Origin of the sequence: Burkholderia sp. Bp9090 (genome assembly GCF_003857985.1) — a bacterium.
In the GTDB taxonomy this organism is placed as follows: Bacteria; Pseudomonadota; Gammaproteobacteria; order Burkholderiales; family Burkholderiaceae; genus Burkholderia.
The window spans coordinates 281,021-337,933 of record NZ_QTPV01000003.1 but is presented as its reverse complement, the minus strand read 5'-3'; the positions used below and the strand labels follow the sequence as shown (position 1 = coordinate 337,933).

Below are 56,913 nucleotides of genomic sequence, written 5' to 3'. Positions count from 1 at the left end.
GAAATGCACGCGCCATCCCTGGCCGAGCGGCTCGAGCTTGTGCACGACGTGCAGCGGCAGGATCGTTGCGCCATGGCGCTCGGCCACGGCCAGATAGTTGAGATCGAGCGTGTTCTTCGCCGACACCTGGCATCCGATGTCGCAATTGCCGCAGTGTACGCACGTGCCTTGCGATACCCCGTGCACGTTGACGTGCCTGACGGAATGCCGGTCGTCGCGCGCGTCGGGCAAGGACGGATCGTAAGTCGACGAAAACGACACGGCGAGCGGCAACTTGCGATACCGATCGCCCCAGCCGCAGGCGTCGGCCGCATCGCGCAACAAGCGGGTGCGTTCGCTGATCTGGTTGTCGGGCACCTCCTGGACCGACAGCATCCAGCCCACGCGCTGGTAATAAGGCTCGAGCGCCTCGTACGTGATCTCCGGCGGCCAGCCATGCTCGAAGGCGTCGGGTTTGGCCTCGACCGAGACGTTGGCGTAGATCAGCGACCCGCCGCCGACGCCCGCGGCAGTCACCACCGACATGTCGGAAAAAACACGCAGGTCGGCCCAGCCGTGGAAGCGTTGCGGGTTCTGCTGGTTCCAGAGCCACGGGTCGGTCTCGTCGCGCGGATACGTTTTCGGCGTCCAGCGCCGGCCACGCTCCAGCACCAGCACCCTCCATCCCGCTTCCGCGAGGCGGCAGGCCGCCACCGCGCCCCCGAAGCCACTGCCGACCACGACGACATCGTATTCAAGCGCGCTCATGACGACGATCTCCTGACGCAGGTGCGCCACGGTTCCGATACGAACGACCCGCAGCATCCGCGGATTTCCGGCGGCATCGCGATGCCGGACGGAGCGAAGCCGATGCGGGCAGCCAGGCCGCCTTCGTGTTGGATGACGCGAAACAGTTGCCCGGCAAATTGTTTGGCAACACCCGACATCGTCTTTCCTCGAGCTTGCCCGGCGCACGCGGCGAATTATCGGAAGCCGGATGGAATGTCCTTTGTTTTCAGTTGGTTAAGCGCCAATCTCGCAGGCGTGATGCGGGCTGGCACGCCCCATGCATTTGTAGCTGCGAGCGCAACGAAAACGTGCTCTCTTCCAAAACCGCAGCAAACTTAGGAGATTTATCATGTCCGCACTGATGATCAGCGACCTGTCCCGCGCCCACGAACTCAGCCGCAAGGAAATGGCTTCCGTCCGCGGTGGTAGCGTGTTCCAGAACTACGGAATCAACAACATCGCAACCGGCGGCGGCTTCTCGTTCGCGAGCCCCAATACCATCACGGCCCCGGTCACCCAGGTCGATGCATCGACCCACCTGGATCTCACCAGCGTGACCAACTCGATCAACAACCTCGGCGGCCTGGTCGTCGGAAAGCTGGGCCTCTAAGCCGCGCCGGATGTCCGCTCAGCGGCAACCGTGTCCGACAGCGTCGACCGAAACGCTCCAGCCCGCCGCGGGGTTGTCCCGCGGCGTTCAAAGCCCGCCAGGCCATGTTCCTGGCGGGCTTCCTGCATGACAAAAACGAAGCCGGCATGAACGGGCAGACGGGCCGACGCACCGTCGGCAGCACCGCCCGCGTCCATCAGCGGCCGTGCTGATCCCACCGCGCCTTCGACCTCCCTTCCCTGCACGCGGATCCGCTTCGCCTCGTCGAGGCGGATGGCGCCGCGGCGCCAGTCATGGTGCCGCGTGGTCGCATCGATGCCCCGTTGGCCGTCGGCGCGGCTGTCCCGATGCGTTGTGCCATTCCGGATGGTACGCGTTAAATTCAGTGATCCGAAGTACATCGTGACGATCGTTGCGTCAATGCCGGTTGCTGTCGACCGCCGGCGCAGCATCGCGTCGCTGGCTTTCCTGCGCGGGCGCTCACACGCTGCGGCTGCCCGTTGATGCCTTCGACGCGAATCGCCAGCGCCACGTCCCGTTCCTGTTGGCCGGGATAGAACAGCAGACGCGGAAACCGTCTGGAAGAACCCGACACCGCCGTGCTCCGATCTTGCCCGGCGAACCCGGTGAAATGGCGTCGAGCCAATTGAATTGCGTTTGTTTTCATGAGGTTGGATGTGTTTCCCGCGCGCACGAGCAGAGCCTGGCACGCGCCGTGCATTGGTAGCTGCGAGCGCAACGAAACGTGCTCTTTCCAAACCGCAGCACACTCAAGGAGATTGACCATGTCCGCACTGATGATCAACGATCTGTCCCACGCCCACGAACTCAGCCGCAAGGAAATGGCTTCCGTCAGCGGGGGTAGCGTGTTCCAGAACGCAGGTATCAACAACATCGTGACCGGCGGCGGATTCTCGTTCGCCAGCGCCAATACCATCACGGCGCCGGTGACGCAGGTCGATGCATCGACCCACCAGGATCTCACCAGCGTGACCAACTCGATCAACAACCTCGGCGGCCAGGTCATCGCGAAGCTGGGCTTGTAAGTTTCGCGATGCTTGCTTGCAGTCGCAGCAGTGTTTCGATCGAGTCGTACCGAAGTTCCTCAGCCCGCCGCGGGTTCGTCCCGCGGCGTTTCAAGCCCGCCAGGTCCCGCTGGCGGGCTTCTTTGCATGGTCGAAAGCGCAACCGGCCTTCATGCCGCATCCACTGCCGCGCAGCGGACTGCGTCGCGCCATCCGAGATCGAGCCCAGCACACGCGTAACTCCGTGCCAACACGGCTCTGCTGCGCTCGTAGCTGCCTGTCACCCAGTCGCAGTACAGCGCGGCCAGCACGCTTGCCCGACCGGGATGACGCGAAACGTCGACGGCCATTGCGCCCGCGCGCAGGCCGGAAGCGATGGCGAAACGCAAACCGTCTCCTGTCGCGGGGTCGAGATAACCCGCCGCATCGCCGCACACGATATAGCCCGGGCCCGCGGTCCGGCGCACGCACTGCCAGCGCCTGCCCTCGCGCCACACCGGTCCGACGGGGGTCGTGTCCGCCGGCCACGCGATCTCGCCATCGCGCAGCATCGATAGCGACGTCCAGATCCGGAACGTGGACGTCGCCCTCATCCACAGCCAGCCGCCGCGCGCGATGTTCCAGTATGTGCCGGGGTGCGTGCCTGGCCCGCGCGCGTAGCCGCGGCGAAGCCAGAACAGCGAAGAGTCGGTCGTCACATCGAGCCGCATCGCGCGACGCAGCCACCCGTTGACGCCGGTTGCATCGATCACGGTGCTTGCGCCGACATCGCCGTCGCCGTGCGTGATGCCCACGACCGCGCCGTGTTCGACACGCGCGAGAAGCCCGCCGGCGGGCGTACGTGAATAGCGAACGCCGGCAGCCAGCGCTTCGGCACGCAGGCCGTCGTCGAGACGGCTGCGGATGACCGCACGTCCCAGCTGCGCATCGGCCACATCATCGAGCCATGTATGCGGTTGCCGGGCGAGACTCGGCGCCAGTCGATCGAGCAGCGCGAGCGCGGCGCCGGACACGCATTCCGGCGCCGCCCGCGAACGCCCGTGGCCCAGCATCCACACGTTGCCGCCCGCTCTTGCTGCCGCGATCGCGGCAGCGCATCCGGCAGGCCCGTCGCCGACCACGAGCACGTCGATCGCATTCATCGCGGTTCCCTTCAGTAAAGCCCGAGCGCGTCCGGCCCCGGTGCGCTGCGCAGCACGGGGCCGATCACCCGGGCCTCGGTCGCATCGCAACGGATCGCCTCACCGTAGCGCACGCGCAGCCGTCCCGGCATGTGCTGCGCCGGCGTCGCATCGGCAGCAGGCAGAACGAAAAGAAAGCGATAGCGCGCGGCAACGCCCGGCGCGTCCGCAGCGTCGGCTTCGCGAAGTGCCCGCGCGGATACCAGCCACAGCTTCGTATGCGACGGCGTTTGCCCGTGGTCGCATGCGGCGACGGCATGGCGCAATGCACCGATGCGCCGGACCAGCTCGGCCGAATCGACATGCTCGAACGCGCCGTACAGCATCTCGCCGTGCAGCGCGTTGGCGACGTAGTCCGAGCGTTCGATGTCCGCGTAATCCACGCTGCCGTCGGGCGTCAGGTACGGGCCGTATTCGCCGTCCCATCCGCGCCGCGTGTTCGACTCGTCGCCGCGCGTGACCAGCGGATGACATGGATGCAGGCCGAGTTCATGGTCGAGCATCGGGATCGCGGTCGGCGCGTCACTCCGGTTGAAGGTTCTGGACGCATCAGGGCTCACGGCGGGCCAGAAGCTGTTGGAGGCCGCGCACAGCTTGATATCTTCGGCGAACGGGCTGCCCAGCCCGAAGGTGGCAAGGAAGATGCCGCGCCGGTTGCCCGCATAGGTGACGTCCCAGCCGGGCGCAAACACGCCCGAAGACGCGTCCGACAGAAACGAGGTCATGCGCGGCATCTGCACTTCCCGGTCCCGCCGCCGCGCCGAGCGTGCCGCCCGGCTGAACGCGACGGCGACCGTCTCGTCACGCGGCGAAAACGCCTGCGTATGGCTGAACGGATCGATGTGATGGGGATTGGCCGGCAGGCGCTCGGCGCTGAGCGATATCGGCGAGCCGCTCCTGAACTGCGACTTCGGATCGATCCGACGGTCCTTGAACCAGCGCTGCAATTCCGCCTGGTCGGCATACGGGTAGAAGTCCGGCGCGGCAACGACCGAATAGGCCGGGTGTACCGCGTGTCCCGCCAGTTCGGCGATACGGATCGTCACGACGCCTTCGCTGCAGTGATCCAGAAACAGCTGCGCGCGATAGCCGCCTTTGCCGACTTCCCCGAGGAATGCCCGTCGGTCGACGGGATGCGCGCGCATATCCGTGCAGGAGCCGTCCTCATGCGCCTTGTGCCGGATGTTGATGAACTCCGGTGCATTGCGCGGTTCGGGAAATCGAAGCCAGGCGGGCGCGAAATGCGGAAAATAGTGCTGCCGCAGGTCGTCGACGGCGGCCAGCACCAGCTTCCACAGATTCGTGATGATTCTCATCGTCGTGAAGCGCCGGTTGGCGAGCGGGGCCAGCCGCCATCGAGCCGGCACGCCGAAGCCGTGCACGCCGAAGTTGGCGGCGTTCACCGGCTCGATCAGCGGCCGCGCGGCCGGGATCAGGAGTACGGCCGCGCCCGAACGCTTCAGTGCGACTGCCGGGGTGCTCGCGCCGGCAGGCGGTGCCGTGCCGGCGTCCTCGGAGCAGATCGCATACGGTGCGCCGCCCAGATCGCCGGATGGCGACGGCCGCACGCCCCAGCGCGCCTCGACGGCCCGCTTCAGCTTCTCACCGCGATGGCAGTGGCCATATTGCATCGTCAACCGGCGTCCGGGCAGGCATTCATCGGGAAACAGCTTGCGTACCGGTTCGATGAAGGTGCGCCGATCGTCGCCCGCTTGCCTGCCCTCGATCAGCGCGAGCGTGCCGGGGCCGGTGACCCGGCGCACGAGAAACGCGCCATAGCGCGCCGGCATCGCGCGGACATGCTCGATCCCGTCCGGCACGTGCGGCACGAAGCTGCGGGTCTGCTCGTCGTAGCTTGCGTCGACGTCGCCGTTGCGCGCAATGCCGAGTCGCGAAAACACGAGGTCCGCATGCTGCTGATGTCCGGTACGGCGCGCGGGCCGGTACTGGTAAGCCAGCACCGCGATGTCCAGCGTCTGCCAGTCGGGCGGCAACGGCGCCAGCGAATCGATGTAGTTCTCCAGCAAGTCGATTGCCTCGAGGCGCACGCCGGCATCCGGCGCCGGGCACGTGGACAGTGCAAGCATGTGATAGACGAGACTGCGTGCCGGGTCGCCGGGCTCGATCGCCCGCGTGGTGTCCGGGCAGAGATCGTGAATGCGCGGATCGTCCCAGTCGATCGGCAGCGGCCGGCTCAGTCGCTTCGCCGTCTCCTCGGGCGTGCCCGAATCGGACAGGTCGAGACCGTGACGTTCGAACGCTGCTCGCCATGGCGCCGGCAACCCGAGCAGCAACGCGTGAACCTCATCGACGAGCATCGACGGCCTCCGGCGGTGGTGCGTTCGAAGCGGCCGGCTCGATGCGCTTCGCGTCCCGGAACCCCACGCATGTCGATCCGGTCGCTGCAGGCCGCCTCTTCAGCGCTTGTTTCAAACGAACCTCACATTCAGGTTCTCGATTGCCGAGATCAGTGACTAATATAGGTGATTGCAGCTGTAATGAAATGTCGGATTGTGTTCGAAACATTGAATGCCGGAGGCGCGTGGCGTGATTCGCCGGCGGCGCCGTGACTCGATCAACACATGTCGGCGGCCACCTCATGTTGACGCGCAGAACCTTCGTGCTGGGCAGTGCGGGCGTGGCGGGCACGCTGGTGATCGGCTGGGCGTGGTGGCGCCGCGACGACCGGCTGGCCATACCCGCGCAGCTGGCGATGTCGCGCGTCGATGTGCCGCTGAACGGCTGGGTGATGATCAGTTCCGCTAACGACGTGACGATCGTCATGAGCAAATCCGAAATGGGCCAGGGGATACATACCGGCGCGGCCATGTTGCTGGCCGAAGAGCTGGATGCGGACTGGTCGCGGGTGCGCATCGTCATGTCCCCGCTCGACACGATCTACAAGGACCGCGAATCACTGGCCGACGGCCTGCCGTTTCGTCCCGATGACGACAGCCTGCTCGCGCGCGGCGCGGCGGCCGTGGTGCGCCACGGCGCACGCTATCTGGGTTCGATGGTGACGGGCGGATCGACGAGCATGATCGATCTGTGGGGGCCCATGCGCGAAGCGGGCGCCACGGCCCGCATCATGTTGCGCAGCGCCGCGGCGCAGCTTTGGCAGGTGCCCGTCGCCGAATGCGAGACGAAAGCCGGCGTGGTGCTGCATCGGTCGGGACGCTCGGCGACGTACGGCGAACTTGTCGAGCGCGCGCGGGACGTGCCGCGCCCGGCACATGTCGCTCTGAAGGACCCGAAGACTTTCATGCTGGTCGGGAAACGGCTGGGCCGCATCGAGGCGCACGCGAAGCTCGACGGCAGCGCGCGCTATGGCATCGACGTGCTTCCGGACAAGCTCCTGTATGCGAGCGTCACGATGTGCCCGACGCTCGGCGGAACGGTGCTGGCCGTCGACCGGTCCAGGGTCGGCGGCCTGAAGGGCGTGACCGGTGTCTTCACGATCGCGCCATACCACGGCGGAACGGGAGGCGTTGCCGTCATTGCCGACAATCCCTTCATCGCCATGCGGACGTTGTGCGGGTTGCCGGTCACATGGGATCACGGGCCGGCTGCGGGCGTGAATACCGCGGACGTCCGCGCGGCATTGACGCGCGCCCTCGACGGCGACGACGGGCGCCACGTGTTCTACGCCGCCGGCGACGCCGATGCGGCGCTGGGCCACGCGAAGCCGTTCGTCGCGCAGTACGAAGTGCCGTACCTGGCTCACGGGCCGCTGGAACCGATGAATTGCACGGTGCGGGTCGACGACGACGCGGCAACGATCTGGTGCGGCACGCAGGTTCCGATGGTGGCACGCCGGGCAGTCGCGGCGCTGCTGGGCCTGGACGAAGACAAGGTGGTCGTGAACCAGCAATTGATCGGCGGGGCCTTCGGCAGGCGGCTCGAAGTCGACTTCATCACGCAGGCGGCCGCCATCGCGCTTCATGCGAAGGGGCGGCCCGTCCAGACGATCTGGTCGCGCCCGCAGGACATGACGCACGACTTCTACCGCCCGGCCTGCGTGGCGAGATACAGCGGCGCCGTCGATGCGAGCGGCAGGCTGGTTGCCTGGAAAGGCGTGTCGGCGAGCCAGTCGATCAGCGCGCAGGCGATGCCGCGCACCTTCGGCATGCCGGGCCTCGCCGCGAAATGGCTGCCCGACGCCACCACGGCGGAAGGCGCATTCGACCTGCCCTATGAATGCGCGAACATTCTCGTCCAGCACAATACGGTGACGCTCCCGGTTCCGGTTGGCTATTGGCGCTCCGTCGGACACTCGCATCAGGCATTCTTCGTCGAGAGCTTCATCGACGAGATGGCGGCGCTGGCTCGCAAGGACCCGATCCAGTTTCGGCTCGACATGCTGAAGCAGCCGGCGCACCAGCGCCACGTGGCCGTGTTGCGGGCGCTCGTCGCGCTATCCGGCTGGCGTTCGCCGCTGGCGTGGCGCGACGAGACCGGCGCGCGGCGCGCACGCGGCGTCGCGATGCACGAATCGTTCGGCAGCGTGGTCGCGCAAGTCGCCGAAGTCCGGCAGGACGGTGACGGCTTTCGCGTGACGCGCGTGTTCTGCGTGATCGACTGCGGGCTGGCCGTGAATCCGAACCTGATCGAGCAGCAGATGGAGAGCGGGATCATCTTCGGATTGTCGGCCGCGCTGGAGCAGGCGATCACGATCGAGAACGGGCAAGTCGCGCAGCAGTATTTCGACAGCTATCCGCTGGTCAACATGGAGACTTGCCCCGAGATCGTCACGCAAGTCCTGGCCGGCGGGACCGAGCCGCACGGCGTCGGCGAAGCGGGCACGCCGCCGATCGCGGCGGCCGTGGCGAATGCGCTGTATGCGCTCACGGGTGTGCGTCATCGCACCCTGCCGCTCATCAAGCCGAGCCCGCCCGGGCAAGGAGACGACCGATGGTGTCAGTCCGTATCAACGGGGAAACCGCTGACCTCGATACCGAGCCCGACACGCCGCTGCTCTGGGTGATTCGGTGCGAACGGAAGCTGACCGGCACGAAGTTCGGCTGCGGTGTCGGCGTCTGCGGTGCGTGCACGGTGCTCCTGAACGATCAGGCCGTGCCCGCCTGCCAGCTGCCGGTCGGTACGCTGAACGGCGCGCGCATCACCACCATCGAAGGGCTGGACGGCGTCGAAGCGCGGGCGCTGAAGAACGCGTGGATTGCCGTCGACGTCGTGCAATGCGGCTATTGCCAGAGCGCGCAGCTGATTGCCGCCACGGCGCTGCTGATGCGCTGCCCTCGCCCCGACGACCACCAGATCGACGAAGCGATGAAGAACATCGCATGCCGGTGCGGCACGTTTCCGCGCATCCGCCGCGCCATTCACCAGGCGGCGCAAGCGCTGGGCCGCTGACCGGCGCATCGGCCCGCTCAGTGGCCGTTGGCATGCGTCGTGATCTGGATGAAATCGGCGGCAATGCGCCCCTCGCCGTATTTGGCCTCGAACTGCTTCAATTGCCGCCCGATTGCCGCGAGATAGGCGGCGCGCGGCTCGGATGAAGGCCGTAATCCGTCGAACAGCGGCGCGGGCGTGACGAGGAGCACGATCATCTCGGTGCCGAACGGCGGGCCGATCACCCACTCGCCCATGCTGCCGATCGTCGCGGCGTAATTCGGCGGCGCCTGGTTGTCGCGTTCGCGGCTGCTTGGCACGAGATGCACGACGCTGCCGTTCAGCACGTAGTAATCGACGTTCACATACGATTCGTAACCGGGTGTCGTGATGTCGATGACCAGCGGGCTGCCTTCCGCGAGATGCGCGTCCGGCGCTCGCGTGCGGAGCGACGCGGCGTGTGACGATGCCTGATTCGATCGCCAGTACGGCGCCAGCGCGCTCACGACCTCGCAATCGCGGGCGTCGACGGGACGCACGTCGAGGTTGGCCGACTGCCCGCCCGCCAGACCGCCGAGTGCACTGCGCACGCGGCCGATGCCGACACCGGCTTCCGTATAACCGCGCACCTGCAGCACGCGATCCTGCACCGATGCAACCAGCGCCGAACACGGTACGCGCGCCAGCGCAGCCGTCACGGCCGCCAGCGAGATCGCCGGTGCGGGTGTCGGTGCCGGTGCTGCCGGCGGCGGCGCGCTGGCAGCAGCGGGCACGGCGTTCGCGGCGGCCGCCGGCGCGCTGCCGGCACCGGCGCTCGCCGTCGCGCCATTCCCGCCGCCCGCAGTCGCGTGCGCAACCGTATCCGTTGCGGAGCGCCCGTCACCGCTGCGCGAAAGCGCCTGGTAGCCGTACCAGAGCACGGCGACCGCCGCCGCCGTGCAAGCGCCCACGGCCACCCCCACGCGTACGCCCGATGCCCGGGCGGGCGGCTTGAGCACGCCCATGCCTTCCAGGAACTGGTTGACGCTGGGCGTGCGCGCCGCGCGGTCGAACGACAACGCGGCGCTCAAGGTTCGCCATTGCGTGCGATCGAGACCGGGATGACGCTCGGGCCGCAAGTGGTCGTGACGCGCCTGGGTGGCCGACAGCCGATTGAACGGATGGTGCCCGGTCAGCAATTCGTAGGTGACGCAGGCGAGCGCGTAAACGTCGTCGCGCGGATCCGGCTCGAGATGCTCGAACATCTCCGGGCTCGCATAGGCCGGCGTGATGCCGCCGAGGCTCGCCGGGTCGAACACGGTCACGTCGGGATCCTCGTCGCGCCGCTGGAATGCGCGCGCAATCCCGAAGTCGATCACCTTCACCTCACCGCGGTCGGTCAGGAACACGTTGGCGGGCTTGAAATCGCAGTGAACGAAGCCGCGCTCGTGCGCGTAGGCGAGCGCCTGGCCCATGCCGGCGATGATCGGCAACGCGGCATCGAGCGGCATGCCCTTGAAGTCCGGCGCGCGCAGCACCTTGCTGAGCGGCCGGCCCGACAGATACTCCATCGTCAGGTAGACGAGCGGACCGTCGCGATCGAAGTCGTAGACGGTGACGATGTTGCGATGGGCGAGCGTCTGCGCCTTGCGGGCCTCACGCTGAAGCGCGATCAGCGAGGTCGGCTGGCCGCGAAACTGCACATTGAGCACCTTGATCGCGATGTGCGGCTTGCGGTCCGACGCCTCCAGCTTGCGCAGGTCGAGCGCCTTGTACACGGTACCCATGCCGCCGACGCCCAGGCACTCCTCCAGCACGAAGCGCCCGTTCAGCGTATCGCCGATGCCTTTCACGCGCTCGCCGTCGACGGACAGTGCGTCGCCCGACGGCCCGGGCGCGATGCCCGGACGCGCGTCCGGCCGAAGCGGGCTTTCCTGGATCCGGGTCGCGTCGCCCGCGGATGCCGTTCTGTCGCGACACCGCTCGAGGCGTTTCAGCACTTCCGCATAGATATCGTCCGACAACGGCTGCGTGGTTTGCGTCTGGTCGAGCACTTCGCGCAACCGCGCGCAATCGACCTGATCGGTCGCCAGCACACGGTCGATCTCCGAGAAGAACGCTTCCTGCGACAGCGTCCCGCTCTGGAATGTCTGAATCAGCTGCGCAAAGCTCATCATTCGTATGCCGTCTACTCAGCTTCAGCTTGCCGACCCGCTTCGGCGTTCCGCGGCGCCGCCAGGGCAAGGACCGTCCACGACGTACCCGTGCAGCGCGACATGTCGTTGATGCATCGGACACCATCGAACCTGCGCACGCTGCCACGTCATCATCAGACGAATTCGGTTGCGCGCCGCACCGGCCGCAGGCCTTCTGACAGGACGTCTAACAAATCATACTAGTCTGCGGTCACGCCCTGTGCAATCGGTGCCGGAACTAGAATTCACGTCGATCGATCGCGAACCGGCTTCAGGTTTTCGCCGTCCACGCGCGCCCGCGCTGCCCGGTCGATTTTCCAGCGCGCGCGGTCGTGCGGCGAACCTATACTGGACAGATTACCGGTACGTCGGCACATCGCGCGATGCTGCATGGCTGCCCCTCTTCCATCCGATTTCGCGGAGTCAACCATGGGCGTGCTCGTCATCAACGATCTTCCCGAAAGCGTCGACCTCGACCGCCAGGCGATGGCCGCCATCAGCGGTGGCGCGCGGGTCCGTGCGCATCAGACGATGCTCGCGCCGCAGCCTTTCCCCTATCTGCACACCGACGCCCGCGGGGCTGCGTTGAAGCATGCACCGGCGGCCGAAACGGTGGCGTCCCCGGCGCGCCCGACCCTGTTGCGCTGACGGCACACCACCCGGCCGCGCACGCACGGTCAGGCCGCCTGCGACATCATCGCGGGCCGCCGATCGGCCGGCGGGAACACGCACCACGAGCCGTCGTCGTGACGAAAGAAGAAGATCGCGATCGTGCCGGCCGGATGCACGGCCTCGACGCAGACGAAGCGCCGCCGTTGCGCGGGCAGGCGGCTGAAGCGCACGATGCGCGCCGGCACGCGCGCGCTTGGCGCGAGCCACTTGTCGACCTGCATGCGCAGCGAGGATTCGGTTCCGTTCATTTGAGCCCCCTGATGACGATGTCGAACGCGCCGGGACGTCGCTCATGCGGCGGCGATGGCGGCCGCGGCGCCTCGTCCGCCCGCGCGCCGCGCCGCGAGCAGCGCGCGGCAGACGGACAGCGCGAACCGGACGGCCGTCCGCGGATGCATGACGCAGGTGCGAACCTGATCGCTGTGGCCCGTCCCTTCCACGCACCACGTGCAGAAGTGCTCGCAGTTGTTCGTGAGCAGGCGATAGCGGTTTTCGCCCAGACGCGAGCGCGCGCGCAGCACTGCGGTGCGTCCCGCATAGGCGGCGTACGGATGCGGCACGACGCGCACCGCGTGACCGGCGGCGAAGCGTTCGAGCGAGACTTCCTCGATCGGGCCGCGATGCAGCGACGTGCACAGCCCCGCGTAGTGGACGACGCGCCCGTCGCCGACGTAGATGCCGTGATGGCTGTAGGCGCCGCGATCGGAAACCAGGTGCGCGCCGAGCGGCAGTGCATCGACGCCGCCGGACAGCGAAGCTGCCTGCGCGCTTGCGTCCGCAATGCTGTTCACTGGTTGAAGGTCGCGTTCCATGACGGGCTCCGTCTGCAGGTTGGCGGCCGCCCGTGTTGCTCATGGGTCAGCCGGTTGCCAACTAACCTGCATCAAGCGTGCCACTCTTCGCGGCGCCCGCCGTGCAAGGCCTGGCGGGAAGCGCCCGGCGAACCGCGCACCGCGCTGTCGCCGCGCGGCCAACCGTCTGCCGGGGATTTTGTTGGTGCGGCAGCACCAGTCGGCGCGCCCGACCGCCGTCTGCATGTGCCGGAGCACGTGTCGGTTTCGCGACCACGTTCGTGGCCCCGACTGTTGGCTCGCGTACAACCATTGCGGGACGAGGCCGCGACGCACTAGGATGCAAGCAACGCGTGTCGATCGCGCCTTGCCTTGCCGCGTGTGACGCCCGGGCGGATCGACGTCCGCGCCCGGGCCACGCACGCGGGTCGTGTCACGCATGGCACGAGGTTTGCACGTATCGGGTACCCGGTTCGTCGGCAAGCCCCATTCGGAGACGCATCATGACCACGCTCGCAATTACCGACCTTCACATGCAGCGCGACATCGACCGCAAGACGATGTCGTTCATCCGCGGCGCAGGCGCGCCGTGGGTATTCGGCTGGATCCAGCCCTACACGCCGCCGGCGCCTGCGTTCGGGCCGGTCGTCAACCTCTATCAGACGTACAACACGTTCTACGCGAACCAGGTTCTCAACCAGATCCAGAACATCGACGTCGCGAACTCGGCGCCTGGCGCGAACATCGTGGTCGGGGTCGGCGCGGACGGCAGGAACCGGCTCGTCTAGCGCCGGTTTCAAGCCGGCCGGCAACGCGCGTTCACAAGCCCTGATCGGCATGAACCCGCCCTGAACGAAAAGGAATGGCGCGCCGTGAGCGCAGAACTGCAATGGACTTCGGCGTCACGCACCGACGTGGGCCGGGTTCGCGAGATCAACGAAGACGATTGCCTCGCGTTGCCGCACCGTGGCCTGTGGGCCGTTGCGGACGGCATGGGCGGACATTCGGCCGGCGACCTCGCGAGCCGGATGATCGTGCAGGCGCTGGATCGGCTGGCCGCCCCGGCCACGCTGGCGGACTTCATCGCGGCGGCGCGTACCGCGCTCGATGCCGTCAACGCGCAATTGCGCGAATCGGCCGCCCGGCGCGGCGTGCGCATGATCGGCAGCACGGTGGCGGTGCTGCTCGCGAGCGGCCGCCAATGCGGCTGGCTGTGGGCCGGCGACAGCCGGATCTACCTGTACCGCGACGCGCGCCTGACGCAGCTCACGCTCGATCACAGCCACGTCGCGGAACTGCAGGCGCAGGGCCACCTGAGCGCACAGCAGGCGCGCCATCACCCGTCGCAGCACGTGATCACGCGCGCGGTCGGCGCCGCCGAGCAGCTGCATCTCGACGAACGACGCATCGACGTATGCGACGGCGACATGTTTCTGCTGTGCAGCGACGGCCTGAGCAACGAGCTCGACGAAGCCGACATCTCGGCCGCCCTCGCCTGCGGCGATTGCGCGCGCGCAACGGACGAGCTCGTCGCCCTCGCGTTGCGCGCGGGCGGCCGGGACAACGTCACCGCGGTCGTGATCCGCGCGTCCGATCCCGATGCGTCGGACCGGACGCTCGCCAATCCTTCCGTGCAACGCTGAACGATCGCGCGACGCCTACGCGTCCTTGTCGGGCGTCACGGGGTCCTGATGACGGAACGCTTTCGAACGGATGCCGTGCTTCTTGAGCAGCATCTGCAGGTGCGACCGGTTCATCTCGCAACGGCGCGCCAGTTCGGCCACGGTGCCGCCGGTCTCCTGCAACCCGCGTTCGAGAAACGCACGCTCCGCCTCGTCGCTTGCCGCACGCTTCGCGTCGCTGAGCGACATCGGCCTGCCTGACGCGCCGTCATCGGTCGCGCGAACGGCGGCCGCCCCGGTTTTCGGCCGGATGTCCTCGGGCAAGTGCTCGATATCCGCGACCTCGCCGGCGAGGCACGACAGACGGTAGACGAGGTTGCGCAGTTCGCGGATGTTGCCCGGATACGCGTACGTCAGCAGGAAGTCGCGCAGCTTCGGCGTCGTCTTGAGTGGCCTGCGCTTCAGTGCCCCTGCCGCCTCGTCGCCGAAGTAGGCGAGCAAGAGCGGAATTTCGTCGCGACGCTCGCGCAGCGCGGGCAAGGTCAGATGAATGACGCTCAGGCGATAGAACAGGTCCTCGCGAAAGAGCCCCTGCTCGCTCAATTGCCGCAAGTTCTTGTTGGTGGCCGCGACGATGCGCGTGTCGACGCTGATCGGCTCGTCCGAGCCGACCCGCTGGATCTCGTGCGATTCCAGCACGCGCAGCAGCTTGACCTGGCCCGACAGCGGCAATTCGCCGATTTCGTCGAGGAAGATCGTGCCGGTGTGCGCGCTCTCGAACTTGCCCTTGCGATCGTTCGACGCGCCGGTGAACGCGCCGCGCCGGTGCCCGAACAGCTCGGATTCGAGCAGGTTGTCGGGAATCGCGCCGCAGTTCACCGAGATGTAGGGCCGGTCGGCGCGCGCCCCGTTCGCGTGGATGACTTTCGCCATCAGCTCCTTGCCGGTCCCGCTCTCGCCGTCGATCAGCACCGGCAGATCGGTCGGCGCGGCCTTCTCGGCGATTTCGAGCGCGGCGAGCAGCTTCGGGTTGTCGCCGAAAATGCCCTCGAAGATGAAGCTGCGCTCGATCAGCGCCTGCCGCCGTCGTTGCACCGCGGGCGCGGGCGCCTCCGGCGCGTCGGCCGAATCGGCTGCGTCGGGCGCCTGCGGCGCGGCCACCGCGGCCTCGACGAAGCGCTCCTTGCGCGACATCTGCATGACTTCGTCGCGCAGCACGTTCGCCTGATTGAGCAGCTTCTCGATGTCGACACGCTCGAGCTTGGGCGCCCAGCGCAGCATCGAGCGCAGGATCTCGATCTTCTCGAGCAGGCCGGCATACGAGACCGCGGAGTTGCCGAATCCGTGCGGGTCGAAGAGTTTCATGATGCGCCCAGCTGTTTCTGCACGAGCTGGTAATACATGCCCTGAAGGGCGACCAGCTCGTCGTGCGAGCCCTGTTCGACGATCGCGCCTTCGTACAGCACGAGGATCTTGTCGGCCCGCATGATGGTGCTGAGCCGGTGCGCGATGATCACCGCCGTGCGCCCTTGCAGGATTTCGTGCATGTTCGCGAGGATGTTGCTCTCCGACTGCGTGTCGAGCGACGACGTCGCCTCGTCGAACACGAGCAGGCGCGGGTCGTGATACAGCGCGCGCGCGATGCAGAGCCGCTGGATCTGGCCGCCCGACAGGCCCACGCCGCGCTCGCCCACCACCTGCTCGTAGCCGAGCGGCAATTTGCTGATGAAGGCATGCGCGTCGGCCATCCGGGCGACCTCCTCCATGCGGCGCCAGTCGGGGCTCGTGTCGCCGCAGGCGATGTTCTCGGCAATCGAGCCGGAAAACACCAGGTTGGACTGCATCACATAGCCGATCTGCTGGCGGTAGTACGCCTTGTCGATCGCGCTCATGTCGTATCCGTCGACCACGATCTTGCCGTCCGTGGGCGCATAGAATCCCACCAGCAGCTTCGCCAGCGTGGTCTTCCCCGAACCGCTGCGCCCGACGATGGCCACCATCTCGCCGCGCTTGATCGTGCAGTTGATGTTCTCGAGCACGTAAGGCGTTTCGTTGCCGCCGTAGCGGAAATACACGCCCTCGAAGCCGATGTCGCCCTGCAGGTCGGGCAGCAGCACGCGCGAGGCCAGTCCGGACGGCTGCTGCTCGGGTTCGATGTCGAGGACGTCGCCGAGCCGTTCCATCGCCACCGCCGCGTCGTTCATCAGGCTCCACATGCCGACGAGCCCCATCAGCGGCGCCAGCACGCTGCCCATGAACGCATTGAAGGCGATCAGTTGCCCGATGCTGAGTTCATGGGCGAGCACGAGGTTCGCACCGACCCACAGGATCACGATGGTGGTCGCCGCATTCAGCAGCTGGCTGCCCAGCGCCACCAGGATGTTGAATGCCTGCGCGCGGTACTGGACGTCGAGCGCCTTCGCATACTTGCGCTCCCACTTCAGCCGCACCGAGCGCTCGATGCCCATGCCCTTCACGGTCTCGACGCCGCCGAGCGTCTCCATCAGCAGCGACTTCGCATCGGTGGACGCGGCGAACACCTCGCGCGCATAGCCTTTCAGCTTCGGCGTCGCGAGCGCGGTGAGCGCCATGATCGGGATCACGAACGCGATCAGCACCAGCGTCATCTTCACGTTGTAGAGGAACATGATCGTGAAGTAGATGAAGATCATCAGCAGATTGAGCGCGGTGGTCACGGTGGACTCCGTCAGGAACGCCCGGATCGTCTGGTTCTCCTGGAAGCGCGCGAACACGTCCCCGCTCTTGCGGCGCGCGAAGAACGAATACGGCAGCGACATCGTGTGTTTGTAGAACTGCGACATCATCGCGAAGTCGAGACTGCGCACCATGAAGTTGGAGAGATGCGCGCGGATCGTGGTCATCAATTGCGTGAACACGTGCGAAACGACGAGCCCGGCGATCAGCAGGTGCAGCAGGCTGACGTTCTGGTGCACGACGACCCCGTCGAGGATGTTCTGGATGATGAGCGGCGGTATGACGCCCAGCATCTGGATCACGAACGTCGCGAGGAACAGGTGCGCGAGGATCTTCCGGTAAGGGCGCAGATAGCCGATGAAGCGCACCCAGGGCGAGCGTGACTCGACCGGCGCCGCGGCCGGCCCGCTCGCGGTAAACAGCAGGCAGGTGCCGCTCCAGCCGCGCTCGAACGCCTCGACGCTCAGCTTCCTGAAGCCGAGCGCCGGATCGGCGATCCGCACCCACGACTTCGACACGCCGTACACGACGACGTAGTGGTAGCCCTCCCAGTGCACGATGAACGGCAGGTCGAACCCGAGCAGCGCCTCGTACGTGCACTGCACGCCGCGCGTCGCGAAGCCGACCGCCTCGCCGGTGCGCGCGAGACTGTCGAGCGTCGCGCCCTGGGTCGTCACGTTCGCCAGATCGCGCAGCTTGCCGAGCGTCATCGCGACGCCGTAGTGACGGCAGATCATCGCGAGACACGCGGCCCCGCAATCCATTTCCTCCGCCTGCTCGACCAGCACGAAACGCTTGATCATGCGCTCGCCGAACGCGGCGTCGGCGCCGATGTCGATCTGCAGCGGATGGCGGCGCCGTTCGGCGAGCTTCTTCTGCCGCTGCAGTTCCTGGTCGACGTAGCGGATGCGCTCCTCGAGCACCTCGCGCAATTTCGGGTTGCGCTCGAGCATGAAGTGCACGGTCTTTTCCGGAATGACGAGCAGGCGCGTATCGGTGACGGCGGTGACGGTCGCCGCCTGCTCCTGCCGCAGCAGGCACGCGCGCTCGCCGAAGATCTCGCCTGCGCCGAGCGTCGCGAGCGGATAGTCGTTGCCGTCCTCGCGGCACGAGACGCTGACCTCGCCCTGGCGCACGACGTACAGCCGCAGGTCGCCGCCCGGGCCCTGCCGGACGATCTCCTTGCCGGCCGGCACGCGCTTCACGCCGACGCTCGAGACGTATTCCTCGAGCTCGGCGCGCGTCAGCTTGCCGCGCAGGTCGAACAGCCGCGTCACGAAACCGCCGGCCGAGCTGATCGCGACATAGCTCGTCACGAACGCCTGCGCGGCCGGGTTGTCGCGCACGATCGGCTCGATCGCGCTGCGCGGGATGCACAGCACCTCGGTCTTCGTCGACGCGCGCACCGACACCTCGTGCCAGTACTCGCGCAGCATCGCCATTTCACCGAACACCTCGCGTTCCTTGCGCACGCCGACGCTGGTTTCCTTGCCGCGCTCGTCGGCGATCAGGCGCACGGACCCGCTGCGCAGCACATACAGGCCCTCGGCGAGGTCGCCGCGATTGCAGACGGTGTCGCCGAACCCATAGGTGCGCACCTGCGCATGGGCGGCCATGCGATCGAGTTCGTCGTGCGAGAAGAGCGACAGCGGCTCCACCGACGCGAGAAACGCCGCGAGCGACGGGGTGCTGGCCGGGGCGGGGGCTTGTGCGTCCATCGATGCGGTTCTCCGTGATCAGCGTGCCTCGATGATGTGTTCCTGCGCGCGCTCGGCGAGCCACTCCTCGCGCAGCAGGCGGCGCACCTCCGACGCGACGTCGGCGTCGAGCGCGGCCGGGTGTTTCGCGGTCACCGAGAAGATCTCGAAGAACGCGCCGTCCGGCGCCGCGAACGGCCCGAGCAGATCGCCCACGTGCGCGTTGAACACCTTGGCCTCGATATCCGTCTTCAGCGAGCCGCGCAGCACCTTGCCGATCACGCCGCCGCGCTCGCTCGTGTCGGCGATCGAATGCTCGCGCGCCATGTCGCCGAAGCAGCTCGGGTCGTCCTCGAGGATCGCCATCATCTCGCGCGCCTTGCCTTCCGAATCGAGCACGATGTGGCTGACCTCGATGCTGTCGAACTTCGGCGAATTGAGCTTGAAGTACGCGTCGACGGCCGCATCGCTGCACACCGTGTCGAGCGTCTTTTCCTGGTACAGCGTATCGGTGATGAATCGCTCGAACTCGTCGAGACTGACGCCGAACACGTCCAGGTAGCGGTTCATGTCCGCGGCGCGGTGCAGCCCGCGCACGCGGCGAAACTGGTCGGCACGCTCCTGGATTTCTTCCGGCGTGACCTGCATGCCCATCTTCCTTGCCGCGATCACCGTCAGCCGGTCGCGAACCTGCTGTTCGACGAGGCCCTCGAACTGCCCGCTGAGCTTCAGCACGCGGATGAAGTCGTCGGTGCCGATCACCTCGTCGTCGATACGCACTATTGCCGTCATCTCGTTCCCCTTGATCCCTGTCAGCGGCGGTTCGCCCTGATGCGCCGCCGGTGCCTCGCCTCACCGCTTGCCTGCGTTCCACTACGCCGTGGGGGCGCCCGTCAGCCCGCGATCTGCCTGAACGGGTCCAGCGCGAACCCGATCAGGCGGCGCTCGCGCACCACGATTTCCGCCGTGGCCGTCATGCCGTAGCGCAGCGGGTAGGTCGTGCCGGCAATCGTGTACGCGTTGCGCACGAGCGCCACCCGGCCCTCGTAGACGGGTTCCTTCGTCTGCGCCTGCGGCTTCGTCGCCGGCGAAATGTATTCGAGCGTGCCGTCGATCACGCCATAGCGTTGATACGGAAACGCATTGAACTTGAGCTTCACGGGCAGGCCCTCGTGAAGGAACGCGCGGTCCTGCTCCGCGATCGCGACCTTCACCACCGGCCGCGCATCCGACGGCGCGATGCTGCCGAGCGGCGTGTTGGCGAGGATCTTGTCGCCGGGCTGCGTCGTGGTCACATCGGTGATCACGCCGGAGACGGGCGCCAGCACGAGCAGGAAATTGTCCTTGTCGATGTTCTCGAAGCGGATCCGCGCGGCGGCATCCGCGGCGAGGCGCGCCGTCTGCACCTGCAGACGCAGCTTCTCTTCGGTGTTCGCGATGTCGCGCACGGTCGCGTCGTACTGGATGCGCAGCCCGGCGAGCGTCTCGCCGCTGCCTTCGAGTTGCGCCTTCGCCTGCGCGAACTCGTGGCTCTGCTGCGCCTCGAGCTGCGTGAGCCGCGCCTGCGCGACGCGGTAGCTGTCCTGGGCCTGCAGGTAGGCGCTGCGCTTCTGTTCCACCTGGCTCTGCGACACGCCGCCGCCGCCCGGCAGCGCGAACAGGCGCGCGTACTTGTCCTGTTCGTCCTTCGCGAGATCGAGTGCGTGGCGGGCGTTGTCGATATTGCTGCGCGCTTCGTCGATCTGCGCGTGCTGCGATTGCGCGAGCTTGCTGGTGCCTTCGGCAATGCGGTTCTGGTGCAGGTGCTCCTCGACCTCGATCTGTTGCTTCAATGCGTCGGCCTTGCGCTCCATCAGCTGCTTCTTGTCCGGAAACTGCTTCCATTCGCGCTCCGCGTCGTCGAGCTTGAGGCGCGCATCGAGCGCGTTGGTCGCCGCCTCGATCGCGCCGCGCGCGTTGATCCGGCCGATCACGTCGTTCTTTTCGACCGGCTGGCCTTCGGCGATGTAGATGTCCACCAGCTCGCCGTCGACGGGCGCGTAGATGCGGCGCACCTCGGACTCCGGCGCGAGCGCGCCCTGCGCAGTCACGATGACGTCGGCGCGGCCGACGAACGACCACAGCAGCGCGCACACGACGAGCCCGACCATCGCGATGATGGTCGCCTGCGTGAGCCGCCACGGCCGCGCCGTCAGGATCGCGATCCCTTCGACGCTGTGATCCTCCAGCGCCTCGCCCAGCGAGCGTGGCGGCTCCGGCGGCGGCGCCTGGCGCGCGCGCTTGAGCAGACTATCGAGCTTCACTGCGCCCTCCCGACGAAGCGAGCCGCTCCAGCGTCGCAACATGGGCGGCGAATTGCGGCGTCGCGAAGCGGAACTGCCTGAGGCGATCCAGTACGGCCGGCCCGTGGCCGGCCCGCGCGTCGCTCTCGAACTGCAGGTACTGCTGCAGGTCGGCCCGCACGGCGTCGAGGCCGCCGAGGCGCGGATAGCGCTGCTCGTCGTCGGCGAGCAGCGCCGGGAGACCGTCGAGGCGGTCGTCGTCGAGCGCCGACGCGATCGCGCGCTGCAGCCGCTCGAGCGCGGCCACGTAGACGGAGTTGTCGCTTTGCAGCCGGCGCAGCTGACTGAGCGCGTCGGCATACAGCACGCCGAACGCGGGAACGTATGACGAAATCCGGTCGAGCAGCCGCTGATGCGCACCCGGGTCGTCGTTCCAGCGGCCGGTCAGCGCCTTGATCGGCGCTTCGTCGCGATAGATGCGGATCGGCGCTTCCGCCCCGCCGCGCCCGGCGACGAACGCCTGCAGCTCGCCGATCCACGCGACTTCGTCGACGAGCGGGCGCGCGTCGGCGTTGTGGCGCGCCAGCGTGCGCATGTCCTGCACGACGGCACGGGCGCGGTCGAAGGCGCGCGCGTTCATCGCGGCGATCCAGTCCGGCACTTTCGACCGGACGAGCGCCTCGGTGCCCAGCGCGACGAACGCCGGGTCGTCGGGATGGCTGGCCAGATGGCGGTCGGCGAGTTGCGCCGCCTGCGTGGCGTCGCCGCGCGCCAGCAGCGCGCGCATCTCGCGCAGCGGCGCGTCCTGGAAATACAGCGTCGCGACCAGCAGGCCGAGCGCCGCGAGCAGTGCGCCGCTCCACCCGCCGAGCCGGCGCAGGTTGACGTGCCCGCTGCCGCCGAACGCCTCGCTCAGCTCCGACAGGAAGACTTCGATCCTGCCGCGCCGGCGGCGCGCGTCATGCGCGGTTTCGGCGGCGCCATGCGCGGCGTGCGGGTTGACCTCGTCGTCCGACTGAACGGCCGGCACCGTGCAGAAGATGTCGAGGAACGAATGCGCGGTATCGACGAAGGTGGTCCGGTCGGGGTCCGCGGCGGCCACATGCGCGGCGGCGCCGGGCGACGATGCGGCCGTCACGGTGGAGTCCGGCCCCGGCTCGCGCTGCACCCCGACGCGATAGACGAAATGATCGCCGCCGAACGCGAGCAGCGCGCCGTCGCCGAGCGGCACCGCATGCTCGTCGAGGCGCCGGCCGTCGACGAACGTGCCGTTCGTGCTGCCGAGGTCTTCCACGAAGACGTCGCCGTCCTGCACGTAGATGTGCGCATGACGCCGCGACAGGTAGTTGACCTGATGCGGATACGCGTTCCGGTAGCAGGCGAACGTGTCGTCGGTCTTGCTCACGAGGAACGGGAAGGCGGTAATGATGACCGGTTGCAGGCCGAGATCGCCGCGCTCCGGCGCCAGCGTGACGACGGCCGGCCGCGCCGGCCGATGCGTCGCGCGCGGCACGAACGCGGCGCGGTACGCGAGCGCGCCGGCGAAGCGCAGTTCGTCGCCGTCGCGCAGCAGGTGCGGCTTGTCGCCGACCTCGACACCGTTGACGGCCGTACCGTTCTTGCTGCCGAGATCGGCGACGTAGGCCGCGCTGCCTTCGAAGAAAATGCGCGCATGGCGACGCGACAGGTCGGCCACCAGTTCGGGCCTGGCGGACGCGAACGGCGTGTTGGTCCGCCCGACGGCGAACAGCGCGTGGTCGATCCGGATCTCGCTCAGCTCCGGATGCGAAACCGGCTTGAGCACGATGTCGAACTGCCGGTCGAGCGCGGCGCGTTGCTCGGCAATCGAAGCGGCGTCTGGAACCATGATTCGGCCAACGATCGACATGCGCCCGCCAATGGAGACGCGGCGCAGGCAACGCGACGCGCTTTCGAACCACCTGAGTGAAGCCGCACCGCCAACGCACGTGGCGGCACGATCGTGAAAAAAGTTTAGGCGACGGATGGCGGTAGTCAATCGGCTGGCGCCGATCGCGCGGCTGCGCAGGGCTGGCGTGTTCATTGCAGCGCGTGGCCGGCCGGCTCGCTGCCTGCATTCGAGATTTCGACCGCGCGCCAGCCGCCGCCGATCGCCTTGTAGAGCGTGACCGTGTCGCTCAGAATCTGCTGATGATTGGCGAGCAGCGCGAGTTCCGCGGATGCCACCGAACGCTCCGATTCGAGCACCTCGAGTTGCGAGACGAGCCCTTCCTTGAGCTGCGCCTCGACCTGCGCTGCGACGGTGCGCAGACGCGCGCTCTGCTGCTGAAGCTGTATGCGCTGCTGCTTGTGCGCGTCGAGATCGACGAGTGCATTTTCCACCTCCTTGAACGCGGTAAACACGGTCTGCCGGTACTGCTGCTCGGCGACCTTGGTCTGCGCCTCGGTCGTCTTGATGTGCGCGCGCACGCCCGGGTCGAACATCGGCAGGTTGATGCTCGGCAGGAAGCTGAACGTGAAGGCCTTGAAGAGATCGGACAGCGCGAACGCCGCGGTGCCGCCACGCCCGGTCAGGCTGATCGACGGCAGCTGCGCCAGCTTCGCCGCGCCCACTTCGTCATACGATTCGAGCACGCGGTACTGCGCGGCGACGACATCCGGCCGGCGCGCCAGCAGTTGCGCGGGCAGCCCCATCGGCACGTCCGGCAGCTTGACGCGCTGCCGGAGATGGCCGGCGGGCATCCTGAATTCGCCGGCCGGCACGCCCAGCAGTGTCGCGAGCGCGTTCTCGGCCGTGTCGCGCTCGCGGTGCAGTTCGATCAGTTCGTTCGCCAGCCCGTTGATCTCCGCGCTCTGCCGCAGCACTTCGGTCTGCGGCGCGATGCCGTTCGCCAGCATCGACTGGTAGATCGCGAGGATCTTCCGGTTCTTGTCGAGCGTGCGCTGTTCCTGCTCGATCTGGTCGTCGAACTGGAGGATCCGGAAATACGTGCTCGACACGTCGGCGACGAGCGTCAGGTAGCCGGCGCGCCAGTCGGCCTCGGTCGCGCGGTATTCGGCCTTCTGCGCCTGCACGCCTTTCTCGACCTTGCCCCAGATGTCGATCTCCCAGTTCACCTGGCTGCCGAGGTTGTAGGACTTCGACAGCGTCTGATGCGTGTTCTTCTCGAAGTCCACGCCCGCGCCGAGGTCGGCGCTCGGCAGCGCGCCCGCCTGGACTTCGCCGACCTGCGCACCGGCCACGCCGATGCGCGCCGCCAGCACCTTGATATCGACGTTGCCCGCGATGGCCTTGTCGATGAGCGCGTCGAGCGTCGGATCGTCGAAGCTCTTCCACCACTCGGCGTTGACCGTGTCCGACGCGGATACCGGCCCGTGCGCATGCGCCCAGGTGGTCTTTGCCGGCATCTCGGGGCGCTGGTAGACGGGCACGTTCAGGTCCATGCAGCCGGACAGCAACGCCGCGCATGCGCCGGCGGAACCGGCGATGCGGGCCAGCGAACGCATGAAGCCGCGGCAGTTGCGCGTGGCAGTCGGCGACAGGCAGGTGTTCACGATCGACTCCTTGGGCGGAACGCGGCGACGATGCGGGATCGGCGGAAGTGTTGGTGTCGATGCTGCAGCGTGGCACGCTCGCGTCTCGTCTTGCATGGGGCGTGCCAACCGCTCGCGGGGGGCGGCGGCAATCGTGCAGGCAGGCCTGCCGGCGCGGGTCCGGGTCACAAAGACGGGAATTGGAGCGACGTGTGCGCGATACCGGGATCAACGGTGCGTGACGGGACGTCGCAGACAGTTCGGGCTCGGGGTGTCGGGTGTGCGCCGACACTTGGCGCATCGAGCGACCGCGCTGCCGTCCGGCGCTCACCTGCTCGCGTGAGCGTGAGCGTGAGCGCGCGTACGTCGGCGGTCGCCGATCGGCGTGCGCGACGTCACTTCACGTAGATCGTGATTTTCTTCGAATAGACGGGGGGATTGTGCGGCACGTGGTTGGCGTCGCCCATCAGGAGCTGCAGCGTGTGCTTGCCCGGCGGAAGCTCCAGCGTGGTCTCGGTCTCGCCCGCGCCGAAATGCAGGTGATTGCGGTCGGACGGAATCGGCTGGTCCATCGGCGGCAGGTCCGTATCGACCAGCAGGTGATGGTGGCCCGTGTTCGGAAACTGCACGTGCGACGGCGCGACACCCATGTCGCGCAAGCCGAACCACACGCGGAACGGACGTCCGGCCGGCATCACCTGGCCATCGTTGGGCCAGCCGATGTAGACGATGGCCCTTGGGGGATGCGTGCCGGTCTCTGCGGTCGCCGCCCCCGTCCATAGCAGCGTCACGGCAACGGCGAAGAGGATGAGCTTGTTCATGGCGGCAATTCCCGGTTCGTGCGGCATGGCGCGCTACTTGACCGTGATCGTGATCTTCTTCGAGTACACCGGCGGATCGTGCGGCACGTGGTCGTGGTCGCCCATCAGCAGCTGCAGCGTGTGCTTGCCGGGTGGCAGCTCGATGCGCGCCTCGGTTTGACCGGCACCGTAATGGAGGTGATTCCGGTCCGACGGTATCGGCTGGTCCAGCGGCGGGAGATCGGTATCGATGAGCAGATGATGGTGGCCCACGTTGGGCCGCTCGATGCCTTTCGGGCAGATGCCCATGTTGCGCAGGCCCATGCGCACCCAGAACTTGCCGCCCGTGATCGTTGCACCGTCGGACGGCCAGATGATGTAGGCCTCGGCGCCGGGCGGCGAAGTCGTACGCCCGGCGGCGAACGCGATCCTCGGCGCCAGGACGGTGGCGGCCAAAGCCAACAAGGTAGCCCTTCTTCGCATCGTGTTGCTCCTCGCGTGGATGGCGGCGCGCGGCGTCGGACAGTGGAGCGTGTCTAACAGCTTAGGACGTAATCGACAGGAAGGCACATAACGATGTTCCAGGGTAACGGGCCGGCCGCGATGCGCGGATACGTATGTCCGTTTTTTGCAAGACCCGCGGGTGGATCCGGTGATCGCCGCCAGGCGCACGTGCTATCTTGAATGTGTCCCGGCCGCGCCCGTGCCTGCCGCAAGCCGGCATTGCGCTCGCCGCGACCGAACACCCGGCAATGGCTGCGCTCCGCCTTCGGCATCGGGTCCGACGGCGCACCCTGGGGGGCTCAACATGTGGCGAATACTCCTGCCCGCATGCCTGTTTGCGTCGATCTCGGTGGCATCGAGCACGTGCTCCGGCGAGGACATGCATGTTTTTCCCGCACCGCCGTCAGCGTCCGCGCGCGCCCCGTCAGTCGAACCGCGGCGCGTCGCGCTCGTGATCGGCAACGGCGCCTATCGCGGTCATCCGCTCGCCAATCCCGTCCATGACGCCGATGCAATGAGCGACGCGCTGCGCGCGCTCGGCTTCGACGTCATCACGTTGCGCAACGCGACCCGGCAGCAAATGCTCGACGGGCTTGCCGCGTTCGAACGCCACGGCGCGGCCGGCGGCACCGGGCTGGTCTATTTCGCGGGCCACGGCGCCAGCGTCGGCGCAACGACATGGCTCGCGCCGGTCGATGCCGACGTCGGCGCGCCGGCCGGCCTGTCGCGAACGGGTATCGACCTGCAAACCGTGTTCGACGCGACGTCGCGGCCGCGCGGCGACCGGATTGATCTGATCATTCTGGATTCCTGTCTGATCGCGCCTCCCGGTGCCGGCCACGTGGCGGCCCGCAAGCCGCCGCCGCACACGCTCGTCGCATACGCGGCAGCGCCCGGCGCAGGCGCCGCCGACGGTACGGCGCACGGTGTCTACACGGCAGCGCTGCTGCAGACGCTCGCGGTGCCGGGGCTCGGTATCGCACAGGTCTTCGACCGTGCCGGCGCGATGGTCGAACGCGCCACCGGGCATCGGCAGACGCCGTGGATCGCGTCGTCCCTGTCCGGTGCGGCGGCGACGTTGGCGTTCACCGGGGCACGTCGCGCAGGAACCGGCGACGCGCATGCCGGCGGCGGCACGGCGCAACGATCCGACGTGCTGGCGGACGTCGGCGTCGTGGCGCTCGATAGCCGCGGCGTGATGCCGAAAGACAGCGCCGAACAGTACGAAATCACGTTCTGGGAGTCGATCAAGGACAGCAAGGAGGCGGGCGACTACGAAGCCTATCTGAAGACCTACCCGAACGGCCGCTTCGCGCAGTTGGCGCAGGCTCGTCTCGCGCGCCTGCGCGCGGCCGCGCCCAAGGCGCCAGCGGCGTCCGCGCCCGCGCAGACGGCGAGCGCCGCGCCGGCCCCCGCCGCCGTTTCGGCTCCGGCTCCGGCTCCTGCGCCGGCGCAGCCCGCGCACACGTCCGGCTCGACGCCGAAAGCGCCGCCGCCCGCTGCCGCGGCGGCCCCGCCGGCACCGCCGCAGAAAGGCGGTGCGACGACCGCCAATGAAATCCACGATTGCCCTGCCTGCCCCGCCATGCTGGCGGTCAGTCCGGGGGCTTTCACGATGGGCAGCAATTCGGGCGATCCGTCGGAAAAGCCTGCGCATCGCGTGACGCTCGATCACGCCTTTGCGCTGGCGAAGTACGGAGTGACGGTTGCGCAGTGGAACGCGTGCCGCGATGCAGGCGCCTGCCCGCGCCTGCCCAACGACAGCAACACGGCGGCGAACGCGCCGGTGCGCGACCTGAGCTGGGACGATGCGCAACTGTACGTCAAGTGGCTGTCGAAAATCAGCGGCAAGTCTTACCGGCTGCCGACCGAGGCCGAATGGGAATTCGCGGCCCGTGGCGGCACCGCGACGCGCTACTGGTGGGGCAACGAGATGCGCCCGGGCAACGCCAACTGCAAGGACTGCGGTCAGCCTTGGCATGCCGACGCACCGGACAACGTCGGCTCGTTCGCGGCCAATCCGCTCGGCTTCTACGACATGGGTGGCAGCGTATGGGAATGGGTCAGCGATTGCTGGCACAACTCGTACAGGAATGCGCCTGCCGACGGCCGCTCATGGGACGAGCCGAATTGCCAGGTCCGCGTCATCCGCGGCGGCTCGTGGCGGGATGGTGCAGGCTACATGCCCGTTTCGACACGCTTCAAGTACGACAGCAGCGTACGTTATTCGGCAAACGGGTTTCGCGTGGCGCGGGACATGAAGTAGGCGGATCTCGGCGCGAGAACGGCCGGCCGCCGCGTGCCGGTCATGCAGATCGATTCGGCCGCCCGGGTTCACGAATCGGCGTGCGAGGAACCGATCCGAAACACCGAGACAGTCGCCTCCAGCTGCCCCGCCTGCTCCCTCAGCGACAGCGCGGCCGCCGACGCCTGCTGAACCAGCGCCGCGTTCTGCTGAGTGACCTGATCCATTTGCGTCACCGCCTGATTCACCTGTTCGATGCCCCTGGACTGCTCGTCGGACGCGGCGGCAATCTCGCCCATCAGCACCTGCACCCGTTGCACCGACGTCAGGATCTCCGACATCGTCCCGGTCGCGCGATCGACCTGTCGCGCACCGGTCTCGACGCGTCTCAGCGAATCCGTAATGAGTTCCTTGATCTCCCGCGACGCCGTGGCGCTGCGCTGGGCGAGCGAGCGCACTTCGCCTGCGACGACCGCGAATCCGCGCCCCTGCTCGCCAGCCCGCGCTGCTTCGACCGCCGCATTCAGCGACAGGATGTTGGTCTGGAATGCAATGCCTTCGATGACGGAGATGATTTCGGCGATCTTGCCAGACGCTTCCGACAGGCCGCGCATCGTGTTCACGACTTCCTGCGCCGCCTGATTGCCCTCTTCGGTCAGCTGCGCCGCGCCTTGCACCACCTGATTCGCCTGCTTCGCGTTCTCGGCATTCTGGCGAACCGTCGAAGTCAGTTGTTCCATCGAGGCGGCCGTTTCTTCCAGCGACGCGGCCTGCTCTTCGGTCCGTTGCGACAGGTCCATGTTGCCGGCCGTGATCTCGCGCGCGGCCGTCTCGATCGAGTGCGCGCCGTCCTGCACCACGCGAATCGTCTGCAGCAGCTTGTGTTGCATCGCCTGCAGGCCGGTCATCAGTTGCCCCATCTCGTCGGTCGAATGGACGTCGATCCGCGTCGTCAGGTCGCCGCCGGCAATCGAGCTGAAATGATCGAGTGCGTGCGCGAGCGGCGCACCGATCGCGCGCTGAAGCGACCACCACGTGAGTACGGCTGCGCCGAGCGTGACCAGAATGCCGGCGATCGCGATCCCGACGAACCAGTGGAAACGCGCCTGCGCGGCATCGAACGTCACGCGCGAGGCCGTCATCTGGATCCGGCCGAGCGCGTCCATCGCGTCTGAGACGTCGATGAACAGCGACGGCGGAATGTGCCGCCAGACGTCGGGGATTTTCGCGGGATCGTGCGCGGCAATGGCGCTGAACATCGGTTCGAGGCCGTTCTCGACGAGCGCGTTGAACTTCGTGTTCGCGTCGGCCGCGAGGCGTGCTTCTTCCGGGCCGGAGAGCCGCAGCGCGCGATACGCGTCCCACGCCTTTTTCGACGCGGCGAGCAGTTCGCGGGACGACGCGGTTTCCTGCGGCACGTCGGGGCCGTCCGGATCGAGCGCGATGCGATACAGCCATAGACGGGTTCTCGACAGCGCGACATTCGCTTGCCCCAGCGCCTCCGATGATGCGAGCCGTTCGGAATAGAGCGTCCTCACGTCGTCGTTGCTGATCGCCACGCCAATCACGCCGATGATGCCGCCGATGACGAGCAGTACGCCGAGAAAACCCATCGCCAGCGCCAGCCGGGCGCGAATGCTGAAATTCCTGATCATGATGAGGGAAGCGTTGAGCACGAAGCCGTTGCATGCGACGCATGCGTGTCAAGCCGATCGAAGGCGGCACGTGCGAGACCGATGCCTCGATAACGACCTGAGCGGCGCGTGAATTAGTGCGAAATCGACAAGGAACGCTTCCGGAAACGATGCGTTATGCGCAGAATTTCGGCGTGGTAGGTGAATTGCCGCCCGTCCGGCGTGTGCGGCCGCTTCGTCTGCGAACCGTCGTGAATGAAGCCCCCACCGGCCGCCCGCGAAACCCGCCGCATGGCTTCATGCGAAACCGTGCCGTCACGCCATGCGTACCATCTCGTCGCGCGTCACGAGATGACCGAGGCGCCGCTCGTGACCGCGTTCACGGCGTGGCTGCGCGCGCGCGTCGCGTGCTGCGCGCACGTGTTTGCGACGAGGCGGGAAGTCAGGAAACGAGACTCGCGAAATCGTCCCACACCATCACGATGTTCCGCGATCGCCAGATCGGCCCCGCATCGACGTACTCGCCGGCCAGCCGGCCGTTCAACGACGCGTAAAAGGCGATCGCGGCGTCGTTTCCCTTGACGACGCTCAACGCCGCGCCCCGGTACCGCATCGTTTGCAGATGCGTTGCGAGCCGGGCGAGCAGCGTGCGGCCGATGCCGCGACGCTTGAACCCGGGATCGACGTACAGGAACTTGATCTCGCCACGGCCGCCGAAGATCGGCTCCGACGGCGCGCCGGCCGCGCCGATGCCGACGATCGTGCCGTCGGTTTCCGCCACGAGCACCAATTGGTCGCGCTCGTTCGACGCCAGCTTTTCCCGCCATGTCCTGCCGCGATGGCGCTCGTCGAGGACGGCGTGCGCCTGCGCCGGCGCGAGATCGCGATAGGTATGCCGCCAGGCCTTGACGTGAAAATCGGCGATCGCCTGCGCATCGTCGAGGTGGGCAGACCTGACGGATATTACGGACATGGAAGACTCTCTCGGCTGGCTTGGCACACGCGGGCGCGGCGCACGAGCCGGATTGTCGACGATCGGGGCGACCGTGTCAGCACCGTCGCGAATCAGCGCGCAACCGCTTCCGTGTTCCGGACGCTGCCCAGAAACCGCGTCAGCTCCACCGTCTGCGGCCGCTCGAAAATCTCTTCGGCCGTCCCGCTCTCCCACACCCTGCCCTGGTGCATGAACACGATCCGGTCGCTCACCGCACGCGCGAAGTTCATCTCGTGCGTGACCATGATCAACGTCATGTCCTCGCGCGCAAGCTGCGCGACGACGCCCAGCACCTCGCCGACGAGCTCGGGATCGAGCGCGGACGTGATCTCGTCGCACAGCAGCACGCTCGGCTTCATCGCGAGCGCCCGCGCGATCGCGACGCGCTGCTGCTGGCCGCCCGACAGCTGTTCAGGAAACGCGTCGAACTTGTCGCCGAGGCCGACGCGCTCGAGCATCAGTTCCGCGATCGCGCGCGCCTGGTGGCGATGCGACTTTTTCACGACCGACTGCGCGAGCATCACGTTCTGCCCGGCGCTCAGGTGCGGAAACAGGTTGTACTGCTGGAACACCATGCCGACCTTCAGCCGCAGCGCACGCAGGTCCGCGTGCCGCGCATCGACGCGTTCGCCGTCGATCGAGATCGTGCCCGCGTCGATGCTCTCGAGTCCGTTGAGCGTGCGCAGCAGCGTGCTCTTGCCCGAGCCGCTGCGGCCGATGATCGAGACGACCTGCCCGCGCTCGACGGAGAAATCGATGCCCTTGAGCACATGATGGGTGCCGAAGTTCTTTTCGAGACCACGGGTTTCAACGAGCGGCATGCCATCTCCTTTGCAACGTGCGCGCATAACGGGTAAGCGGATAACAGAGCGCGAAATAGATCAGCGCGACGAGGCCGTACACGACGAACGGCCGGAACGTTGCGTTCGAGATCGCGATGCCGACCTTCGTCAGCTCGGTGAAGCCGATGATCGACACGAGTGCAGTATCCTTCACGGCCTGCACGCCGAAGCCGACCGTCGGTGCGATCGCGATGCGCGCGGCCTGCGGCAGGATCACGTGACGCAACTGCTCGACGTAGCTCATGGCCAGGCTCGCCGACGCCTCCCACTGCCCTTTCGGCACCGCCTCGACGCAGCCGCGCCAGATCTCCGCGAGATACGCGCTGGTGAAGAACGTGAGCCCTGCGGTGGCCGCGATCCACGGCGGCACGTCGAGCCCGACGAGCGGCAGGCCGAAGAACACGATGAACAGTTGCATCAGCAACGGCGTGCCCTGGAATATCTCGATGTACAGCTTCGCGATGCCGCGCAGCAGCGTGGAGCTCGACACGCGCATCACGAGCAGCCCGAGGCCGACGAGGCCGCCCGACAGGAACGACACGATCGACAGTACGATCGTCCAGCGCGCGGCCAGCAGCAGGTTCGCGAGAATCTGCCCGAACGTGAAGTCGATCATCGCGCACCTCGCACGCGACGGGAGAACAGGCGGCGCCCCATCGAGCCGAGCGTGGCACGCAGCAGCAGCGCCATCGCCAGATACGCGAGCGCGATGACGAAGTACGTCTCGAACGCGCGGAAGTTGCGCGACTGAATGTAGCCGGCCGCATAGGTCAGGTCGGCCACCGAGATCTGCGACACGACCGCCGAGCCGAGCATCGTGATCACGATCTGGCTCGACAGCGCCGGAAACACCTTGGCGAGCGCCTGCGGCAGCACGACGTGGCGCAGCATCTGCGCGCGCGACATCGCAAGCGCGGACGCCGCCTCCAGATGTCCTTTCGGGACGGCGGCGACGCCCGCGCGCACGATCTCGACCGAATACGCGCCGAGATTGAGCGTCATCGCGAGGATCGCGGCCGTGTATTCGTCGATGTGCACGCCGAGCGCGGGCAAGCCGAAGAAGATGAAGAACAGCTGGACGACGAACGGCGTGTTGCGGATCGCCTCGACGTACGCGCCGATCAGCGGGCGCAGCCGCACGGCCGCGCGCGCGTCGGCGCTGTACGCGGCCGCGCCGAGCACGCCGAGCGCCACGCCGAGCACGGTCGCGACCGCGGTGAGCGCGAGCGTGATCGCCGCGCCGCTCGCGAACACGCCGGCGTATTCGGCAAGCTCGCCGAATTGAAGCTGGTAGCTCATGACGATGGAGTAAATTCGGGTTCGGACAACGACACCCGCCGCGCCGGCGGTGCCGGCCGCGGCGATGTATCAGGCGACACTGCGATTCGTCACAGTCCGGCCGGCAACGGCTGGCCGAGCCACTTCTTCGACATCGCGCCCAGCGTGCCGTCCTGCTTCGCATGGGCGATCGTGTCGTCGATCTTCGCGAGCAGGCGCGGTTCGTTCTTGTTGACGCCGACGAAGCACGGCGAATTCTTGATCACGAACTTGACCTCGGGCCGGCGCGGCGGATTCTTCGCGAGAATCGCCGCCGCGACGATGTTGCCGGCCGCGATCAGTTGCACTTGCCCCGACAGGAACGCCTGGATCGTCGCGTTGTTGTCCTCGAAGCGCTTGATCGTCGCGTTCGGTGCGAGCTGCGACAGCGCGATCTCCTCGAGCGCGCCGCGAGTGGCGCCGACCGTCTTGCCGGTCAGGTCGGCGGGCGCGCTCACCTTCACGTCGGCCGGCCCGAACACGCCCTGGAAATACGGTGCGTACGCGCTCGAGAAGTCGATGACCTTCTCGCGCTCCGGCGTCTTGCCGAGCGACGAGATCACCATGTCGACCTTGTTGGTCGTCAGGTACGGAATCCGGTTCGCACTGTTCACGGGCACGAGCTTCAGTTTCACGCCGAGCGACTTGGCGAGGAGTTCGGCCATGTCGATGTCGTAGCCCTGCGGCTGCATGTCCGTGCCGACCGAGCCGAACGGCGGATAGTCTTCGGGCACCGCGACGCGCAGCGCGCCGTTTTTCGCGATGGTGTCGAGCGCGTCGGCATGCGCCGGCGCAGCGGCGAACAGCGCCATCACGGGGGCGGCGATTAGCGCAGCCAGCCAGGTGCGTCGGGGGAACGGTCGAGTCGTCGGGCTCACGGTGAATCTTCCTTGTCTGGTATGTCGTCGGGCAGCGCGCAACCGTTGCGCGGCCGCGGGTACTCCAGCAAAAACCGGGCCACCGCCGTGAAACGCTTGCCGTACCGGCACTCGACGGAAATTCCGGCGCACCGCATTCCCTATTTCGGTGCATGGGCCGGCACCGGCGCCAGCCGCTGCCCTCGCAGCGCGCGCCGGCGCACCAAATTACCTAACTGGTTCACCCCGCGAATCGGAAGTCCGTGCATTGGGCGCACGCCGGCACCGGTGCATCGATCCGGGGCGCGCGGAATGAGGACATCGAAACGAAGTTCGAATTCACGCGATGCACGGCATCGCCGACGCCGTGCAGGTTGCTCGCTTTTCGCTGCGAGGCGTCATGGCCGAGGCCCGTATGCACGGATTCGAACAGGCCCGGTCCAAATTTGCATTCTGTTTGTGGTGGGAATTACAGCTGAATACGTTCGCGACGTACCGTGCCTTTCGCCGCACTCGGCGAATCGCAATCAGGACGGGTGCGCTTGATTCCGCGCACCGATCCGCCGGTACCGGTGGTTCCCGGTCGCCTCGCGATCGGGATGAATCCAATCACATCCGCGCGCGAGGATACCGTCATGGCATCGATTCCCGAACCGTCGACAAGCGGCGAAACCGACAAACGCAGCTGGCTCGAATCGCACGAAGCCGGCTACCACAAGACCCTCGGCAATCGACAGGTGCAGATGATCGCGATCGGCGGGGCGATCGGCACCGGTCTGTTCCTCGGCGCGGGCGGCCGTCTGCAGGCCGCCGGACCGTCGCAAGTGGTTCGCCGAGATGGAGTTCTGGTTCGCGCTGATCAAGGTCGCCGCGATCGTGCTGTTTCTCGTGATCGGCTCGGTGATCCTCGGCACGGGCGTGCAGGTCGCCGGCCACGACACCGGCATGCATCTGATCACCGACCACGGCGGCTTCTTTCCGCACGGCATGATGCCGGCGCTGGTGCTGGTGCAGGGCGTGGTGTTCGCGTTCGCGGGCGTCGAGCTGGTGGCCACCGCCGCCGGCGAATGCAAGGACGCGCGCAAGGTGCTGCCGCGCGCGATCAACAACGTGATCTGGCGCATCGCGATCTTCTACGTCGCGTCGGTGGTGCTGCTGGTCTGCCTGCTGCCGTGGAGCGCGTACAAGGCTGGCCAGAGTCCGTTCGTCACGTTCTTCGGCGCGCTCGGCGTGCTGCTCAACTATCTCGTGCCGTCGAGCGTGTTCGAGATCGTGCTGAACATCGCGTCGCTCGGCATCATCAGCACGTGGGGCTTCATCGTCGTGTGCCAGATGAAGTTCCGCGCGGCGGTCGGGCGCGGCGAAGTGGACGACGTGCCGTTCAGGATGCCGGGCGCGCCCGTGACGTCGTGGCTCACGCTGCTGTTCCTGCTCGGCGTGCTGGTGCTGATGGCGTTCGACTACCCGAACGGGACGTGGACGATCGCGTCGATCCCGCTGGTCGCGCTGCTGCTCGTGGCCGGCTGGAAGTGGTTGAGCAGCCGCGCGCACCGTGCGTCGCTGAAGCCGACGATTCCGTCGGTCACGCTGACACGGCAAGTGCTCGAGAAGGGCGACAACTGAAACCGCGCGCAACGACGGGGGCGGTATCCGGCCCGGGCCCGGCGAAAGCCGCCGCCCGGCTCATATCACATGCGCGCTCGAGTCGGCGATCGTTGCCGGCAAATCATCGTGAGCGTAGCCCCCGACGCTCGCATGCATGGCATCAATGATGCGTATACAAACGAGGCGCCGCGGCATGACTCTGGATCACGCCCCCCGAGTCGCCCGCTGCGTTGTATGCAGGCCCATAGCCCGACGTATCGGCCTGCGGGGCCGATGCGGTCGCCTGGATGCGCGCCTCGGCCCGCTGGATCGATTGCGGATAGTGAATGTCCTTTCGGGCCGGGTTGTAACCGGCCTGCTCGGCCTGCGTGATCTGCGCGCGGACTTCCGCCCGGGTCAGGCCGTTGCTCGATTGAGCGGCCGCTGCGAATGCGGGGATGATGGCCGCCGCCAGCATGATGGTACGGATAGCGAATTTCATGATCTCGACCTCCAGTGAACAGGGTCGGCATCCGAGAACATCTCTTCTGCCGTAAGAACAGCATGCGCCGTTCAGCTGAAGGCAATGTTAACTGCGCGTCTTCGAACGCCTCGCCCGCGAAAGACAGGGGCGGACCCGGAATCGCCGCGGCGGTCAGGCCGACGACGGCAACCTCACGCGCACGCCGAACCCGTTGCCGTTCAACCCGTCGACGTACGTCAGACTCCCGCCGAGTTTGGCCACGATGCGCGCGACGATGGACAGCCCCAGGCCACTGCCGCTTTCGTCGTGATCGGCGCCGCGAAAGAAGCGATCCTGCAGTCGGGACAGGTCCTCACCCGAGACGCCCGGTCCGTCGTCTCGTACCTGAAGGCTGATCGCGCCGGCATCCTGCCACGATGCGATTTCGACGCGCCCCTGTTCGCGACCGTACTTGATCGCGTTATCGACGAGATTGTCGAGCAGGACGCGCACCAGCGTCGACGGGACATGTGCGACAACCGGACCGTCGACGCGTGAAATCAGTGCGATCCGCTTGCGACTCGCGCGCGCCTGATGGTCGTCGATGCAGGTCTGCACCACGCGTGCGAGATCGACCTCCTCGCCGCGCATCGGTACGGTCTCGTCAAGTCGCGCCAGTGCAAGCAGCTGGTCCGCCAGATGCGTGCTTCGGTCCACGCCCTCGACGACCCGTTGCATCGCGCGCCGCTGCCGGTCCGGATCGCGTGCGGTGAGCGCGACTTGCGCTTGCACCTTGAGTGCGGCGAGCGGGGTCTTGAGCTCGTGTGCGGCATCGCTGGTGAATGCGCGCTCGCGATCGAGCGAGCCGCGCAGACGTTGCAGCAACGTGTTCAGTGCGGCAACCAGCGGCCGCACTTCGTCGGGAATGCCCTTCGTGCCGATTGCGTCGAGGTTGTCGGGCGAACGTGCCTCGATTGCCTCGGACAGCGTCCGCAGCGGCGTCAGGCTGCGTCCGATCGCCAGCCAGATCAGCACGGCCAGCACGGGCAACGCGAAGGCGAGCGGCCGGGCGACCCGGCGCGCGACCTCCGCGGACAAGTCGGAACGCTGCGTGCGTTGCTCGAAGATCCGCACGGTACGCCCGCGCGCGGCATCGGTCAGCACGTACGCGTGCCACTTCGGATTGCCGAACCGGATCGGGCTCGATGCGGCGGCGGGAAACACCGGCAGATCGAGCGCGTCAAGCCCCGGGCTGGCGGCCAGGATGCGTCCGCCCGCGTCCCTGATCTGATACAGCATGCGCGGTGATGCGTCGTTGTCGCCATCGTTGTCTTCCCCCGAGCCGAGGACGATATCCGCGAAGACCGGCAGATCGGACGCATCGAGCGCGACGAACGCTCGTGCGATCTGCTCGATGCGGGTTTCGTCCCACTCCTCCGCTTCGTGAATCGCCTGGCGATAGCTCGACACCAGCGAATAGGCCCACACCACCACGACACCCGACAGCACCAGCAAGGTCAGCCGTTGCCGGATCGAGCGCATCACGACGCTTTCTCCACCACGTAGCCGACACCTCGAATCGTGCGGATCAATTCGGCCCCCAGTTTCTTGCGCAGATTCGACACATGCACTTCGATCGCATTGCTTTCGATTTCTTCGTTCCAGCCATAGAGGCTGTCCTGGAGCTGCGTGCGCGAGAGCGGACGGCCCTGATTCGCCAGCAATTCGACCAGCAACGCGCATTCGCGCGACGTCAGCGCAATCCGTTCGGTGCCGCGCGTCACCGTCATCAGCGCGGGATCGACCGACAGGTCGCCGTATTCGATCGTCTCGGTGCCGCGGCCCTGCGAGCGCCGCACGAGCGCACGGCATCGGGCGATCAATTCGGTCAGGTCGAACGGCTTGCCGATGTAGTCGTCGGCGCCCGCGCTCAGGCCGCTCACGCGATCGGCGACGGTGTCGCGCGCGGTCATGACGAGCACCGGCGTATGGTCGCGGCGCTTGCGAAGCCAGTCGAGCACTTCAACGCCCGACATGCGGGGCAGGCCGAGATCGAGCACGACGAGGTCATACGGCGTGGTTTCGAGCGCGAGCCGTGCATGCCTGCCGTCGTGCGCCCAGTCGACCGTCATGCCGGCCTCGATCAGGCCATCCTCCACCCCGCTGCCGATCAGCTTGTCGTCTTCCACGAGTAACACCCGCATGGTGTCGCGTTCCTTTTGGTGCGGACATGGCGTCCATGGGCGCACGATAACCGCAGGCACCGGCCGGCATCAAGCACGGCGCGGAAAAATCCGGTCCTTAAGAATCCGTTAATGTCGGCGCCCTATGGTCGCGGTCACCGACACCCGCAATCGAATCGACGACCATGAACAGGCTACCGTTCCGACTCCGTTTTTGCGCAACGCTGGGCGCGCTGCTGTTCGTGGCTGCCGCGCCGGCGTCCGCAGGTGAGATCAAGACGCTGATGCGAGACATGAAGCACGCGATGCAGGGTGCCATGAACAGCCGGACGATTCCGGAAATGAACGGCTACGTGGCCCGGCTCGAAAGCGATGCGCAGCAGGCGAGCCGCCAGCGGTATCGCAATGACCAGCCGACCTACGATGAAGGCATGCGCACGTTGCACGACGAATTGACCGAAGTCGATCGTGCCATCCAGGCCAATGATCTGCCGGCCGCCAAACAGGCGTTACGGCGAATCGACGGATCGAAAAAGCACTATCACGACCTGCTCGGATAACCCGGGCCGGACACGCCTTCGCCATTGAACAGGCATTCCCGCCATGAAAACCATAACCCGCTACCCCCTGTCGATCAGTTTGCTGCACTGGCTGCTGGCCGCCGCGCTGATCGGCAATCTGATCGTCGGCTTGTTGCTGGACGACAATGAAGACCTCGTCGGCCTGCACAAATCGATCGGCACCGCGATTCTCGGATTCGTGGCGGTTCGCATCGTGAATCGGTTACGCATGGGACGCAGGCTCCCGCCGTCGGTCAATCCGGCAGGCACGCTCAATCATTTTGCGGAACGCAGCGTTCATGGGCTGCTCTATGTGCTGATGCTCGCCATTCCCGTCCTCGGGTGGATGAAGACCAATGCGGCCGGCCACACGGCCAGCTGCTTCGGGCTCTTCTCGCTGCCGACCCTGGTGCCCAGGAGTCGCGAGCTGTCGCACTGGCTGGGAGAACTGCACGCGCTGACGGCTTACGGGCTGGCCGCGCTGGTGGGCCTGCACGTGCTCGGCGCGGTGGCGCACAAGCTGTTCAAGTCGGAGAACGTGTTGCCGCGCATTCTGCCGTTGCCGACGCGTGTCGTTCGGCAGAGGGCTCCATCCGGTGACCGGAATTGAGCGTCGGGCACGGCGTCGCGCGGAGTGCTACCGGGGCTACCGGGCGACGCCATCAAGTCGGACAAATGGCGCGTGCGTGCGGCAGGCCATGAGGTCGCGGAAGCGGGCTCCGTGATCGGACCGGAAAGGAACCGCGACGAAGACAAACGCGCTTGACGAAAGTCAAACCCGTGAAGCAGGCACGTGCAAAAAATTGCGTATGCAGGATCGCCGATTGCCACCGGGAGACATTCATGAGCGCCAGCACTTCCCCCTTCCAGGCGGCACCCGCGCTCCAGCGGGTGCTGATCGCCATCGACGGTTCCACCGCATCCGATCAGGCGCTGGCGTATGCCAGGGCGTTCGTTCCACCGAATGCATCGGTACGCATCGTCAGCGTTGCGGATAGTCCGCGCACACTCGTCCCGCGCGGGTCGAGATCCGCGGCGTTTCTCGAATCGGCCCGCGACGAATTGCTGCGAGACGCATCCGACGTGCTGTCGCGCGCCCGAAGCGCAATGGCGCGCGACGACATCGCGCTCGACACGGAAGTCGTCGACCTGTCCACGCACGGCGGGGATATCGCGCATGCGCTGGCCGACAGTGCGCAAGCCTGGCAGGCCGAACTCGTGATCGTCGGGGCACGCCAGCATCATGGCCTGCGCGCGTGGATCGAAGGAACGGTTTCCGGCCCGCTCGGCGCGCTCGTCGGCTGCCCGCTGCTCATCGTGTCGGAAGGTTTCGGGTCGGTGGCCGAGCGCCTGCCGCGGCGGATGCTGTTCGCCGTCGACGGAAGCCCGATTGCGCTTCACGCATTGCGAACGGGATTGAAATTCTCGTGGCCCGACACCGAATTCCGGGCCATATACGTGCTCGATCGCGCCACGCAGCTGGGTGATTTCGTCCCCGTCGAGACGCTGGAAAAGGCGTTGCTTGGCGAAGGCAATCACGCACTGCAAAAAGCCATGGCCCTGCTCGACGGCATCCCCGCCGAGCGCTCGCAGTCGCAGCTGATCGAAACGGATCGAACGGGCGAAGACGTGCCTCACCTGATCGTGCACGACGCGATCGAATGGAATGCGGACTTGATCGTCATGGGTACGCATGGGCGGCGCGGCGCCACGCGCTGGCTGGTCGGCAGCGTGGCCGGACGCGTTGCGCGCATCACGAAAACGCCGGTCCTGCTCGTGAGTGCGCCGCGTGCATGACGCGCTTCGTCGTCACGCATCCGCTCCGACGGCGTGGAACAGTTCCTCCTCCTGAGCGCAATGCAGGCGTACGATCGCTTCCAGCCCGTACAGCAGGCGTTGTATCGCCTGCACCTGCGTGGCGTTCGCCGCATCGCCCGGCAGGTCCGCGACCATCTGCCGGAGCGATCGAACCATCTTGAAGATCTCCCGGTGCGCGCTGCTCATCGCCGCCAGCGGGTCCTCGCCACCGAGCATCGGCGCGAGGCGCGCGTAGACGTCCCGATCGTCGGCGCGTTCGTGCGGCAGCAGCCGTTCGTCGAGCGAGTCGATCAGGCGGACAAGCTCGCTGGCGATGGCGGCCCCGGACAGGTGCGGCAGGCGATCCGCGAGATCCCTGATCTGGTCCAGCAACGGTGACAATGCCGTGTGCTCGCGCTTGAGTTGCTCGACGTCGACATCCGCGAGCCGGGCGTCCGTCAGCCTCGGGCGAACCAGCAATACGCGCAACGCATTGACGATGACGGCGACGTCGATGACTTCCTGAATCACCGCGCCGGCAATCGGCGGCAGGAATCCGGCCGCCGCAATCGTCATCGCGACGATCGACAGCGACATGCCGGCCACCACGCTCTCGAGCGCGATCCGGCGCGAGCGTCGGGCGATTCGCATCGCATCCACGAGCCGATCGAGCCGATCCACCAGCAGAACCACGTCGGCCGCTTCGGATGACGCGGCCGCGCCCCGCGCGCCCATCGCGATACCGACGTCGGCCGCCGCCAGCGCCGGCGCGTCGTTCACGCCGTCGCCGACCATGATCGTCACGCCTTCCTTGCGCGCGGCCTGGATGGCGGCGAGCTTGTCAGTCGGCGTCTGCTCGGCGCGCACGTCGGTGACGCCCAGCAACTCGCCGACGGCCTGGGCGATGTCGCGCCGGTCGCCGGTCAGCATGACGAGGCGCGCGACGCCTTCGCGTTTCAGCAGCCGCAGCGCCCGCGGCGTTTCCAGCCGCACCTGGTCGGCCATCTGGATCGCGCCGATCATCACACCGTCGATACCGACGAACACGGCAGCCCCGCCCTCGTTGCCGACCCGTTTCAGGAACGCGTCGCTCCACGGGGCGGCCGTCGAGCAGGCGCGGACGTACCCGAACTTGCCGATCGCGACGGCCCGGCCGTCGACCCGGCCCGTCACGCCCTCGCCCGCCGTTTCCACGACGACCGACGGCGGCGACAGCGTGATCCGGCGCTCCCGCGCGGCGACCGTCAGCGCATCCGAAATGACGTGCCCCGAAGCCTGGGCCAACGACGCGGCGAAATGCAGCACATCGTCCGTGCCGACGTCCGCGCCGCATTCGATCGCAACGATGCGGGCGCGCCCTCCCGTCAGCGTCCCGGTCTTGTCGAAGAACAGGATCGTCGCTTGCGCGAGTCGTTCCAGCGCGCCCCCGCCCTTGACCAGGATGCCGCGTTTCGAACAGCGCGACATGCCGGACACGATGGCGACCGGGACGGCGAGGATCAACGGACACGGCGTGGCCACGACGAGCACGGCGAGCGCGCGTGCGACATCCCCGGCCAGCAGCCAGGCGATGCCCGCGACGAGCAGCGAAGCGAGTACGAAGAACGCGGCATAGCGATCCGCGAGACGCACGGACGGGCTGCGCTCGCGCTGCGCGCGTGCGACCAGGCGGACGATACCGGCAAACGTGCTGTCACCCGCCGTCGTGCGGGCCACCATTTCGAACGGCGCGCCGGCGTTGACCACGCCGCTGCAGGCGCTTTCTCCGGAGCGTCGCCGCTGCGTGGACGACTCGCCCGTCAACATGGATTCGTCGAGTTCCGCATCGTCGGTCAAGGTGCCGTCGACCGGCACGAATTCGCCGCTTCGCACGAGCAGCCTGTCACCGGGAACGAGCGCTTCCACGCCAACGGAACGCCACTCACCGTTCTCGAACCGGGTTGCCTGCCGAGGGGCACGGCCGAGCAGCGCGGTCATCTCGCGTTGCGCGCGGTCTTGCGCATACCGCTCCAGCGTCCGCCCGCTGGCCAGCATCAACGCAATGACCGCGGCGGTCAGCGTCTCGTCGAGCGCGATCGCCAGGCCGATCGCCAGCCATGCGAGCACATCGATGCCGGCTTGCCGTCTCGCCACGGCCCTGGCAAGCGATACCGTCAACGCGAGCAGGACCGGCAGTGCACCGACCAGCCAGACGACGCGCGCGAACGAAGGCAGGCCGAACGCAACGCACACGCCTCCTGCGGCGAGCGTGACCGCCGCCAGAACCAGCAACACGAGATCGATCGACCAGCGGATTCGCGACATGACGATTGTTCCGATCGCCGCGCATGGCGGCGTTCGCCGCATCCGGTTCGGGTTGCGGTTGCGGACGGCGTGGCACCAGTCTAGGAAACGCCGCGGCTCGACCGTTGACATGGGTCAGCACGACGCGCCTCCCGCGACATGCCGGCGCGGCGCGCGGCTTGACGTGAATCAAGCCGTCAGCCACTTTCCTCAGCAAAATTGAATCGTGAAACCGGATGGCCCGGAGTCGATATCGTGCTGACGCTGGCGGTACTCTTTCTGCTGATTCTGCTGCTGAATCTCATGCCGGCATTCGCCCCGCCCACCTGGATGGCGATGTCGTGGGTCGGCTTCAACCTGCCGGACGGCAATCCGTTCATCTTTGCCGTCGTGGCGGCCGGCGCGGCCACGACCGGCCGCGTGATCCTGGCGACCTTCGCACGATCGCTCGTCCGCTCCCGCTGGATACGCGAATCGGATCGCGAGAATATCGACGTCGCCACACGCTGGCTGCGAAAGCACCGAACGCTCACCGCCGGCGCGTTCTTCTTCTATGCATTGAGCCCGCTTCCGTCGAACTATCTGTTCATCGCGTACGGACTGTCCGGGTTGTCGCTCAGAATCATCGCGGCGGCCTTCTTCATCGGCCGCGCAACCACCTATGCGATCTGGGCGCATCTCGGCCGCTTCGCGTCGACCCGGCTCGACCTGGAATCCGAACTCGAAGGCACTTATCTCGGCGGATACTTCATCGTCACGCAACTGGTGTTGCTCGGCCTCGTATTCGTGTTGATGAAGCTCGACTGGCGCGCGCTCGTCAACGAACGTCGGTTGACGTTCCGGCGCGGCCATCATCCGCGCAGCTCCGATTGACGTCGGTATGCGCGAAGTGCGAAACGGCTGCGGCGGCCGGCCGTTGCGTCCTATCGGTCGCGAATTCCGGGCATCACTTCGGCAACGCTTTCCCGCATGCGCGGATCGACGTGCGTCATCACGTTCAGGACGCGGTGATGCCTCATCACGCGCGCACGCGCGTCCACGGCGATGTCGTGCCCTTGCGCAACGCTGAGCTCGGCGTCGATGTCGAGATGCACGTCGACGAGGATCAGATCGCCGGTCTTGCGCGTGCGCAGGTCGTGTACGTCGAGCACGCCCGGCGTCGCGATCAGCGTCGCGCGGATCGCCCGAACGTCTTCGGCGTCGGCCGCGCGGTCCATCAAGTCGTGCAACGCGTTCCAGCCGAACGTGGCGCCCATTTTCACGATCATCCCGCCGACGATCAGCGCGGCGACGGGATCGAGCAGCGGATAGCCGAACAGGTTGCCGACGATGCCGCAGGCGACCACCAGCGACGATGCGGCATCCGAACGCGCATGCCATGCGTTGGCAACCAGCAGGCTCGATTTCACCCGTGTTGCCACGGCAAGCATGTAACGGAACAGGCTTTCCTTCGCGACGAGCGCGATGACCGCCACCCAGAGCGCGGCGACGTGGACGCGCGCGATCGTTTCCGGATGCTCGAGTTTACCGATCGCGGACCACAGCATCCCGCCGCCGACCAGCAGCAGGATCGCCGCAAGCGCGAGCGAAGCGCCGGTTTCGAAGCGCTGATGTCCGTAAGGATGCTGTTCGTCGCCAGGCTTGCGGCTATGGTGACCGGCCAGCAGCACGACGAAATCCGCGATCAGATCGGATAACGAATGAATGCCGTCCGCCACGAGCCCCTGCGATCGGGACAGGATGCCGATCGCCACCTGTCCGGTGCTCAGCGCGAGGTTGACCGCCACGCTCACCCAGGTGCTTCGGGTCGCGGCCGCGGCCATCGCGGGCGTCGCTTCCGCGATGGTTTCAGGAACAACGTCGAGGTTGGTTGGCATCACGATTCAGGTTACGTACCAGGATTGAAGGATCGATCGGATTCGGGAAGTCGCGGGCAACCGGGGCCGCCCACGTGGCACGCCTGCGCCCGACGCGTTGGTACTGCGACGTGGAATGATGCGTTGCACGTCTGACAGACGTCTGACAGCTGCGTGTCTGCGGCATGGATTCGATGGTATTGGCGGTCACTCCGGGGTACTTGATCTGAGGCAAAGGATCGCCCCCCGTTTTGCGTACCGTTGAATCCATGCAAGCGACCTGGAGACCGTCATGTCCAGAGCAAACAGGTTCACAGTTTCGTGCCTGCTCGGCGTGGCGATCGCGATCGCGTCCGGTCTGGCCGATGCCCAGCCACGTCAACCGGCTAGCGATCCCGCCGTCGAGTGGCGCGGCATGATGTACGGCAGCCAGCTGATGAGGCCTGCCGAGCGGAACGCATACCGCACCCGCATGCTCGCCGCGAAATCGGATGCCGAGCGCGAGAAAATTCGCGCGCAGCACCACGCCGAGATGCAAAAACGTGCGAAGGCGCGCGGCATCACGCTGCCTGACGCTCCCCCCATGAGGGGCATGCACGGCGGGCAAGGCATGGGCATGGGTATGGGCTACATGCACGGCCAGCCTGGCGGCCCTGCAAGCGGCGCTACCGGCCAGTGATCGTGCGGTTCGGCGTGTTCGGTGACGAACACGCCATTCCGGCCGCGACCGACCGCTCCCGTGACCTCCGGCCGTGCATTGAACGCGTGCAGTCTGATCCGCGACGTGCATGATCGACTAGCGCCCGGCCGCAGCGGCAGCATCGACAGGCGGCCACGAAACGGCCACGCGCAGTCCGCCGAACGCGGGCGATCGATCCACCTGGATGTCGGCCTCGTGCGCCGCTGCGATTCGCCGCACGATCGACCAGCCGAGGCCGCTCCCGCCCGGCCGGGTTCCCGCCGGCCGAAAGAACCGTTCGCCCAGCCTGCGCAGATCGGCGTCGCCGATGCCCGGGCCGCTGTCCTCAACCCGCAGCACGGTGCGCCGGTCTCGTTGGCCGACGGAAACGGTGATGCACGCCAGCGGCGGGCTGTAGCGAATCGCGTTGTCGACCAGATTGCGCACCATCGCCGCGAGCAAGGCTTCGTTGCCGGCGACGATACATGGCGACGGCGCATCGAACTCCAGCTTCTGCTGCTTCCCGATCGACTGTGGCGCGGCCTCCGCGACCACCGCTTTCGCCAGGGCCGATACATCGACCGGTGCGCGCTCCGCCAGTGCGCCCGCATCGAGACGGGAAAGCAGCAGGAGCTGGTCGACCAGACGCGCCGCGCGGTCGCACCCTTCGAGCACGCCCCGCAACGCGTGCCGGCGCCGCTCGTCATGGCGCTCCGCCAATGCAACCTGCGCCTGCGCCTTGACGGCCGCGATCGGCGTACGCAACTCGTGCGCGGCATCGGCGGTGAATCGGCGCTCCGCGTCCATCACGGCACGAATCCGCTCGAACAGGCCGTTCAGCGCATCCAGCATCGGCCGCATCTCGAGCGGCGTCCGGTCCAGCCGGATCGTGTCGAGCGCCTGCGGATTGCGCTTCGCCAGCGTTCGCCCGAACTCGCGCAGCGGTGCCGTGCCGCGACGAACCGCCCAGCCGATGGCCAGCACCAGCAACGGCAAGGCAGCCGCCATCGGCCAGAATGCGCTGCGCATGACGGCGCCCAGGATCGCCTTGCGTGATTCGATTCGTTCGCCCACGAATACCTGAACGTCGCCGCGCACGCCGTGCACGACGAATACCCGCCATGCATTCCCGTCGATCACGACGGTCCAGAATCCGGAGGCCCGATCGCGCGCGGTCAGCTCGGGCGCCACCATCGGCCGCGACGGCGCGTTTTCGGAATGCAGGCCGAGCCGGCCTTCATGAAACACCTGAAAGGCGACACGGGGGCCGTATGGATGAAGGATCGGCGCGTCGATCGCATGGTCGTCGTCATCCGGCCCGCGCGCCTGTTGCGCGACGAGCAGTGCCGCCGCCTGCGCGAGGTGGCCGTCGAGCAGCCGGTCGATCTCGCGCCGCGCATCGAGCCAGGTCAGCAGCAGCGTCGACAGCCAGACAGCCAGGACCACGGCCGGCACGAGCGTCAGCAGCCGGCCGTGCAGCGAGCGCGCGGGCAGCAAGGCTTTCATGCAGCGTCCCGCATGAGCACGTAGCCCACGCCGCGAACCGTCCGGATCAGCTCGCTGCCGAGCTTCGCACGCAGGCGATGGATGTGCACCTCGACGGCGTTGCTTTCCACCTCCTGCCCCCAGCTGTACAGATACTGCTCGATCTGCTCGCGCGACAGGACCCGGCCTGCATTCAGCATCAGGATGTGCAGCAGGTCGAACTCGCGCGTGGACAGCGCAACGGCCACGCCGGCGCGGCGGGCGGTTCGCGACGCGGGCTCCAGCTCGACGTCCCGCGCATGGAGCCGCTCCGCCGGCCGGCCGTGGGCGCGCCGGACCAGCGCTCTCAGGCGCGCGCCGAGTTCGTACAGGTCGACGGGCTTGACCACGTAGTCGTCGGCGCCCCCGTCGAGCGCCCTGATGCGGTCGGGCACGGCATCGCGCGCGGTCAGGATCAGGATCGGCAACGCTATGCCGTCGCGACGAATGCGCTGCAGGACGTCCATGCCGTCCACGAGCGGCAACCCGAGATCGAGGACCGCCGCGGCATGCGCATGCGCGCGCAGTTCGCGCTGGGCCGCGTCGCCGTCGCGTACCCAGTCGACCCGGAACCCTTGCTGGCGCAATCCGGCACGGATCCCGTCACCGAGCAGGACATCGTCTTCCACGAGCAGGATGCGCACGATCGAGCACTCCGCCTGCGGCCGTCAATCGTCGTCCCGGCCCGCCCCGTGGGCGGGGCGGCCGGTGTCCGTCGCGACGGGCCGGCCGGCTTGCACGGGCTGCGGCGCCGCGTGCCATTGCATCCACCACCAGCCGAGCACCGCCGCCGTCATGACGACGGCAATCCCCCACCCGGCACGCCGGATGCCGTCGATCGGCGCGCCGCGCTTGTAGCCCGTCACCATCGCCCGGGCCAGATTCTCCCGATGCACGACGCTGCTGACGAGTACGGCAGCGACGTGCACCGTAACGAGCGCGAGCATCGCGTTCGCCGCGCCTTCATGAAGATCGCCGAACGATGCGCCGCTGCCGGTGTAGGCCGCCCAGCCGGCGACGCCGGTGACGACCGTCATCGCCAGCATGGCGACGATCGCGACCGCGCCGGCCGGATTGTGGCCGACATGGTGTTCCGGCCGGCCTTTCGCCAGGCTCAGCGCGTAGCGGAAAACGGCCGCCGGCGAACGGACGAACGACGAGAACCGCGCATGACGCGTGCCGGCCACGCCCCATACGACGCGAAACGCGACGAGCGCCAGCATCGTGTACCCGAACGCGACGTGCATCAGCCGCCACCGCTCGCTCTCTGCGGTCAGCCACGCACCGGCAAAGGAGACGGCCGTCAGCCAGTGGAATACGCGCAGCGGAGCGTCCCAGACCAGTATCCGCGCGGGACGCGAGCGCTCCGGTTCATCGTGTGCCGGGGATGCGGACGAATCGTTCATCGAAATTTCCTTTGTCTGCCTGCGTATGACATGCGGCGCAATTCGACGGCCGCTTCACGGCGGGGCTGCGCCACACGGAGGCGGGAACCTCGTCGTGGGTGGCGGCGAACCATGCCGACCGGGTAATCCGGTCTTCCGGCGGACGGCGCGCCGCGGCGCCCGTCGCTGCGTGCGCCGTCAGCCAGGTTTCCAGTTGCCCGATGGTCGTCGGGTCCAGCGTTGCATCGGTGCCGAAGTGGCGATCGAGACCGTTCACGATGCGGCGCCACGACTCGGCGGGCAGCGCCCCGGGCGGATAGGCGACATGGCAGGTCGCGCACTCCTGCTGGTACCTGGGCAGCAACGGAGTCGCGACGCTCCGCATCTCGTCTTCCGCCAGTGCCGCGCGCGGCAGCAGCGACGTCATCAGCATCGCGAGCAGGCTTGCCCGCACATGTCGCAGCGGGGCGATCCTGCCCGGAACAGTGGTCGAGTCGACGTGGTTCATGATCGTTCGCCGTCAGGGTTTCAGGCTCATGAGCCAGCTCAGGACATCTGCCTTCTCGGCTGCCGAGCATTCGCGCCCGACGACGTCCTTGCAGTTTCTGCGGAACCATTTTTCGGTCCGCGCCTCGTCCGTGAACCGCGCGGGATTGAACGCGGGCGCGAGCGGCTCGATGGTCTTGCCGGTGACGACGTGCCGGCCCGGGCCGGTCGGCGTGCTTCCGTGACAAGTCGCGCAACTCCAGTCGCGCCCATGCCGGGACGTGAAGAACTGCTGTCCCCGCGATGGCGCGGCGCTCGTGCCGGCCTGCGCCGCATAGCCGTCCAGCAGCCGGGCAGGCGTTTCGGCATGGGCGCAAGCCACGACGGCGAACAGCATCGATACGGCAAGGCGCGGGTGACACAGCGTGCGAACGCAACGGGATATCCGCATCGTGATTCTCCTGGGCGATGCGTTCATGTTCGGGCCGGCTCCTTACCGCATTCTTAAGGTTCGGACGCGCGGCTGCCGGCGTGCCATTGCATCAGCGCGACGACACGTGAAGCGACCATGAATCGACCGTGGAGACATCGTGCACGCGTCCCGTCGCGCTCGCGATCAGGATCCCGCCGCCGGCTCGTTCACGCTTGACCCAAATCAAGCCTGTCGGGAAAGCAGGATGCATCGGACCGGTGAATCGGGCGCCCGTCGGCGCGCGGCACGGACTCAGTACAGTAAGAACGCCGCCCGTTCGCGCGCGAACGCGGCATTTTGCGCATCGACGACACGTTCGATCTCGTCGAGCGAGCGCCCCGCCTCCAGCATGTCCGCCACCTCGCGCGAGCCGATCGATGCACGGATCGCATCGATCCGGAACTGCGCCGGATAACGCCGGTGCAGCGCCAGCGCGAGTGCCAACCCGATCTCGCCCGGCCGCGTCGCGCCGGGCGGCCGTTCGATGCGCACCCCTTCGCACATCCTGCCGCGATACGGCCCCTCCGCCGGCACGAAGCGAACCGGCGAGACCGTCGCGTCCAGCCGCATCGCGCGAAGATCGTCGGCGAGGATGCGCCCGTCGATCCACGGCGCGCCGACCACGCCGAACGGTGTCGCGGTGCCGCGCCCGACACTGACCGCCGCCCCTTCGATGAGCCCCGTCTCCGGGTAGAGCGACAGCGCGGCGCCATCGCGCAGGTTCGGCGATGGCGGCACCTGGCCAAGCCCGGTGTCGCCGAAGCGCATCGCGCGCACGTAATGCGCCATCGGCACCACGGTCAGCGCCGCGCCGACGTGCAGGCGGTCGTTGAACAGCCGCGCGAGCTCGCCGAGCGTCATGCCGGGCTGGAGCGGCAACGGGTAATAACCGGTGAACGTGGCCGGCCCGGCATCGGCCACGGGGCCGCCGAACGCATCGCCGCCCAGCGGGTCCGGGCGGTCGAGCACGAGCACCGGGCGCTGGGCGGCGGCGCCGGCTTCGAGCGCGTAACCGAGCGTGGCCAGGTAGGTGAAGAAGCGTACGCCTGCATCCTGCAGGTCGAGCACCAGCACGTCGACGTCGCCGAGCAGCGCGGGCGCGATCCGGCGGCGGTCGCCGTAGAGACTGTGAACCACCACACCGGTCGCGGCGTCGAGCGTGTCGCCGAACGTCTCGTCGACGTCGGTGCCGAGCCCGTGCTCGGGTGCGAACAGCGCGACGAGCCGCGCGCCCGGCGCCTGTGCGAGCAGGTCGGCCGTGCGCCGGCCGAACCGGTCGAAGCCGCTGCGGTTCGTGACGAGCGCGATGCGCTTGCCCGCGACGGCCGCGAAGCCGTTCGCCGCGAGCACGTCGATGCCGGCCAGTACCGGCCCGCGCGATACCGGCAACCGGGCGGCCTGCGCGACGGCCGCCGCCATCGCGGGCACGCGCGTCGCGATCCGCGCCGGCGTCACGGGAGCGGCTTCGCTCGATACGATGCCGAGCACGAGCGAGCGCAACGGCAGCGCCGTGCCGGTTTCGTCGGGATACAGCCGGCTCGTGAGCACGACCGCGAAGCGGCGCGTCACGGGATCGATCCACAGCGCCGTGCCCGTGTAGCCGAGGTGTTGCAGCGCGCCGACCGGCGGCAACCGGTAGCGGTTCGCGACGAGCGGCGGCCCGACCGCCCAGCCGGGCGTGTGCAGGTCGCCTTCGGCGTCGAGCGTGGCCGGTGTCTCGAGCGTGGCGACGCTGCGGCGCGCCAGCACGCGCGCCGGGCCGAGCGCACCGCCGTTCAGCAGCATGCGCGCGAAGCGCGCCAGATCGTCCGCACTCGCGAACAGGCCCGCATTGCCGGCCACGCCGCCCAACGCGGCCGCGACGGGATCGTGCACGCTCCCGCGGAGCGGATGGCCATCGCGCACGGCGGTGGGCGCCACGCGCGCGAGCAGCGGTGCCGGCGGCCGGAACGCGGTGCTCGCCATCCCGAGCGGCGCGAACACGTGTGCGGCGCACCACGCGTCGAGCGGCCGGTGCGACACGCGCTCGACGATCTCGCCGAGTGTCACGTAGTTGACGTCGCTGTAGCGCACCCGTGTGCCGGCCGGCGCACCGGGCGTCATCGCGACGATGTCGGCCAGCACGGCGGCACGGCTGCGCAGCGCGCGGGACGACGACACGCCGGCCGGCAGCCCCGACACATGCGCGAGCAACTGGCGGATCGTGATGCCGGCCTTGCCGTGCGCACCGAACGCGGGCCAGTAACGCGCGGCCGGCGCGTCGAGGCTCAGCATGCCGCGCTCCGCGAGCTGCATGACCGCAACCGCCGTCGCCACCGGCTTGGTCAGCGACGCGAGATCGAAGACGGTATCGGCCGTCATCGCCTCCGCGTGCTCGCCCGCCACGCGCAGGCCGCGCGCGACGCGTACCCGCACGCCGTCCGCATCGCCCGTCACGACCACCGCGCCGGCAAGATGGCCGTCGGCGATCTCGGCGGCGATCGCCTCGTCGATCGAGACGGCCTGCCGCTGTGTTGCGGGCATCCCGGATTCCGCGCTTGCACCGGCCGGCGCAAGCGCGAACAGCAGCGCGCCGGTCAGCGCGGCAGCGCAGCGGGAGCGTCGCGATCGAGCCTGTTCCACTGCATTCATTCCTTCGTGCCGGCCGCATCGGCGGAGTCGAGCCGCGCGCGGAGGACCGCCGCGCCGATGGCGCGAGCGCCGCGCATCGCCGCCTCGCCGGTCCTGATCGAAAGCGCGACTGGCGTGCCGGTTATTGCGGCGATGCGGAACAATCCGCACACAGACGCATAGCGCCTTGCCGTTCGGGGTCGTGCCAGTAGAAGCGCACATCGACGGCGCCGCGCGCCGGTACGACGACGTGCCGGACTTCCTGGACGGCCCTGTCGTGCGCGGACACGGTATATCGCCCCGGCGGCACGCGGGCGAACAGGAACGGCCCGTTCGTGTGCGCGTCGAGAAGCGTCGCCTTGCCGGACGACAGCGTGACGTCGACATCGGAAAGATAATGGCCCCGCTTCGACGCGAACGTGATCCGCAGGTTGTACCGCGGTGCGACGTCGCGAAACGCGGTGACCTCGTCCTGACCGATTCCGCCGGTGATATACGCGACACCGTTGCGCATGATCGGCTCGGTCGACGTTTCAGCCAGCGCGTTCGCACCGATATTCAGCAGGCAGGTTGCGAGCAGCAGCATCTTCACGGTTCCGGTCCACATCTTCACTCTCCTGATCGAGCACGCACGGCTGCGATACCGCCCGTCCGGTCGCGGAACGTGTCGCGTGCGGTGACGTCGCTCGTTCGAGTCGACGACGCTGTCAGCGTCGCGCGGAACGCCGATTTCCCGTTGACTCAAGTCAAGTGCGCGCCTGTCGACGCCGAACGAGGCCGGACGGCCCCCGCGAGACAGTCATCGCACCCCATCTGCCCGGGCGCCGCGGCACGCCTGAAAACACGGGGGAGCGGCATCCGGACGGCGCAATCGTCCGTAACGGCTGTCAGCCGATATTGCACGGCCCGTCGGAAATTTCCGACACGGCGGCCCGACGTCGGACAGCAAGCTCAGGCCACGCTGATTGTTCCGCGCGGCGCCGCTGTCAATACTGGAGACGTGACAGGAAGCAACGTGTTTCGCGGCCGGCGCGCGGCTCTTCCGCCCCGCCGCCGCAGGACCGAGGAGCTGGCGATGATTGATCCGACCGCAGTGCACGCCGACGACGCCATGCCGGATGGCGAACCGCCGGTCGGTGCCCACCTCGTGACCCGCCGCCCCGGTTATCTGCATCATGGGATCTACATCGGCGACGGCAACGTGATTCACTACGCGGGATGGTCACGCCATGCGAGCGGCGGTCCGGTCGAGGTCGTCACGCTGGACGGCTTCCGTGCCGGTTTCGGGCTCGCGGTCATCCGCCACGCGCGCACGCTGTACGACGGAACGGAAGCCGCGCGCCGCGCGGCATCGCGCCTGGGCGAATGCCGATACCGGCTGCTCACGAACAACTGCGAGCACTTCTGCCTGTGGTGCCTTTTCGGTGTAGCGAGGAGCGAGCAGGTCGCGTCGTGCCTGCGCAACCCGGCGCATGGCATCGCGGTCGCCGTCATGCTCGTCGCTTGCGTTCTGGCCGCGCGACTGCATCCGGCGATGACCGGGCGCGAATGCACGGCACGGTGTATGGCGTAGTATCGACGGCAGGGCCGTCGTTCGGTCATTCATCGACTCGACCGTCACCCGCGGCCACGAAAGACGGCATGCGCACGCCCCCACCGTTTCGCCTGCGCGATCGCGATGCGGATCGCGCTGCCCTCGGAACGCCCCTGCCGCAGCAGCGCGTTGGCAATCCCGATCGCCTTGCCGCGAACCGGCGGCGGCAGATTCCGCATCGAAGGCGGATAACGTTCGTCATTCCACGGCATGATCGATTTGCGTCCTGCGCGTTCGCGCCGGTCTGCACGCGCCGCTCAGCGCGGCAACGCGGCAGGATCGTAGCGATTGCGCGGATTCCACAGCATCCAGCCGTCCGTGCCCTCCGCGTCGGCCGCGTCGACCTGCGCGCGAATCTCGTCCGCATCGAACGGCCGGCGATCGAACGCATAGTCGCGAAACGCCTGGAGCCACGGCCGAAACCGGACACCGTCCATTCCGGTCCGGCGCTTCGCCTCGGCCAGCGACCGCGACACGATCTCGCCCGGATGCTCGGTCGGCTTGCGGCAACCGGGCAGGCCCCACGTGAAGCCGGACGGATACAGCATCGGCGACACATAGTCGACGACCGGTCCGAGCGCGTCGAGCCGCTGCCCGATCGCGGTGTCGTCCGCATTCCAGCAGACGTACCCGAAGATGTCGGCCGACATGTACAGGTTGTACGGCCGCAGCCGTTCGCGCGCGCCGGTCAGGAATCCGGTGATCGCCGCGACCCGGTTGGCCTCGGTATTGGGCTCGCCGAACCGGAGGCCGTTGGCGTCGGGAAAACGCAGGTAGTCGAACTGGATTTCGTCGAAACCCATGCGAGCAGCCTCTTCGGCGACATCGTAATTGTGTTGCCAGGCCGCGCGCGATGTCGGGTCGATCCAGCGCTGATGCTCGCGGTCCTGCCAGATCTCGCCGGCCGCGTCGCGCACGGCCCACTCGGGATGAGCGCGCGCCAGCGCGTCGTCCTTGAACACGACGATGCGGCCAATCACGTAAAGACCGCGCGCGTGGAACGTCCGCAGCAGGTCCGGCAGATCGGGCGGATGCACGACGGCACCGGCGGCATGGTTCGCGGCACCCGAGATTTCACGCGCCAGGCTGCGATACGGCGTCACGCCGCTGTCGCCCTTCACGTCGATGACGAGCGCGTTGATCGCCGTCTTATCCTGGAGGGACAGCGCCGCCTCGCGCAGCGTGCGATCGGCGACGCCGTAGGCGGACAGATAGACCGCCTTCGGACGCACGGGCGTCATCCGGATCGTCTGCGCGCCCCCGGCCGGCGCGAGCGTGACTTCGCTTCGCGCGTAGCCCGGCGCACGCACGCTCAGGCGCGTGCCCGCCGCGTCGATCTCCAGTGAAAACGCGCCGTCGCGATCCGCGGTCCGGTTCACGCCCGACGCATGCCCGATCGCGCCGGCGAGCGGGTGCCCGTTCGTCGCATCGACGACGGTGATCGTGACGGGCGCCGCCCGGGCAGCGAAGCCGGCGAGCGACACGAGAAGACAGATGATCAGGCGTTTCATCACGGCTGACTCCCGGCGGTTCTCAGCAATCCGTTCATGCATCGTGTGTCGCAGTCGTCCGTCATCAGAAAGCGCGGCAGTGCCATTGCCGGGTCGGTGACACGAACGGGGCGCGCGTCGAGCGTGAATGCCGCGACGTAGCCTTCGCGGGCGGCCAACTGGTCGGTCTGTTCATCATGGACGCCGAACGGCCAGGCCAGCAGCCTGACCGGCTCACCGGTTTCGGCCTCGAGCCGTTCGCGGGACCGGCCCAGCTGGAACGACACGAAGCGCCGGTAGTCGTCCGGCGTGAGCCGGGCGCGCTCGGTGCGGAAATTCGGATGCCAGTACGTATGGGACTCGATGTCGAACCCGCCGGCGCGCCCGAGCGTGCGCAGCTGGTCCCAGGTCATCGCATAGCCGGCGTTGGAGATGGCGGATGGATAGATGAACAGCGTGATCGGCATCGGATGGGCGGCCAGCAACGGGCGCAGCACGTCGTAGACGGAGCGATGACCGTCATCGACGGCGATCGCGACCGCCCGCGCCGGCACGGCATCGGCCTGGCCGTCGTGCCAGCGCACGACGTCGGCGAGCGGCACGATGCGGTAGCCGTTCGCCTCGATCGCCTGCAGCTGGTGCCGGAAGGTTTCGGTACGCACCGTCATCGAATCCAGGCGCGCGGTGGCGAACCGGTGATAGACCAGGATCAGCACACGCTGGGGGGGCGAATCGACGGTCGCGACGTCGGCGGACGAAACCGGCGACGCGGCCGACAGCAGGAGCAGGCTGGCGATCAAGGCGGTCAGGCGAACGGCCATGGCGGACCTCGTGGAATGGCTGCCCCATTTTTCGCGATGGCGGCACGCAATCCGCTGAGCCAGATCAACGATCGATCGCGCGTCGATGCGATCGTGCATGCGTCGGGCCGCCTGGACGTCAGCTTGCCTGCGCAACCAGTTCGGCATGAATCCGCTCGACGTCGTCGCGCGTGCACAGCGCCGTGCCCGGATGCTCGACCGAGGCGGCCGATGCCGCCAGCGCATACCGGCACGCATCGTCGAACGGCACGCCGCGCGCCAGCGCCCAGACCATGCCGCCGACGAAACTGTCGCCGGCGCCGACCGTGCTGCATACCGCTGCCGGCCTGCCGGGCAGGCGCAGCGCGCGATCGCGCGTGACGACCCAGGCGCCGCGCGCACCGAGCGTCAATGCGACGATGTCGGCCTGCCCGCGCGCCACGAGTTCGCTCGCCTTGCGGCAGGCCGCCGTGTCGTCGAGCGGTTCGCCGGCCAGCGCACTCAGTTCGCCGAGGCTGGGCTTCACGAGATGAACGCCGGCCTCGAGGGCCGCTTGCAGCGCCCGGCCCGCCGCATCGACGACCACCCGGCTTCCTCTTGCCCTGGCCGTGCGCGCGAGCGTCGCATACAGGTCGTCGGGCGCGCCGGGCGGCAGGCTGCCGCTCAGCACGAGATAGCGCGGCGCCGGCTGCATGGCGTCGATGCGGGCCGCGCAGTCGCGCCACTCGGCCTGCGTGACGAGCGGCCCCGGCATCACGAACCGGTATTCGCGCCCGGTCGCGGTCTCGCTCACGCAGACGTTCTCGCGCGTCTCGCCGGCGATCCGGACGCGCACCGCCGGCAGGCGCTCGGCTTCGAGCAGCAGCGTCAACACGTCGCCGGTCGGCCCGCCGGCCAGGTACAGCGCGACGCAGTCGCCCCCGAGCCGGTGAATGGTTCGGGCGACGTTGATCCCGCCGCCGCCGGGGTCGCGCCGTGGCCGTGTACAGCGCAGCTTGTGGGTATCGACGATGTGCTCGACCGAGGTCGAGACATCGACGGCAGGATTCAACGTGACGGTAACGATATCGGTCATGGTGCGTCGCTCGCAGTCGATGGCAGGCGCGCCGGGTGCCCGCGTGGCGATTCCCGGCCCACCGCGGCGTGCCGGCCGTGGCTCCACGTTACGTTCGACGCCGGCCGCGGCATTGACCGCCATCAAGCGGTGCCGCGAAAGCGCCCGGTTGCGTTCGATCAACGACACGTTCGGGCAGGCGCCTACATTGAGTCATTCGTCGTCGCCGAGCCCCGCCATGGACGAGCAGCCGCTTTGCAGCACCGTGTTCACCGAGCGCTATGCGCAGCCCGGCGACACGTCTCGCGCGGCCGTCTTCCATCGCGTCGCCCGTGCGCTGTCGCTCGCCGAGCCGGCCGAGCGCCGTGCGCAGGTGGAGCGCGTGTTCTACCTGAACCTGCAGCGCGGTGCGATCGGCGCGGGCCGCATCCTCGCGAACGCCGGCGCGGACCACGGCGGAACGATGGTCAACTGCTTCGTCCATCCGCTCGCGATTCCGGC

General features: G+C 67.6%; 52 protein-coding genes and 2 pseudogenes (2 of these 54 only partly in view). 17 read left to right on the top strand and 37 right to left on the bottom strand.

What is annotated here, in order from left to right:
• A protein-coding gene (locus DIE16_RS05045; RefSeq protein ID WP_124666268.1) for a GMC oxidoreductase crosses the window boundary here: on the bottom strand, positions 1-747 show its beginning. The gene continues 849 nt to the left of window position 1, outside the view; 747 of the gene's 1,596 nt are visible here — the first part of the coding sequence; the start codon lies at positions 745-747; its stop codon lies off the left edge, out of view.
• A gap of 370 nt (positions 748-1,117) precedes the next feature.
• Here DIE16_RS05045 and DIE16_RS05040 point away from each other — a divergent pair, with 370 nt between their 5' ends.
• The gene (locus tag DIE16_RS05040) at positions 1,118-1,378 is read left to right on the top strand and encodes a hypothetical protein (RefSeq protein ID WP_044848681.1); all 261 of its coding nucleotides are present in this window, start codon (positions 1,118-1,120) and stop codon (positions 1,376-1,378) included.
• Here DIE16_RS05040 and DIE16_RS05035 read toward each other — a convergent pair.
• The gene (locus DIE16_RS05035; protein WP_124891937.1) at positions 1,375-1,779 is read right to left on the bottom strand and encodes a hypothetical protein; all 405 of its coding nucleotides are present in this window, start codon (positions 1,777-1,779) and stop codon (positions 1,375-1,377) included. The two genes, DIE16_RS05040 and DIE16_RS05035, sit on opposite strands and share 4 nt — an antisense overlap.
• Positions 1,780-2,163: 384 nt before the next feature.
• On the opposite strand from DIE16_RS05035, the gene DIE16_RS05030 reads away from it, so the two are divergent.
• Positions 2,164-2,424, top strand: a complete 261-nt coding sequence (locus DIE16_RS05030; RefSeq protein ID WP_044848682.1) for a hypothetical protein — start codon at positions 2,164-2,166, stop codon at positions 2,422-2,424.
• Between the two features lie 149 nt (positions 2,425-2,573).
• On the opposite strand, the gene DIE16_RS05025 is transcribed toward DIE16_RS05030, so the two are convergent.
• Both DIE16_RS05025 and DIE16_RS05020 read right to left on the bottom strand, forming a co-directional pair.
• A complete protein-coding gene (locus DIE16_RS05025; protein ID WP_124891936.1) occupies positions 2,574-3,545 on the bottom strand; it encodes an NAD(P)/FAD-dependent oxidoreductase in 972 nt (323 codons plus the stop codon).
• A gap of 11 nt (positions 3,546-3,556) precedes the next feature.
• The gene (locus DIE16_RS05020; protein ID WP_124891935.1) at positions 3,557-5,902 is read right to left on the bottom strand and encodes a hypothetical protein; all 2,346 of its coding nucleotides are present in this window, start codon (positions 5,900-5,902) and stop codon (positions 3,557-3,559) included.
• Positions 5,903-6,183: 281 nt separating this feature from the next.
• Between DIE16_RS05020 and DIE16_RS05015 the strand changes: the two genes are divergently transcribed.
• Positions 6,184-8,568, top strand: a complete 2,385-nt coding sequence (locus DIE16_RS05015) for a molybdopterin cofactor-binding domain-containing protein (RefSeq protein WP_124891934.1) — start codon at positions 6,184-6,186, stop codon at positions 8,566-8,568.
• Positions 8,496-8,954: a (2Fe-2S)-binding protein gene (locus DIE16_RS05010; RefSeq protein WP_044848690.1), complete on the top strand. Its 459-nt coding sequence runs from the start codon at positions 8,496-8,498 to the stop codon at positions 8,952-8,954. The genes DIE16_RS05015 and DIE16_RS05010 overlap by 73 nt, the downstream gene beginning before the upstream one ends.
• 17 nt (positions 8,955-8,971) lie before the next feature.
• On the opposite strand, the gene DIE16_RS05005 is transcribed toward DIE16_RS05010, so the two are convergent.
• Positions 8,972-11,089: a serine/threonine protein kinase gene (locus DIE16_RS05005; protein ID WP_124891933.1), complete on the bottom strand. Its 2,118-nt coding sequence runs from the start codon at positions 11,087-11,089 to the stop codon at positions 8,972-8,974.
• A gap of 447 nt (positions 11,090-11,536) precedes the next feature.
• Between DIE16_RS05005 and DIE16_RS05000 the strand changes: the two genes are divergently transcribed.
• Entirely contained in the window at positions 11,537-11,755 is a 219-nt protein-coding gene (locus DIE16_RS05000; protein WP_124485927.1) for a hypothetical protein, read from the top strand.
• 29 nt (positions 11,756-11,784) lie between these two features.
• On the opposite strand, the gene DIE16_RS04995 is transcribed toward DIE16_RS05000, so the two are convergent.
• A complete protein-coding gene (locus DIE16_RS04995) occupies positions 11,785-12,027 on the bottom strand; it encodes a hypothetical protein (protein WP_044846567.1) in 243 nt (80 codons plus the stop codon).
• A gap of 42 nt (positions 12,028-12,069) precedes the next feature.
• Positions 12,070-12,591: a lecithin retinol acyltransferase family protein gene (locus tag DIE16_RS04990; RefSeq protein ID WP_124891932.1), complete on the bottom strand. Its 522-nt coding sequence runs from the start codon at positions 12,589-12,591 to the stop codon at positions 12,070-12,072.
• Between the two features lie 482 nt (positions 12,592-13,073).
• On the opposite strand from DIE16_RS04990, the gene DIE16_RS04985 reads away from it, so the two are divergent.
• Both DIE16_RS04985 and DIE16_RS04980 read left to right on the top strand, forming a co-directional pair.
• Entirely contained in the window at positions 13,074-13,358 is a 285-nt protein-coding gene (locus tag DIE16_RS04985; protein WP_044846565.1) for a hypothetical protein, read from the top strand.
• Between the two features lie 84 nt (positions 13,359-13,442).
• A complete protein-coding gene (locus tag DIE16_RS04980; RefSeq protein WP_124528501.1) occupies positions 13,443-14,213 on the top strand; it encodes a PP2C family serine/threonine-protein phosphatase in 771 nt (256 codons plus the stop codon).
• Positions 14,214-14,228: 15 nt separating this feature from the next.
• Here the strand turns inward: DIE16_RS04980 and DIE16_RS04975 are convergent, their stop codons facing one another.
• From DIE16_RS04975 to DIE16_RS04940, 8 genes are all read right to left on the bottom strand, one after another.
• Entirely contained in the window at positions 14,229-15,557 is a 1,329-nt protein-coding gene (locus tag DIE16_RS04975; protein ID WP_124645725.1) for a sigma-54-dependent Fis family transcriptional regulator, read from the bottom strand.
• Entirely contained in the window at positions 15,554-18,625 is a 3,072-nt protein-coding gene (locus DIE16_RS04970; RefSeq protein WP_124528505.1) for a peptidase domain-containing ABC transporter, read from the bottom strand. The genes DIE16_RS04975 and DIE16_RS04970 overlap by 4 nt, the downstream gene beginning before the upstream one ends.
• 18 nt (positions 18,626-18,643) lie before the next feature.
• The gene (locus tag DIE16_RS04965; protein WP_044846561.1) at positions 18,644-19,396 is read right to left on the bottom strand and encodes a peptidylprolyl isomerase; all 753 of its coding nucleotides are present in this window, start codon (positions 19,394-19,396) and stop codon (positions 18,644-18,646) included.
• A gap of 101 nt (positions 19,397-19,497) precedes the next feature.
• On the bottom strand, positions 19,498-20,907 hold the full coding sequence (locus DIE16_RS04960; RefSeq protein WP_124485922.1) for an HlyD family efflux transporter periplasmic adaptor subunit: 1,410 nt from the start codon (positions 20,905-20,907) through the stop codon (positions 19,498-19,500).
• Entirely contained in the window at positions 20,894-22,753 is a 1,860-nt protein-coding gene (locus tag DIE16_RS04955) for an FHA domain-containing protein (protein ID WP_124891931.1), read from the bottom strand. The genes DIE16_RS04960 and DIE16_RS04955 overlap by 14 nt, the downstream gene beginning before the upstream one ends.
• Positions 22,754-22,944: 191 nt before the next feature.
• Positions 22,945-24,372 carry an efflux transporter outer membrane subunit gene (locus DIE16_RS04950; RefSeq protein WP_124891955.1) on the bottom strand — a complete coding sequence of 476 codons (1,428 nt, stop codon included), beginning with the start codon at positions 24,370-24,372 and terminating at the stop codon, positions 22,945-22,947.
• Between the two features lie 422 nt (positions 24,373-24,794).
• Entirely contained in the window at positions 24,795-25,220 is a 426-nt protein-coding gene (locus DIE16_RS04945) for a DUF4399 domain-containing protein (protein ID WP_124891930.1), read from the bottom strand.
• 33 nt (positions 25,221-25,253) lie between these two features.
• On the bottom strand, positions 25,254-25,682 hold the full coding sequence (locus DIE16_RS04940) for a DUF4399 domain-containing protein (RefSeq protein WP_124485919.1): 429 nt from the start codon (positions 25,680-25,682) through the stop codon (positions 25,254-25,256).
• Between the two features lie 325 nt (positions 25,683-26,007).
• Between DIE16_RS04940 and DIE16_RS37490 the strand changes: the two are divergent.
• Positions 26,008-26,706, top strand: a pseudogene (locus DIE16_RS37490) (caspase domain-containing protein); the annotation flags it as partial.
• A 3-nt stretch (positions 26,707-26,709) separates the two neighbouring features.
• Positions 26,710-27,969 (top strand): formylglycine-generating enzyme family protein, encoded by a 1,260-nt coding sequence (locus DIE16_RS37485; protein WP_409364448.1) that lies wholly within the window; start codon positions 26,710-26,712, stop codon positions 27,967-27,969.
• 68 nt (positions 27,970-28,037) lie between these two features.
• Here the strand turns inward: DIE16_RS37485 and DIE16_RS04930 are convergent, their stop codons facing one another.
• From DIE16_RS04930 to DIE16_RS04900, 6 genes are all read right to left on the bottom strand, one after another.
• Positions 28,038-29,603 carry a methyl-accepting chemotaxis protein gene (locus DIE16_RS04930; RefSeq protein WP_124666238.1) on the bottom strand — a complete coding sequence of 522 codons (1,566 nt, stop codon included), beginning with the start codon at positions 29,601-29,603 and terminating at the stop codon, positions 28,038-28,040.
• 421 nt (positions 29,604-30,024) lie between these two features.
• The gene (locus DIE16_RS04920) at positions 30,025-30,582 is read right to left on the bottom strand and encodes a GNAT family N-acetyltransferase (RefSeq protein WP_260434343.1); all 558 of its coding nucleotides are present in this window, start codon (positions 30,580-30,582) and stop codon (positions 30,025-30,027) included.
• Positions 30,583-30,647: 65 nt separating this feature from the next.
• Entirely contained in the window at positions 30,648-31,397 is a 750-nt protein-coding gene (locus DIE16_RS04915) for an amino acid ABC transporter ATP-binding protein (protein WP_124891928.1), read from the bottom strand.
• Positions 31,384-32,034, bottom strand: a complete 651-nt coding sequence (locus DIE16_RS04910) for an amino acid ABC transporter permease (protein ID WP_044846548.1) — start codon at positions 32,032-32,034, stop codon at positions 31,384-31,386. The genes DIE16_RS04915 and DIE16_RS04910 overlap by 14 nt, the downstream gene beginning before the upstream one ends.
• A complete protein-coding gene (locus DIE16_RS04905) occupies positions 32,031-32,717 on the bottom strand; it encodes an amino acid ABC transporter permease (RefSeq protein ID WP_044846547.1) in 687 nt (228 codons plus the stop codon). The genes DIE16_RS04910 and DIE16_RS04905 overlap by 4 nt, the downstream gene beginning before the upstream one ends.
• Before the next feature lie 89 nt (positions 32,718-32,806).
• Positions 32,807-33,613, bottom strand: coding sequence for a transporter substrate-binding domain-containing protein (locus DIE16_RS04900; protein ID WP_124519821.1), 807 nt, complete (start codon positions 33,611-33,613; stop codon positions 32,807-32,809).
• 614 nt (positions 33,614-34,227) lie between these two features.
• On the opposite strand from DIE16_RS04900, the pseudogene DIE16_RS04895 reads away from it, so the two are divergent.
• Positions 34,228-35,215 (top strand): annotated as a pseudogene (locus tag DIE16_RS04895) (hypothetical protein).
• 142 nt (positions 35,216-35,357) lie between these two features.
• Here DIE16_RS04895 and DIE16_RS04890 read toward each other — a convergent pair.
• The 3 genes from DIE16_RS04890 to DIE16_RS04880 all read right to left on the bottom strand — a co-directional run bounded on the left by DIE16_RS04890 (position 35,358) and on the right by DIE16_RS04880 (position 37,843).
• On the bottom strand, positions 35,358-35,678 hold the full coding sequence (locus tag DIE16_RS04890) for a DUF4148 domain-containing protein (RefSeq protein ID WP_124645739.1): 321 nt from the start codon (positions 35,676-35,678) through the stop codon (positions 35,358-35,360).
• Between the two features lie 153 nt (positions 35,679-35,831).
• A complete protein-coding gene (locus DIE16_RS04885) occupies positions 35,832-37,181 on the bottom strand; it encodes an ATP-binding protein (RefSeq protein WP_185640956.1) in 1,350 nt (449 codons plus the stop codon).
• Positions 37,181-37,843 (bottom strand): response regulator transcription factor, encoded by a 663-nt coding sequence (locus DIE16_RS04880; RefSeq protein WP_124519817.1) that lies wholly within the window; start codon positions 37,841-37,843, stop codon positions 37,181-37,183. The genes DIE16_RS04885 and DIE16_RS04880 overlap by 1 nt, the downstream gene beginning before the upstream one ends.
• 164 nt (positions 37,844-38,007) lie before the next feature.
• Here DIE16_RS04880 and DIE16_RS04875 point away from each other — a divergent pair, with 164 nt between their 5' ends.
• From DIE16_RS04875 to DIE16_RS04865, 3 genes are all read left to right on the top strand, one after another.
• Complete coding sequence (locus tag DIE16_RS04875; protein WP_124891927.1) at positions 38,008-38,382, top strand: cytochrome b562; 375 nt, start codon at positions 38,008-38,010, stop codon at positions 38,380-38,382.
• Positions 38,383-38,425: 43 nt separating this feature from the next.
• Complete coding sequence (locus DIE16_RS04870) at positions 38,426-38,992, top strand: cytochrome b (protein WP_124891926.1); 567 nt, start codon at positions 38,426-38,428, stop codon at positions 38,990-38,992.
• A 233-nt stretch (positions 38,993-39,225) separates the two neighbouring features.
• Positions 39,226-40,179 (top strand): universal stress protein, encoded by a 954-nt coding sequence (locus tag DIE16_RS04865; protein WP_124891925.1) that lies wholly within the window; start codon positions 39,226-39,228, stop codon positions 40,177-40,179.
• A 12-nt stretch (positions 40,180-40,191) separates the two neighbouring features.
• Here the strand turns inward: DIE16_RS04865 and DIE16_RS04860 are convergent, their stop codons facing one another.
• A complete protein-coding gene (locus DIE16_RS04860; protein WP_124891924.1) occupies positions 40,192-42,483 on the bottom strand; it encodes a heavy metal translocating P-type ATPase in 2,292 nt (763 codons plus the stop codon).
• 234 nt (positions 42,484-42,717) lie between these two features.
• Between DIE16_RS04860 and DIE16_RS04855 the strand changes: the two genes are divergently transcribed.
• Positions 42,718-43,335 (top strand): hypothetical protein, encoded by a 618-nt coding sequence (locus DIE16_RS04855; protein ID WP_124891923.1) that lies wholly within the window; start codon positions 42,718-42,720, stop codon positions 43,333-43,335.
• A 50-nt stretch (positions 43,336-43,385) separates the two neighbouring features.
• Here DIE16_RS04855 and DIE16_RS04850 read toward each other — a convergent pair whose 3' ends face one another.
• On the bottom strand, positions 43,386-44,339 hold the full coding sequence (locus tag DIE16_RS04850) for a cation diffusion facilitator family transporter (protein WP_124891922.1): 954 nt from the start codon (positions 44,337-44,339) through the stop codon (positions 43,386-43,388).
• Between the two features lie 271 nt (positions 44,340-44,610).
• On the opposite strand from DIE16_RS04850, the gene DIE16_RS04845 reads away from it, so the two are divergent.
• Positions 44,611-44,997, top strand: a complete 387-nt coding sequence (locus tag DIE16_RS04845) for a hypothetical protein (RefSeq protein ID WP_124891921.1) — start codon at positions 44,611-44,613, stop codon at positions 44,995-44,997.
• Positions 44,998-45,114: 117 nt separating this feature from the next.
• Here the strand turns inward: DIE16_RS04845 and DIE16_RS04840 are convergent, their stop codons facing one another.
• From DIE16_RS04840 to DIE16_RS04810, 8 genes are all read right to left on the bottom strand, one after another.
• The gene (locus DIE16_RS04840) at positions 45,115-46,503 is read right to left on the bottom strand and encodes an ATP-binding protein (protein WP_124891920.1); all 1,389 of its coding nucleotides are present in this window, start codon (positions 46,501-46,503) and stop codon (positions 45,115-45,117) included.
• Positions 46,500-47,165: a response regulator gene (locus tag DIE16_RS04835; RefSeq protein WP_124570399.1), complete on the bottom strand. Its 666-nt coding sequence runs from the start codon at positions 47,163-47,165 to the stop codon at positions 46,500-46,502. Before DIE16_RS04835 ends, DIE16_RS04840 begins: the two co-directional genes overlap by 4 nt.
• 24 nt (positions 47,166-47,189) lie before the next feature.
• Complete coding sequence (locus tag DIE16_RS04830) at positions 47,190-47,927, bottom strand: cytochrome b/b6 domain-containing protein (protein ID WP_124570398.1); 738 nt, start codon at positions 47,925-47,927, stop codon at positions 47,190-47,192.
• A complete protein-coding gene (locus DIE16_RS04825) occupies positions 47,893-48,414 on the bottom strand; it encodes a diheme cytochrome c (RefSeq protein WP_124891919.1) in 522 nt (173 codons plus the stop codon). The genes DIE16_RS04830 and DIE16_RS04825 overlap by 35 nt, the downstream gene beginning before the upstream one ends.
• Positions 48,415-48,426: 12 nt before the next feature.
• The gene (locus DIE16_RS04820) at positions 48,427-48,789 is read right to left on the bottom strand and encodes a DUF1924 domain-containing protein (RefSeq protein WP_260426165.1); all 363 of its coding nucleotides are present in this window, start codon (positions 48,787-48,789) and stop codon (positions 48,427-48,429) included.
• A gap of 327 nt (positions 48,790-49,116) precedes the next feature.
• Entirely contained in the window at positions 49,117-51,495 is a 2,379-nt protein-coding gene (locus DIE16_RS04815) for a serine hydrolase (protein ID WP_124891918.1), read from the bottom strand.
• Positions 51,492-51,638 (bottom strand): hypothetical protein, encoded by a 147-nt coding sequence (locus tag DIE16_RS36510; protein ID WP_185640827.1) that lies wholly within the window; start codon positions 51,636-51,638, stop codon positions 51,492-51,494. The genes DIE16_RS04815 and DIE16_RS36510 overlap by 4 nt, the downstream gene beginning before the upstream one ends.
• Positions 51,617-52,081, bottom strand: coding sequence for a carboxypeptidase regulatory-like domain-containing protein (locus DIE16_RS04810; protein WP_124485953.1), 465 nt, complete (start codon positions 52,079-52,081; stop codon positions 51,617-51,619). The genes DIE16_RS36510 and DIE16_RS04810 overlap by 22 nt, the downstream gene beginning before the upstream one ends.
• Before the next feature lie 468 nt (positions 52,082-52,549).
• Here DIE16_RS04810 and DIE16_RS04805 point away from each other — a divergent pair, with 468 nt between their 5' ends.
• Positions 52,550-53,047: a lecithin retinol acyltransferase family protein gene (locus tag DIE16_RS04805; protein WP_124519938.1), complete on the top strand. Its 498-nt coding sequence runs from the start codon at positions 52,550-52,552 to the stop codon at positions 53,045-53,047.
• A gap of 278 nt (positions 53,048-53,325) precedes the next feature.
• Here DIE16_RS04805 and DIE16_RS04795 read toward each other — a convergent pair whose 3' ends face one another.
• The 3 genes from DIE16_RS04795 to DIE16_RS04785 all read right to left on the bottom strand — a co-directional run bounded on the left by DIE16_RS04795 (position 53,326) and on the right by DIE16_RS04785 (position 56,433).
• On the bottom strand, positions 53,326-54,582 hold the full coding sequence (locus tag DIE16_RS04795; protein WP_124891917.1) for a putative glycoside hydrolase: 1,257 nt from the start codon (positions 54,580-54,582) through the stop codon (positions 53,326-53,328).
• Positions 54,579-55,379 carry a polysaccharide deacetylase family protein gene (locus tag DIE16_RS04790; protein ID WP_124891953.1) on the bottom strand — a complete coding sequence of 267 codons (801 nt, stop codon included), beginning with the start codon at positions 55,377-55,379 and terminating at the stop codon, positions 54,579-54,581. The genes DIE16_RS04795 and DIE16_RS04790 overlap by 4 nt, the downstream gene beginning before the upstream one ends.
• 118 nt (positions 55,380-55,497) lie before the next feature.
• On the bottom strand, positions 55,498-56,433 hold the full coding sequence (locus DIE16_RS04785) for a 1-phosphofructokinase family hexose kinase (RefSeq protein ID WP_124891916.1): 936 nt from the start codon (positions 56,431-56,433) through the stop codon (positions 55,498-55,500).
• A gap of 217 nt (positions 56,434-56,650) precedes the next feature.
• On the opposite strand from DIE16_RS04785, the gene DIE16_RS04780 reads away from it, so the two are divergent.
• Positions 56,651-56,913 carry the 5' end (the start) of an adenosylcobalamin-dependent ribonucleoside-diphosphate reductase gene (locus DIE16_RS04780; protein WP_124891915.1) on the top strand. The gene runs 1,534 nt beyond the window's last position, so the window shows 263 of its 1,797 coding nt (coding positions 1-263); it begins with the start codon at positions 56,651-56,653; its stop codon lies off the right edge, out of view.

Coding starts and splice junctions, on each gene's coding strand:
- DIE16_RS04845 (WP_124891921.1), top strand. CDS start 44,611: ATGTCCAGAGCAAACAGGTTCACAGTTTCGTGCCTGCTCGGCGTGGCG.
- DIE16_RS04975 (WP_124645725.1), bottom strand. CDS start 15,557: ATGAAACTCTTCGACCCGCACGGATTCGGCAACTCCGCGGTCTCGTAT.
- DIE16_RS04840 (WP_124891920.1), bottom strand. CDS start 46,503: ATGAAAGCCTTGCTGCCCGCGCGCTCGCTGCACGGCCGGCTGCTGACG.
- DIE16_RS04985 (WP_044846565.1), top strand. CDS start 13,074: ATGACCACGCTCGCAATTACCGACCTTCACATGCAGCGCGACATCGAC.
- DIE16_RS04990 (WP_124891932.1), bottom strand. CDS start 12,591: ATGGAACGCGACCTTCAACCAGTGAACAGCATTGCGGACGCAAGCGCG.
- DIE16_RS05040 (WP_044848681.1), top strand. CDS start 1,118: ATGTCCGCACTGATGATCAGCGACCTGTCCCGCGCCCACGAACTCAGC.
- DIE16_RS04875 (WP_124891927.1), top strand. CDS start 38,008: ATGAACAGGCTACCGTTCCGACTCCGTTTTTGCGCAACGCTGGGCGCG.
- DIE16_RS04915 (WP_124891928.1), bottom strand. CDS start 31,397: ATGCCGCTCGTTGAAACCCGTGGTCTCGAAAAGAACTTCGGCACCCAT.
- DIE16_RS05020 (WP_124891935.1), bottom strand. CDS start 5,902: ATGCTCGTCGATGAGGTTCACGCGTTGCTGCTCGGGTTGCCGGCGCCA.
- DIE16_RS37485 (WP_409364448.1), top strand. CDS start 26,710: ATGGTCGAACGCGCCACCGGGCATCGGCAGACGCCGTGGATCGCGTCG.
- DIE16_RS04995 (WP_044846567.1), bottom strand. CDS start 12,027: ATGAACGGAACCGAATCCTCGCTGCGCATGCAGGTCGACAAGTGGCTC.
- DIE16_RS04860 (WP_124891924.1), bottom strand. CDS start 42,483: ATGTCGCGAATCCGCTGGTCGATCGATCTCGTGTTGCTGGTTCTGGCG.
- DIE16_RS04905 (WP_044846547.1), bottom strand. CDS start 32,717: ATGAGCTACCAGCTTCAATTCGGCGAGCTTGCCGAATACGCCGGCGTG.
- DIE16_RS05015 (WP_124891934.1), top strand. CDS start 6,184: ATGTTGACGCGCAGAACCTTCGTGCTGGGCAGTGCGGGCGTGGCGGGC.
- DIE16_RS05005 (WP_124891933.1), bottom strand. CDS start 11,089: ATGATGAGCTTTGCGCAGCTGATTCAGACATTCCAGAGCGGGACGCTG.
- DIE16_RS05030 (WP_044848682.1), top strand. CDS start 2,164: ATGTCCGCACTGATGATCAACGATCTGTCCCACGCCCACGAACTCAGC.
- DIE16_RS04830 (WP_124570398.1), bottom strand. CDS start 47,927: ATGAACGATTCGTCCGCATCCCCGGCACACGATGAACCGGAGCGCTCG.
- DIE16_RS04955 (WP_124891931.1), bottom strand. CDS start 22,753: ATGGTTCCAGACGCCGCTTCGATTGCCGAGCAACGCGCCGCGCTCGAC.
- DIE16_RS04970 (WP_124528505.1), bottom strand. CDS start 18,625: ATGGACGCACAAGCCCCCGCCCCGGCCAGCACCCCGTCGCTCGCGGCG.
- DIE16_RS04825 (WP_124891919.1), bottom strand. CDS start 48,414: ATGAACCACGTCGACTCGACCACTGTTCCGGGCAGGATCGCCCCGCTG.
- DIE16_RS04880 (WP_124519817.1), bottom strand. CDS start 37,843: ATGCGGGTGTTACTCGTGGAAGACGACAAGCTGATCGGCAGCGGGGTG.
- DIE16_RS04950 (WP_124891955.1), bottom strand. CDS start 24,372: ATGCGTTCGCTGGCCCGCATCGCCGGTTCCGCCGGCGCATGCGCGGCG.
- DIE16_RS04885 (WP_185640956.1), bottom strand. CDS start 37,181: ATGCGCTCGATCCGGCAACGGCTGACCTTGCTGGTGCTGTCGGGTGTC.
- DIE16_RS04910 (WP_044846548.1), bottom strand. CDS start 32,034: ATGATCGACTTCACGTTCGGGCAGATTCTCGCGAACCTGCTGCTGGCC.
- DIE16_RS04785 (WP_124891916.1), bottom strand. CDS start 56,433: ATGACCGATATCGTTACCGTCACGTTGAATCCTGCCGTCGATGTCTCG.
- DIE16_RS05010 (WP_044848690.1), top strand. CDS start 8,496: ATGGTGTCAGTCCGTATCAACGGGGAAACCGCTGACCTCGATACCGAG.
- DIE16_RS04810 (WP_124485953.1), bottom strand. CDS start 52,081: ATGTGGACCGGAACCGTGAAGATGCTGCTGCTCGCAACCTGCCTGCTG.
- DIE16_RS04870 (WP_124891926.1), top strand. CDS start 38,426: ATGAAAACCATAACCCGCTACCCCCTGTCGATCAGTTTGCTGCACTGG.
- DIE16_RS04940 (WP_124485919.1), bottom strand. CDS start 25,682: ATGCGAAGAAGGGCTACCTTGTTGGCTTTGGCCGCCACCGTCCTGGCG.
- DIE16_RS05025 (WP_124891936.1), bottom strand. CDS start 3,545: ATGAATGCGATCGACGTGCTCGTGGTCGGCGACGGGCCTGCCGGATGC.
- DIE16_RS04805 (WP_124519938.1), top strand. CDS start 52,550: ATGATTGATCCGACCGCAGTGCACGCCGACGACGCCATGCCGGATGGC.
- DIE16_RS05000 (WP_124485927.1), top strand. CDS start 11,537: ATGGGCGTGCTCGTCATCAACGATCTTCCCGAAAGCGTCGACCTCGAC.
- DIE16_RS04890 (WP_124645739.1), bottom strand. CDS start 35,678: ATGAAATTCGCTATCCGTACCATCATGCTGGCGGCGGCCATCATCCCC.
- DIE16_RS04930 (WP_124666238.1), bottom strand. CDS start 29,603: ATGATCAGGAATTTCAGCATTCGCGCCCGGCTGGCGCTGGCGATGGGT.
- DIE16_RS04790 (WP_124891953.1), bottom strand. CDS start 55,379: ATGGCCGTTCGCCTGACCGCCTTGATCGCCAGCCTGCTCCTGCTGTCG.
- DIE16_RS04965 (WP_044846561.1), bottom strand. CDS start 19,396: ATGACGGCAATAGTGCGTATCGACGACGAGGTGATCGGCACCGACGAC.
- DIE16_RS05035 (WP_124891937.1), bottom strand. CDS start 1,779: ATGTACTTCGGATCACTGAATTTAACGCGTACCATCCGGAATGGCACA.
- DIE16_RS04850 (WP_124891922.1), bottom strand. CDS start 44,339: ATGCCAACCAACCTCGACGTTGTTCCTGAAACCATCGCGGAAGCGACG.
- DIE16_RS04865 (WP_124891925.1), top strand. CDS start 39,226: ATGAGCGCCAGCACTTCCCCCTTCCAGGCGGCACCCGCGCTCCAGCGG.
- DIE16_RS04815 (WP_124891918.1), bottom strand. CDS start 51,495: ATGAATGCAGTGGAACAGGCTCGATCGCGACGCTCCCGCTGCGCTGCC.
- DIE16_RS04820 (WP_260426165.1), bottom strand. CDS start 48,789: ATGCTGTTCGCCGTCGTGGCTTGCGCCCATGCCGAAACGCCTGCCCGG.
- DIE16_RS04945 (WP_124891930.1), bottom strand. CDS start 25,220: ATGAACAAGCTCATCCTCTTCGCCGTTGCCGTGACGCTGCTATGGACG.